41 protein-coding genes and 1 tRNA gene (1 of these 42 only partly in view) are annotated in these 43,625 nt (G+C 74.8%); 23 read left to right on the forward strand and 19 right to left on the reverse strand.

Annotated elements, in window-relative coordinates; all coding sequences use genetic code 11:
• Positions 1-1,245: the 3' portion of a glycosyltransferase gene (locus BJP25_RS00265; protein WP_075972692.1), read on the forward strand. The gene continues 678 nt to the left of window position 1, outside the view; only the last 1,245 of its 1,923 coding nucleotides appear in the window; the start codon falls outside the window, past its left edge; its stop codon occupies positions 1,243-1,245.
• 27 nt (positions 1,246-1,272) lie between these two features.
• On the opposite strand, the gene BJP25_RS00270 is transcribed toward BJP25_RS00265, so the two are convergent.
• The 7 genes from BJP25_RS00270 to BJP25_RS36040 form a co-directional block, all read right to left on the reverse strand.
• The gene (locus tag BJP25_RS00270) at positions 1,273-4,713 is read right to left on the reverse strand and encodes a glycosyltransferase (RefSeq protein ID WP_075972693.1); all 3,441 of its coding nucleotides are present in this window, start codon (positions 4,711-4,713) and stop codon (positions 1,273-1,275) included.
• Between the two features lie 28 nt (positions 4,714-4,741).
• A complete protein-coding gene (locus tag BJP25_RS00275) occupies positions 4,742-6,157 on the reverse strand; it encodes an SHOCT domain-containing protein (RefSeq protein WP_075972694.1) in 1,416 nt (471 codons plus the stop codon).
• Positions 6,158-6,285: 128 nt separating this feature from the next.
• Positions 6,286-7,626, reverse strand: coding sequence for a hypothetical protein (locus BJP25_RS00280; protein ID WP_075972695.1), 1,341 nt, complete (start codon positions 7,624-7,626; stop codon positions 6,286-6,288).
• Between the two features lie 49 nt (positions 7,627-7,675).
• Complete coding sequence (locus BJP25_RS00285) at positions 7,676-8,602, reverse strand: lysylphosphatidylglycerol synthase domain-containing protein (RefSeq protein WP_075972696.1); 927 nt, start codon at positions 8,600-8,602, stop codon at positions 7,676-7,678.
• On the reverse strand, positions 8,595-9,269 hold the full coding sequence (locus tag BJP25_RS00290) for a class I SAM-dependent methyltransferase (RefSeq protein WP_075972697.1): 675 nt from the start codon (positions 9,267-9,269) through the stop codon (positions 8,595-8,597). The genes BJP25_RS00285 and BJP25_RS00290 overlap by 8 nt, the downstream gene beginning before the upstream one ends.
• Positions 9,266-10,204 carry a glycosyltransferase family 2 protein gene (locus BJP25_RS00295; protein ID WP_075972698.1) on the reverse strand — a complete coding sequence of 313 codons (939 nt, stop codon included), beginning with the start codon at positions 10,202-10,204 and terminating at the stop codon, positions 9,266-9,268. The genes BJP25_RS00290 and BJP25_RS00295 overlap by 4 nt, the downstream gene beginning before the upstream one ends.
• On the reverse strand, positions 10,201-11,853 hold the full coding sequence (locus BJP25_RS36040; RefSeq protein ID WP_143218799.1) for a hypothetical protein: 1,653 nt from the start codon (positions 11,851-11,853) through the stop codon (positions 10,201-10,203). The genes BJP25_RS00295 and BJP25_RS36040 overlap by 4 nt, the downstream gene beginning before the upstream one ends.
• Positions 11,854-11,963: 110 nt before the next feature.
• Between BJP25_RS36040 and BJP25_RS00305 the strand changes: the two genes are divergently transcribed.
• Together BJP25_RS00305 and msrA are read left to right on the forward strand one after the other, a co-directional pair.
• The gene (locus tag BJP25_RS00305) at positions 11,964-13,283 is read left to right on the forward strand and encodes an alginate O-acetyltransferase AlgX-related protein (protein WP_075972700.1); all 1,320 of its coding nucleotides are present in this window, start codon (positions 11,964-11,966) and stop codon (positions 13,281-13,283) included.
• Positions 13,284-13,322: 39 nt separating this feature from the next.
• Positions 13,323-13,952, forward strand: coding sequence for a peptide-methionine (S)-S-oxide reductase MsrA (gene msrA, locus BJP25_RS00310; protein WP_075972701.1), 630 nt, complete (start codon positions 13,323-13,325; stop codon positions 13,950-13,952).
• On the opposite strand, the gene BJP25_RS00315 is transcribed toward msrA, so the two are convergent.
• The 3 genes from BJP25_RS00315 to BJP25_RS00325 all read right to left on the reverse strand — a co-directional run bounded on the left by BJP25_RS00315 (position 13,949) and on the right by BJP25_RS00325 (position 15,670).
• Entirely contained in the window at positions 13,949-14,302 is a 354-nt protein-coding gene (locus tag BJP25_RS00315) for a hypothetical protein (RefSeq protein WP_075972702.1), read from the reverse strand. The two genes, msrA and BJP25_RS00315, sit on opposite strands and share 4 nt — an antisense overlap.
• Before the next feature lie 3 nt (positions 14,303-14,305).
• A complete protein-coding gene (locus BJP25_RS00320) occupies positions 14,306-14,764 on the reverse strand; it encodes a DUF6247 family protein (protein ID WP_075972703.1) in 459 nt (152 codons plus the stop codon).
• A gap of 627 nt (positions 14,765-15,391) precedes the next feature.
• Positions 15,392-15,670, reverse strand: coding sequence for a DUF3892 domain-containing protein (locus tag BJP25_RS00325; RefSeq protein ID WP_075972704.1), 279 nt, complete (start codon positions 15,668-15,670; stop codon positions 15,392-15,394).
• Between the two features lie 393 nt (positions 15,671-16,063).
• Between BJP25_RS00325 and BJP25_RS00330 the strand changes: the two genes are divergently transcribed.
• Positions 16,064-17,620 carry an Eco57I restriction-modification methylase domain-containing protein gene (locus BJP25_RS00330; RefSeq protein WP_075972705.1) on the forward strand — a complete coding sequence of 519 codons (1,557 nt, stop codon included), beginning with the start codon at positions 16,064-16,066 and terminating at the stop codon, positions 17,618-17,620.
• A 45-nt stretch (positions 17,621-17,665) separates the two neighbouring features.
• The gene (locus BJP25_RS00335) at positions 17,666-17,965 is read left to right on the forward strand and encodes a YiaA/YiaB family inner membrane protein (RefSeq protein ID WP_075972706.1); all 300 of its coding nucleotides are present in this window, start codon (positions 17,666-17,668) and stop codon (positions 17,963-17,965) included.
• Between the two features lie 60 nt (positions 17,966-18,025).
• Here BJP25_RS00335 and BJP25_RS00340 read toward each other — a convergent pair.
• Positions 18,026-18,098, reverse strand: a tRNA-Gly gene (locus BJP25_RS00340).
• Between the two features lie 224 nt (positions 18,099-18,322).
• Between BJP25_RS00340 and BJP25_RS00345 the strand changes: the two genes are divergently transcribed.
• The 10 genes from BJP25_RS00345 to BJP25_RS00390 all read left to right on the forward strand — a co-directional run bounded on the left by BJP25_RS00345 (position 18,323) and on the right by BJP25_RS00390 (position 28,026).
• Positions 18,323-19,807, forward strand: coding sequence for a sigma-70 family RNA polymerase sigma factor (locus tag BJP25_RS00345; protein ID WP_075972707.1), 1,485 nt, complete (start codon positions 18,323-18,325; stop codon positions 19,805-19,807).
• Positions 19,808-19,971: 164 nt separating this feature from the next.
• Positions 19,972-20,409 (forward strand): DUF983 domain-containing protein, encoded by a 438-nt coding sequence (locus BJP25_RS00350; protein WP_075972708.1) that lies wholly within the window; start codon positions 19,972-19,974, stop codon positions 20,407-20,409.
• A gap of 55 nt (positions 20,410-20,464) precedes the next feature.
• Positions 20,465-21,328 (forward strand): Fpg/Nei family DNA glycosylase, encoded by an 864-nt coding sequence (locus BJP25_RS00355; RefSeq protein ID WP_075972709.1) that lies wholly within the window; start codon positions 20,465-20,467, stop codon positions 21,326-21,328.
• Positions 21,329-21,371: 43 nt separating this feature from the next.
• The gene (locus tag BJP25_RS00360; protein ID WP_075972710.1) at positions 21,372-22,613 is read left to right on the forward strand and encodes a GAF domain-containing sensor histidine kinase; all 1,242 of its coding nucleotides are present in this window, start codon (positions 21,372-21,374) and stop codon (positions 22,611-22,613) included.
• Between the two features lie 85 nt (positions 22,614-22,698).
• Entirely contained in the window at positions 22,699-23,559 is an 861-nt protein-coding gene (locus BJP25_RS00365; RefSeq protein WP_075972711.1) for a S49 family peptidase, read from the forward strand.
• Between the two features lie 126 nt (positions 23,560-23,685).
• A complete protein-coding gene (locus BJP25_RS00370) occupies positions 23,686-24,495 on the forward strand; it encodes a LytR/AlgR family response regulator transcription factor (protein ID WP_075972740.1) in 810 nt (269 codons plus the stop codon).
• Positions 24,492-24,896, forward strand: coding sequence for a hypothetical protein (locus tag BJP25_RS00375; RefSeq protein ID WP_143218800.1), 405 nt, complete (start codon positions 24,492-24,494; stop codon positions 24,894-24,896). Before BJP25_RS00370 ends, BJP25_RS00375 begins: the two co-directional genes overlap by 4 nt.
• A gap of 44 nt (positions 24,897-24,940) precedes the next feature.
• The gene (locus tag BJP25_RS00380; RefSeq protein ID WP_075972712.1) at positions 24,941-26,734 is read left to right on the forward strand and encodes a sodium/solute symporter; all 1,794 of its coding nucleotides are present in this window, start codon (positions 24,941-24,943) and stop codon (positions 26,732-26,734) included.
• A gap of 45 nt (positions 26,735-26,779) precedes the next feature.
• A complete protein-coding gene (locus tag BJP25_RS00385; RefSeq protein WP_075972713.1) occupies positions 26,780-27,124 on the forward strand; it encodes a rhodanese-like domain-containing protein in 345 nt (114 codons plus the stop codon).
• Between the two features lie 2 nt (positions 27,125-27,126).
• On the forward strand, positions 27,127-28,026 hold the full coding sequence (locus BJP25_RS00390) for a DUF4328 domain-containing protein (protein WP_075972714.1): 900 nt from the start codon (positions 27,127-27,129) through the stop codon (positions 28,024-28,026).
• Between the two features lie 73 nt (positions 28,027-28,099).
• Here the strand turns inward: BJP25_RS00390 and BJP25_RS33920 are convergent, their stop codons facing one another.
• Entirely contained in the window at positions 28,100-29,188 is a 1,089-nt protein-coding gene (locus BJP25_RS33920) for a hypothetical protein (protein ID WP_158075576.1), read from the reverse strand.
• A gap of 115 nt (positions 29,189-29,303) precedes the next feature.
• Here BJP25_RS33920 and BJP25_RS00400 point away from each other — a divergent pair, with 115 nt between their 5' ends.
• The 6 genes from BJP25_RS00400 (at position 29,304) to BJP25_RS00425 (ending at position 35,348) form a co-directional block, all read left to right on the forward strand.
• Positions 29,304-30,098 carry a DUF2470 domain-containing protein gene (locus BJP25_RS00400; protein WP_075972741.1) on the forward strand — a complete coding sequence of 265 codons (795 nt, stop codon included), beginning with the start codon at positions 29,304-29,306 and terminating at the stop codon, positions 30,096-30,098.
• 26 nt (positions 30,099-30,124) lie between these two features.
• Positions 30,125-30,922 (forward strand): CPBP family intramembrane glutamic endopeptidase, encoded by a 798-nt coding sequence (locus tag BJP25_RS00405; protein WP_233157846.1) that lies wholly within the window; start codon positions 30,125-30,127, stop codon positions 30,920-30,922.
• Between the two features lie 44 nt (positions 30,923-30,966).
• Positions 30,967-32,424, forward strand: a complete 1,458-nt coding sequence (ligD, locus tag BJP25_RS00410; protein ID WP_075972717.1) for a non-homologous end-joining DNA ligase — start codon at positions 30,967-30,969, stop codon at positions 32,422-32,424.
• 28 nt (positions 32,425-32,452) lie between these two features.
• Entirely contained in the window at positions 32,453-33,340 is an 888-nt protein-coding gene (gene ligD, locus BJP25_RS00415; RefSeq protein WP_084793569.1) for a non-homologous end-joining DNA ligase, read from the forward strand.
• Positions 33,341-33,507: 167 nt separating this feature from the next.
• On the forward strand, positions 33,508-34,689 hold the full coding sequence (locus BJP25_RS00420; protein ID WP_075972742.1) for an arginine deiminase: 1,182 nt from the start codon (positions 33,508-33,510) through the stop codon (positions 34,687-34,689).
• A 131-nt stretch (positions 34,690-34,820) separates the two neighbouring features.
• The gene (locus BJP25_RS00425; protein ID WP_075972719.1) at positions 34,821-35,348 is read left to right on the forward strand and encodes a ferritin; all 528 of its coding nucleotides are present in this window, start codon (positions 34,821-34,823) and stop codon (positions 35,346-35,348) included.
• A gap of 57 nt (positions 35,349-35,405) precedes the next feature.
• Here the strand turns inward: BJP25_RS00425 and BJP25_RS00430 are convergent, their stop codons facing one another.
• The 4 genes from BJP25_RS00430 to BJP25_RS00445 are packed head-to-tail and all read right to left on the reverse strand — an operon-like array spanning position 35,406 to position 38,051.
• Entirely contained in the window at positions 35,406-35,966 is a 561-nt protein-coding gene (locus BJP25_RS00430) for a hypothetical protein (protein ID WP_143218801.1), read from the reverse strand.
• 22 nt (positions 35,967-35,988) lie between these two features.
• On the reverse strand, positions 35,989-36,324 hold the full coding sequence (locus tag BJP25_RS00435; RefSeq protein WP_075972721.1) for a DUF952 domain-containing protein: 336 nt from the start codon (positions 36,322-36,324) through the stop codon (positions 35,989-35,991).
• Positions 36,321-37,256 (reverse strand): DUF5926 family protein, encoded by a 936-nt coding sequence (locus BJP25_RS00440; protein ID WP_075972722.1) that lies wholly within the window; start codon positions 37,254-37,256, stop codon positions 36,321-36,323. The genes BJP25_RS00435 and BJP25_RS00440 overlap by 4 nt, the downstream gene beginning before the upstream one ends.
• Positions 37,257-38,051, reverse strand: coding sequence for a glycerophosphodiester phosphodiesterase (locus BJP25_RS00445; protein ID WP_075972723.1), 795 nt, complete (start codon positions 38,049-38,051; stop codon positions 37,257-37,259).
• A 24-nt stretch (positions 38,052-38,075) separates the two neighbouring features.
• Here BJP25_RS00445 and BJP25_RS00450 point away from each other — a divergent pair, with 24 nt between their 5' ends.
• On the forward strand, positions 38,076-39,260 hold the full coding sequence (locus BJP25_RS00450) for a cytochrome P450 (protein WP_075972724.1): 1,185 nt from the start codon (positions 38,076-38,078) through the stop codon (positions 39,258-39,260).
• Between the two features lie 149 nt (positions 39,261-39,409).
• On the opposite strand, the gene BJP25_RS00455 is transcribed toward BJP25_RS00450, so the two are convergent.
• Genes BJP25_RS00455 through BJP25_RS00465 form a run of 3 tightly spaced genes read right to left on the reverse strand, consistent with a single transcriptional unit; the run spans position 39,410 to position 42,137 of the window.
• Positions 39,410-40,078, reverse strand: coding sequence for a helix-turn-helix domain-containing protein (locus BJP25_RS00455; RefSeq protein WP_075972725.1), 669 nt, complete (start codon positions 40,076-40,078; stop codon positions 39,410-39,412).
• Complete coding sequence (gene fahA / locus BJP25_RS00460; RefSeq protein WP_075972726.1) at positions 40,078-41,268, reverse strand: fumarylacetoacetase; 1,191 nt, start codon at positions 41,266-41,268, stop codon at positions 40,078-40,080. Before fahA ends, BJP25_RS00455 begins: the two co-directional genes overlap by 1 nt.
• Complete coding sequence (locus BJP25_RS00465) at positions 41,265-42,137, reverse strand: hypothetical protein (protein WP_075972727.1); 873 nt, start codon at positions 42,135-42,137, stop codon at positions 41,265-41,267. Before BJP25_RS00465 ends, fahA begins: the two co-directional genes overlap by 4 nt.
• Before the next feature lie 68 nt (positions 42,138-42,205).
• On the opposite strand from BJP25_RS00465, the gene BJP25_RS00470 reads away from it, so the two are divergent.
• Positions 42,206-43,378, forward strand: coding sequence for a homogentisate 1,2-dioxygenase (locus tag BJP25_RS00470; RefSeq protein ID WP_075972728.1), 1,173 nt, complete (start codon positions 42,206-42,208; stop codon positions 43,376-43,378).
• Positions 43,379-43,625 lie beyond the last annotated feature (247 nt).

Genomic DNA, 43,625 nt, shown 5'->3' on the forward strand with positions numbered 1-43,625 from the left:
CTCAACCACGCGCACTTCACCGCCCGGTGGGGCGACTGGCTCGACGGGCGCCCCCCGGTGGTGGGCCTGGACGAGGAGCCGCACCGGCGCTGGGCGCTGCGCGACGCGCCCGCCCCCTACCGGGTGCTGCTCATCGACGACCGGGTGCCGCAGGCCGACCGGGGCCGGGGCGACCCGCGCACGATGGCCGTCGTCGACGCCTGGCGCGACGGCGACCCGCGCGCCCGGGTCACCTTCTACGCCGCCTCCCCCGAGCGCGCCGAGGAGTACGCGCCCGCCCTGCAGGCCCGCGGCATCGAGGTCGTGTGGGGCGTGCCGGACGCGGCGGCGTGGTCGCGGGAGCGGGCGGGCCAGTTCGACGTGGTGTGCGTGTTCCGCCCGCACAACTTCGGCGCGCTGGGCACGGTGATCGCCGAGCACCAGCCGCAGGCGGTGCTGGTGTACGACTCGGAGGCGCTGTTCCACCGCCGCCCGGCCCAGCACTTCGAGACCGCGGGGACGGCCGAGGAGCGGCGGGGGTTCGCGGCGGAGGGCAAGCGGTTGCGCGAGCAGGAGGTGCACGCGTTCACCTGGGCCGACGTCGCCGTCTGCGTCAGCGAGGAAGAGGCGGCCTGGGCCCGGCGCGTCGCCCCCGGCACGGCGGTGCACGTCGCCTGCTACCCGGCGAAGGTGCCCGACTCGGTGCCGGGGCGGGAGGGGCGCCGGGACGTGGTGTTCTTCGGCGGCTTCGACGGCCAACCCCGCACCCCCAACGAGTTCGCCGCGCTGGAGCTGGTCAACGGCGTGCTGCCCGGTCTGCGCGAGCGGCACCCGGACCTGCGGGTGCGGGTGGTGGGGGCGGACCCGTCGCCCGCGATCCTCGCCCTGGACGGGGACGTGGTGCGGGTGGTGGGCAAGGTCCCGGACCCGCAGCCGGTGCTCGCCTCGGCGCTGCTGCACGTGGTGCCGATGCGCTACGGCGCGGGCGTCAAGATCAAGTTCGTGGACTCGATGGCGGCCGGGCTGCCCTTCGTCACCACCCCGGTCGGCGGCGAGGGCCTGCACCTGGGCTGGACGGCGCCGCACCTCATCGGCCGCTCCACCGCCGAGATCGTCGAGCTGTGCGACCGGCTGCTGCGCGATGCTCCACTGTGGACCGACATCCAGGCCGAGCTGCTCGCCGTGTGCCGCGCGCACTTCTCGGCGGAGCGCTTCGCGGAGGAGATGCGCGGCGTCCTCGTCGACTGCGCGATCGCGCCGGTGTGACGGGCCCGGGGCCACCGCCCCGGGCCCCTACAACGGCCGCACCAGCGGGGGGATCCGCAACCGCTCGCCGCGCAGCGCCCGGCGGCGCAGCGCGGCCGCGAGCAGCCGCCGCTCCGCGCCCGCGGTGAACCGGCCGCCGTCGCGGGCCGCCCGCGCCACCGTCGGCACCAGCGCGCGGATCGAGTCCTCCACCTGCGACAGGCGCTCCAGCAGCGCGCGCGTGGCCGGGTCGACCTCGTTGCGCAGCAGCAGCACCCGCGCGAACTGCGCCAGCCTGCGCAGCTCGAAGTCCGCCACCGCGTCCAGCTCCGCCGCCAGCCGCGGCGGCACCGGGCCGCCCCTGGCCAGCTTCAGCAGCGCCAACCCCGACGGCAGGTCGCGGTCGAGGCGGTCGTCCTGGCGGCCGGAGACGTTCGACGAGTGCTGGCGGTAGGCGTGCAGCGGGCGGTCGAGGAAGGCGATGCGGCCGTTGAGCATCGCGGTGGCCGCCATCCACTGGTCGTGGAAGGCCGACGGGGTGCCCGGCGGCAGCGGCAGCACCTTGTCCGCCACCAGGTCCGCGCGCATCAGCGACGCCGCGCCGGTGACGGTGTTGAGCAACAGCAACGACTCCAGGTCGTCCCGCTGGTTCACCCGGCTCGCCCAGAACGACTCCTCGACCACCGAGTCGTGCTCGTCGATGAGCCGCATGTCCGCGTACACCAGCTGCACCGCCGGGTCGGCCAGCGCCGCCAGCAGCGACTCCAGCTTGTCCTCGTACCAGACGTCGTCCTGGTCGGCGGGGGCGATCGCGTCGGCGTCGGCGGGCGCCAGCTCGAACGCGCGGCCGAAGTTGGCGTAGAAGCCGACGTTCTCCCCGGTGCGCACCAGGGCGAACCGCGGGTCGCCCGCGATGAGCCCCGCCACCTCGTCGAGCACCTCGGGCGCCGAGCCGTCGTCCACCAGCAGGCAGAACCAGTTCGTGTGCGACTGGGCCCGGATCGAGTCCAGCTGCGCGGCCAGGAACTTCACGTCCGGCTCGTAGAGCGCCAGGCACACCGCGACCTTGGGGCCGCTGCCCGGCCAGTGCCCGGTGAGCCGCCGCGCGGCGGGTCGGGTGCGCACCACCACCGGGTCCAGGTCGCGGCGCAGCGCGGTGCCGTCGGTCAGCTCCACGACCATCGTCAGCGGCAGCTCGCCGTCGCCGGGCGGCACCGGGAGCCGGGCGTGGAAGCCGCTGCCCTCCGGCGCCCGCACCCCGTCCGCGCGCAGCGCCGCGGCCACGTCCGGCCTGCTCAGCCCGTAGGTCGCCGCCACCTCCACGCCGCCGAGGGTGAACGACAGCGCGCGCACCCCCACGTCGGCGTGCACCACCCAGCCGGTCAGCTCCACCACGGTGCCGCGGCCGGTGGCCACCGGCCCGGCGGGCAGCGGCACGTCGAAGTGCAGGTGCTGCTCGCGCGCCCGCGCCGCGGCCGCCCGGTACCGACCCGCGGCCAGCACCGAACCCGCCAGCGCGGACCTCGCCCCGATCCGGCGCAGCACCCCGTCGGACTCCTCGCCGGGCCGCCCCAGCGCCAGGTCGCGCACACCGCGCGCCACCCGGGCGGCGGGCCACAGCGCCCGGTGCGCCTGGCGCACCAGCCGGGAGCTCTCCAGCGCCGCCAACCGCTGCGCGGTGCGGTCCAACCGGGCGGCCAGCGCGGCGGCCGACGCCTCGGCGCGCTCGGTCTCCGCCGCCGCCCGCGCCGCCGACTCCCACGCCGCGCCCGCCTCGGCCACCGCGTCGGCGATCTCGGCGAACGCCAGCGCCAACCGGTCGTCCATGGTGTCGAGCGCGGCGTTCGCGCTGGTCAGCCCGTGCTCGGCCAGGGCCACCCGGTCGGCCAGCTCGGCCAGCTGCTCGCGGGCGGCGGCCAGCTCGCGCTCCCGCTCGGTCAGCGCCTCGTCCGCCGCGTGCCTGCGCGCGCGGTCGGCGCGCAGCTCCTCGACCCCGCCCGGCACCCGCCACAGCGGCTCCGGCGGCTCCACCCGGGCGCTCGCCGCCAGCTCGGCCGCGATGAGCGCGGCGGTGCGGCCGTGCACCGCCTCCTGGAGCTGCGCCTCGGCGGACAGCAGCTCCTCCCAGCGGGCGCGCAGCGCCTGCCCCACACCGCTCAGCGCGCACAGCTCGGTGAGCACCCCGTGCACCGTGCGCGCCCGCCACGGGTGCTCGGCGGCGTTGCCCACGACCTCGCGGGCGAACTCCAGCAGCGCGCGCAGCAGCACCAGCTCCGCGTCCACCCCGGTGCCCGCCAGCCACTCGTCGTCCACCCGGCGCACCACGCCGTCCGCGTCGACGACCAGGTTGCCCGGGTGCACGTCCAGCCGGTCGGCGGGCAGCACCGCGACCCCCGCGCGGCCGGGCAGGAACGGGTGCCGCTGGTGGGCGTCGGACAGCTCGCGGGCGCCGTCGAGGCAGTGCTCGCGCCACACCGCGAGCAGCGCCGCGGCCCGCTCCAGGTCGTGCTCGCGCAGCGCGGCCAGCACCAGCGCGTCCAGGCCCCGGCCCGGCACCAGCGGCTCGACGTCGGTGACCCGCTGCCGCAGCCAGCCCGCGGCGCCGCCGCTGCCGCGGGTCGTGCGCAGCACCAGGTCCCGGTCGAGCCGCCGGGCCCGCCGCCAGTGCGGCAGCCGGGGGTTCGCGGTCAACCAGGCCAGCCCGTCGTGCACGCGCTCGGCGAGCACCGCCGCGTCCCGGGCCGCGAACACCACGGAACCGGGCGCCACCGCCGGGCCCGCGCCCGCCGCCACCGCCAGGCGGTGCGGCTCGCGCGTGCTCACCAGCGGGTCCACGCCCGCCGCCGAGCCCTGCAGGGGGTGGCGCACCAGCTTGTCCACCAGCTCCGCCGCGTCCGGGCGCGCCAGCAGCGACTCGTCGAGCAGCACCCGGGGCAGCACCACGTCCGGGTACGCCTGCACCACCCGGCGCGCGGTGAGCCCGGCGGCGTCCAGCGCGGCGGCCAGCTCACCCGGGGTCACCGCTCCCGGCGCGGCGGGGGCGCCGATCAGCTGACCCAGGCCCATCCGGTTCGCCACGAGCAGCACCGCGAGCCCGCGCGGGGCGAGCAGGTCGGGCAGCCGCGGGTCGACCCCGTCGGCGAGCACCACGTCCCAGGTGCCCCCCAGCACCTCGTCGCCGCCCACGGTGACCCCGGGCAGGTCCCGGCAGCGCTCGCGCGCCGCCTCGGCCAGGTCGGGGTCCGGCTCGCACCCGGTGACCACCGCGCCCGCCTCGGCCAATGCCCGCACCAGCGCCCCGGACCCGCAGCCCAGGTGCAGCACCCGCGCGCCCGGCAGCGGGCGCAGCGGGTCGAGCACGCCGAGGCGGGCGGGGGAGAAGTGCGCCGCGGTGGCCCAGGACCGCACGGCCGCGGCCAGCTCGGCGGACCCGGCGGAGGTGTCGCGGGCGGCGCGCAGCACCGCCAGCGCGTCGCTGGAGCCGGTCATCTCGTCCGTCCCGGGTCCTCGGTCCGCCTCAGGCCTGCGGTGCGAACTTCTCGGTCTGCGCGGACACCAGGGCGTCGAAGGCGTTCTTGGCCGCCGCCTCGTCCGGGCCGAACGCCTCGATCTGGAGCACCACGCCGTCAGCGACGTAGAACGCGCGGAACGCCGTGCGGCCGGTGTCGTTCTGCGCGGCCATGGTGCGCCCGACCACCCCGGTCGGCAGGCCGGACAGCGAGGTGTGCCCGCGCTCGCCGAAGTAGCCGTCCACCGCGGTCAGCAGCGCCTTGGGGTCCGAGCCCGCGGCGGGGGTGAACGAGTAGACCGCGCGCACCAGGGCGTTGCCGCCGGTGCCGCCCTCCATCGTCACGTACATGCCGACGCTGGTGACGCCCTGCGCCTTGAGGAAGTTCGCCTCGTCGGGCGCGGGCACCTTGCCGGTCACGGCGCGCTCGATGGAGATGTTCTGGTTGGCGTGCTCCTCGCCGTCGTCGATCTTGACGAACGGGCCCTTGGGCAGCTTCGGCGGCGGCGAGGTCGACACGGTCGTGCTCGGCGGCGCGGACCCCGGTCCCGGCGCGGCGGTCTCGCCCCCGCCCGGCTTGAAGATGAGGAACGCCGCGACGCCCGCGGCCACGAGCACCACCACCGCGGCGACGATGCCGATGACCTTGCCCTTGCCGCCGCCGCTGGACTCGGTGAAGACCTCCGGGCCCTGCCGCGGCCAGCTCTGCGCCTGGCCGAAGTCCGGCGGCAGGCCGTCGTCGCTCATCCACGGCGGCGGGCTCTGCTGCGGGGCCTGCTGCTGCGGGCGCGAGGTCTCCCACGCCGGGCGCGGCTGCGGCGGCGGGAACTGCGGCGGGCCGCCCATCCCCGGCTGCGGCTGCTGGCCGGTGCCCATCGCCCGGCCGGGCACGATCTGGGTGCGGTCGCTGTCGGCGGGGCCGGTGCCCAGCGAGCCGCTGGGCACGACCTGGGTGCGCTCACCCGCGTCGCCCTGGCCCTGCTGGTGCGGCTGGTTCTGGGGGATCTGCGGGTTCTGGCCCTGCTGGGTGGGCACGACCTGGGTGCGCTCGGTCTGGTTCTGCTGCGCGGGGTTCTGCTGGGGGGGCACCGGGAAGCCACCGGAGATCGGGGCGACGATCTGGGTCGACTCGTTCGCGTTCGGCGGCGGCACGGCGGGGTTCCCGCCCGGCGGGGTGCCCGGCACCGGGTTGCCCCCGGGCGGGGTGCCCGGCGCCTGCTGGGCCTGCGGCGGCTGCGGCGCGCTCTGCTGCGGGGTCGGCTGCTGCGGCGCGGGCGGCTGCGGGGCGGGCTGCTGGCCCTGGGGTTGGTTCTGGCCGGACGCCTCGATCATCACCCGGTCGCGGCGCTGGCGGTACTCGTCCGCGGTCAGCTCGCCCGCCACCAGTGCGCTGTCGAGCTTCCGCAGCTCGTCTTGCCAGGACATGCCTATGCCTCCAACCGCGTCAGGACGCGCTCATTCTGCACAAGGTGCGTGACGCCCTGTGTCACGGCAGCCAAATCGGTACCCGATGGTGGTGCGAACAGTCACCACCGGGTTGCGGGACGTGCTCATCAACTCGCCGGAAGTGTCCGGCTGACGGTGGACACCAGGGTACGCAACTGCTCGTCCAGCACCGCCGGGTCACCCGAAGGGGATTGCAGCACGCTCACCTGCACGGTCCACGTGCCCGCCGTGTACACCGCCCTGGCGAGCGAGGACTGCGGGCCCCGGGTGCCGACCACCCGCACGGACGCGGGCAGGCCGGAGAACTCGCGGTCGGTGAAGTTCAGCTTCCGGTTGGCCGCCAGCACACCGTCGGTCACCTCCGCGGCGGTGGCCGCGTCCGGGTTCGGGAACGCCTGCACCAGGAACGCCGTCGACCCCTCGAACGACCCGGTGTAGGTCACCGCGGTCACCCCGGCCTCGGTCAGCACGGCGACCTCGCGCTCGCTGAACACCTTGGCGCCCTGGGCCTGCGCCAGGTTCATCGTGCCGCTGCGCGGGTCCTTGCGCCCCGGCAGCACGATCGTCGCCGGGTCCCCGACCGGCGCCGCCGCCGGGCTGGAGGCGGGCGGGGCGCCGCTGCCGACCGGCTGCTGGTCGTCGGACCCGCCCGCGAGGGCGAACCACCACACCAGGCCGGCCACCACGACCAGCGCGCCGAGCACCGCAAGCACCCGGTTGCGGTTGCCCCCGGTGCCGCCCCCGGCGGAGGTGGTGAAGACCTCGCTGCCCTGCATCGGGGTGTCCCGGGGCAGGGCCACCATCGGCGCCAGCGGCACGCCCGCGGCCGCCTCCCTGGCGGCCAGCGCGGCCCGGTCGATCACCTGCGTCGTCTCCGCCGGGTCCTCGATGACCTGGGTGACCTCGCCGTCGACCACGGTGGGTCGCTCGTCGGGCTGGGCGTCGCGCTTGTCGGCCTTCCTGGCCGCGCCCTTGCGGGGGGCCTTGGACGGCGCGGCGCCGTCGCGGGGCGCCTCGCCCTGCGGCTCCGGCGCGCGCGGCGGCGGCGCCTGGCCGCTTGCCGGGGCGGGCCGCTGGGCGGCCTGCGGCTTCGGCTCGACGGGCTGCTTCGGCTGCTTCGGCTGTTCCGGCTCCTGGGCGGCCGGGGCCTGCGCGGGCGGAGCCTGCTGGGGCTGCGCGCCCTGGGGGGCCTGCTGCTGCGCGCCCTGGGGGGACTGCTGCTGCTCGGCGGGCGGGGCCTGCTGCGGCCCGCGCGGGGGCTGGGCGGGGACGCGCTCCTCCACCATCCTGGTCGAGGCCATCGCGGTGGGGCGCCGCACCTGGGCGGGCGCGGGCGTGGTGGACGCCGCGATCAGGATCTCGTCGCGGCGCTTGCGGTACTCGGCGAGGGTGACCGCGTCCTTGGTCAGCGCCTCGTCCAGCTTGCGCAGTTCCTCTTGCCAGGTCATCGGGTCCCCCTGCGGGCGGAATATCGGTCGAATCCTGCCACCTGCGCGCTCACCCCGGCGCCCCCTCCCCGGATTCGGCGGTGGACCGTGACCTGGCGGAGACCCCGTGCACCAGGGCGAGGAGCATGTCCGCCGCGGTGTGGCACACCCGCAGCAGCAACCCCACCGCGGTCGCGGCCACCACCCCCACCGCCGGTCCCAGCACCAGGACCAGCACCGCCTCCCGGGCCCCGAACCCGGCAGGCGCGAACACCACCACAAGTCCCACCAACCAGCTCAGGGCAAACCCGCACGTCGCCAGCGCCGCCACCCGGGCCGGGTCGGTGGTGAACGGCGCCGCCGCCACCAGCCCCGCGCCCCCGTAGGCCAGCCACGCGGGCACCATCCAGGCCATCGGCCGCAGCACGTCGGCCCAGCCCAGCGCAGGCACCGCGGCGCCCCGGCCGAGCTTGCGCACCACGAACCGCACCACCGCCGGGTGCAGCAGCGGCAGCGCCAGCAGCGCCACCGCGCCCGCCCAGCTGTACCGGGACGCCAGCACCGGGTCGGCCACCAGCAGCCCGGCCGACACCACCACCGAGGTCACCGCGTGCACGGCCAGGAACACCGCCCCCGCCAGCAGCGCCGAGCGCGCGGGCACCCCGTACCGCTGGGCCAGCCTGGCCTGCGCGAGCAGCGGCCACACCGCCCCCGGCAGGTACTTGCCGACCTGCGCGGGGAAGAAGACCCGCCGCGCCGCCGCCGCGCCCACCCGGTGGCCCAGCGCGTCCAGGCACCGCCGCCACACCTGCGCGGTCGCCAGCAGCCCCAGCACCACCAGGGCGAACGCCAGCAGCGCCCGCCACCAGCCGATGCGGCCCACCGCCGCGCCCAGGGCGGGCAGGTCGTCGCGCAGCGCCCACCCGGCCACGCCCACCGCCACGACCACGAACCCGATCGCGACCAGGTCGGCGCGGCGCCGGGGCGCGTCAGCCACGCCGGATCAGCCCGGTGGTCGTCGGGTAGGGCAGCGCGGGGGTCTTGCCGCGCAGGTACCGCACGCCCCCGCCCGCGCGCACCGCCGCGTACCGGTCGCGCTTGATGTTGTCGAACACGACGAGCGCGCCGGGCGCCAGGTGGTCCAGCGCGCGGTGGAAGGCGTCCACCCGCGCGCGCCCGTCCACCACCACCAGGTCGAACTCGCCACCGACCCGGTCGATCGCCCCCACGTACTCCTCGAAGTCCAGGTCCTCGTGCCCGGCCCGCCCGGACCGCACCGTCGTCCCCGGACCGGCCGCGGCCGCGGGCACGACGTGCAGGGTCACGTTGTCGTGCTCGGCCACCAGCCCCCGCACCACCTCGGCGAACCCCGCGTCGTGCTCGACGCTGTGCACCTCGGCCGCCCGCCGGGCCAGCCACACCGTGCTCGCCCCCGCGCCGAACTCGAACACCCGCGGCGCCGCCCGCCCGGCGAGGAAGGCCTGGACCTCCTCGATCGCCGGGTAGGACCACCACGCCAGGTCCAGCGCGGCCAGGTCGGCCACGTCGTGGACGGCGAACAGCGACCGCAGGTGGCCGGTGCCCATCCGGTCGAGCAACCCGGTGCGCTCGGCGACCTTGCGGGCCGCGCGCACCCCCGCCACGTAGGCCCCGCGCGCGCTCACGGCTCGTCCCCCGTCCGCTCGACCACCATCTCCGCCACCTCGTCGCGCCGGGCCGTGCGGTGCAGCAGCATCTCCGCGATCAGCCCGAACGACACCATCTGCACGCCCAGGATCACCAGCAGGATGCCCAGGTTGAGCAGCGGCCGGGTGCCGATCGCCTCGGCGGTGAACACCCACACCCCGGTCAGGTACAGCAGGATCGCGAACCCCAGCGCCCCGAACAGCGCGCCCACCCCGGAGAACAGGTGCGCGGGCCTGCGGCCGTACTTGGTGATCGTCATGACCGTGAGCAGGTCGATCGCCCCGCGCAGGTACCGCTCGAAGCCGTACTTGGACCGGCCGTGCTCGCGCGGGCGGTGGTTCACCGCCAGCTCCACGACCTTGTAGCCCTGGTTGTGCGCCAGCGCCGGGATGTAGCGGTGCAGCTCGCCGTAGAGCGGCACCCGCCGGTACACCTCGGCGTCGGCGGCCTTGAGCCCGCAGTTCTGGTCCTTGAGCGGCAGCCCGGTGATCACCCCGGCCACCTTGTTGAACACCTTCGACGGCAGCCGCTTCGACAGCGGGTCCTTGCGGTCGACCTTGTGCCCGCTGACCAGGTCCGCCCCGGTGTCCAGCTCGGCCAGCATGCGCGGCACCTCGGCCGGGTCGTCCTGCAGGTCGGCGTCCATGGTGACCACCCGCCGCCCGCGCGCCTCGGCCACCGCGGCCGCCAGCGCCGCCGCCTTGCCGAAGTTGCGCCGCAGCCGCACCGCGCGCACCGCGGGCCGCTCCTCGGCCAGCGCGCTCATCACCTTCCACGAGCCGTCGGTGCTGCCGTCGTCGACCAGGATGAGCTCGTAGTCCACCCCCGCCAGCGCGGCGGCCACCTCGTCGGCCAGCGCGGCCAGGGTCGCCTCCTCGTCCTTGGCCGGGACCAGCACGCTGACCTCGGTCACTTCTCCCCCTCCTCGGTTGGCGCGGGCGCCCACAGGACCGCCCCGCTCTTGCGCACGAAGACCACCTTGGTGTCCGGGGTGGCCGTCGGCCCGATCACGACGAAGCCGGTGCCCCCGGTGACCCACGGCAGCGCGGCGGTGACGTCCGGCCGGGCCTGGTTGACGATGCCGCCGCCGACGACCACGCCGCTGCCGTCGACCACCGCGGCGCAGTGGATCGGGTCGGCGCCGCCGGTGGCCCAGCCCCGGATGCGGGTGGCCCCCGGCAGCTGCTGGGCCTCCTCCATGAACCCGGACGGGTCGGCCTTGCGCGCCGGGTCGGCAGCGGGCAACGGCCGCGCGCCCGCGATGTCGACGCGGTCACCCAGCTCGGGGCCGCCGCAGCCGAGCGTGAAGTCCTCGGTGAACGGGTAGTGGCCGATCTTGGGCAGCAGGTCCATCAGCTCGTCCGGGTTCGGCAGCCGGTCCGGGTAGGCCGCCCCGAGGCCCGCCCGCAGCGCCACCGCCTGCAGCGGCACCTCCCGCGACTCCTCGCGCAGCGCGGCGGCCACCGGCATGCCCAGGGTGAACCCGAGGAACCCGGCCGCGACCGCCAGCACCGCCACCCGCGGCCCGTTCGCCGCGGACCGGCGCACCAGCAGCCACCCGGCGATGACCATCAGCGGCACCGCCATGACCACCGACTGCGAGGTGTAGCGGCTGGACAGGCCCACCGCCTCGCCGAAGTCCACCCTGGCCACGCCGATCATGGCGCAGGCCAGCACCGCGTGCAGGGCCAGCGCCCACCACACCCGCAGCTCCTCGGCCCGCGCCGCGCTGGTCGTCAGCAGCACCGCGTACGCGGCCAGCACCAGCACCCCGGCCACCACGGCGACCCCGGCGCTGTCGGTCGTCCACAGGTGCCCCACGGCCGCGAAGAAGGTGAACAGCACCTGCACCGGGTCGCTGGTCGGTGACCCGCCCGGCACCGGACCCCGGTCCAGCAGCTTCCACGCCACCCCGACGCCCACCAGCACGACCAGCGGCACCACGCGCTTCCACACGGCCTCGCGCCGCACCCAGGCCAGCCACGCCAGCGCCACCCACACCGGGAACCCGGTGCCGTAGCTCAGGCAGGCCAGCAGGCCCACCCCCCAGGCGGGCACCCACCACCCCCGCCGCGCCAGCAGCAGCGCGCAGATGACCAGCAGGTTCGCCGTCAGCCACGCCGTGCCGCTCATCGAGCGGATGAAGTTGTGCAGCCCGTGCGGGCTGAACACCAGCGCCGAGGCGCCCACCACCAGCGCGGCCCGCGCCACCGGCGGCAGCGACCTCGGCAGCGCGGCGCGCAGCACCACCACCGTCAGCACGCCGATGGCCACCACCAGGCAGCCCAGCACCCGGTTGTCGCCGTGGCTGACCGCCACGTTGAGCCAGTAGGCCAGGGCGGGCAGGACCAGCGGGTGCTCGTTGCGCAGGGTGAAGAAGCCGGAGGGGTGCAGCGAGCCGTCCGGGTTGGAGGTGTTGAGCAGCACCTGCCAGTAGTCGAGGAACTGCAGGTGGGGCCCGCCCAGCACGTCGACCAGGGTGGCGGCGACGGGGACGAGGGCGAGCAGCTCGATCAGCCACACCCACCGCGCGAGCCGGGCGGGTGCTGGGGCTTGGGTCACAGCGGGGATCTCCCTGCGCTAGGGGACTGCCCGGGCAGTCTAGAGAGGCCGCCCGCCCGGCCAGCGGGAACGGTCTGCGGCCCCCGGGGACGGGGGGTTACCGTGGGCGGGTGAGCGACCAGCCGCCGGTGCCCCAGCTGCCGCCCGTGCACGAGGCGTGGCTGCCGCGGGAGCACTCGCTGCACCGGCCCCGCCACGGCCCCCGGCAGAAGCTCGCCCTGATCAGCGCCCTGGTGTTCTTCGCCCTGCCGACCGTGCTGTACGCGGTGGGCGTGCGCCCCGCCGAGATCGAGAACCACCCGCTCGCCGGGTTCCCCGGCCTGGGCGACGGCTGGGGCTTCTTCCGAGACTTCGACCCGTGGGCCACCGACAACCTGTCCTTCCGCCCGGCCGCCATCGCCGTGGCCGACGGGGTCAGCCGCGGCGTGTTCGGCGAGCCCCCCACCTTCGGCCAGCAGGAGGTCGACACCGGCCCGCTCGGCGGCGGCCCCACCCCGGCGCCCGCCCCCGGCCGCCGCGTCGAGCAGCCCGGCCAGCAGGGCCCGGCGCAGGCCGCGAACGCCACCGTCATCGAGGGCACAGACGGCTGGCTGTACTTCGGCGGCGACATGTCGGCCAAGTGCCAGCCCTCGCGCCCGTTCGCCCAGACCGTCGACCTGCTCAAGCGCCTGCAGCGGGCCGTCGAGAGCTCCGGGCGCGAGTTCGTGCTGGTCGTGGCCCCCGACAAGTCCACCCAGGTGCCGGAGCACCTGCCCGCCAACTACGACGACAAGGAGTGCGCCGCGGCCGCCAGGGACCGGTTGTGGAAGCTCATCGAGGGCGCGCAGACCTTCGACATGCGCGCCGAGCTGCAGGGCGTGGCCCGCGGCCTGGGCCGCCCCCCGTACTACCGGCTCGACACCCACTGGACCGACGAGGGCGCCCTGGCCATGACCCGCCGGGTCGCCGAGGAGGTCCGCCCCGGGGTCTCCGCCACCTGGACCACCAGCCCCCGCGCCCGCTTCGCCGTCGGCGCCGACCTGCCCGGCATCCAGGGCAAGCGCGGCGACAAGGAGGGCACCATCTACAGCCTGCGCCCGGACGGCGAGTCCGACCGCACCCAGGAGCCCCGCACCAACCTCAGCACCCCGTTCCACCGCGGCTCCGAGCCCGTCCAGGGCACCATCGACAAGCCCACCCTGTTCCTGGGCGACTCCTTCACCGGCGTGTCGGTGCCCTACGTCTCGGCAATATTCACCGACCTCACGGTGTTGAGCTACCTGAGCAGCGTCGACCGCCCGGCCGACACGATCGCCCAGCTCGCCGACAACGAGGTCGTCGTGTTCGAGATCGTCGAGCGCGCCCTCGCCGTCGGCGGCGGCAGCTGGCTCACCGACCAGTTCATCAACGACGTGCAGGCGGAGCTGGCCACGCGCCCGATCCGCCGCTGAACAGGAGGAACCGTGTTCTTCGGAAGGGCCAAGAGCCGCATGGTCACCCCGGAGGAGGCCCTCCCCGGCCGCGACACCCCCCTCCCGGTCGTCACCGACAACGTGGTCCTGCACCACCGCCAGGTCCCGCCCTTCCCCGAGGGCCTGGAGGTCGCCGTCGTCGCCATGGGCTGCTTCTGGGGCCCCGAACGCGTCTTCTGGAACACCCCCGGCGTCTGGTCCACCTCCGTCGGCTACACCGGCGGCCACACCCGCAACCCCACCTACGAAGAGGTGTGCAGCGGCCTCACCGGCCACACCGAGGCCGTCCAGGTGGTCTACGACCCCAAGGTCGTCACCTACAAGGACCTGCTCAAGACCTTCTGGGAAGGCCACGACCCCACCCAGGGCATGCGCCAGGGCAACGACCTGGGCACCCAGTACCGCTCAGGGCTGTACTACCTGAACGACACCCAGAAGGCCGAGGCGGAGGAGAGCCTCAAGGCCTACCAGCAGTCCCTCACCAAGGCGGGCTACGGCCAGATCACCACCGAGATCGCCGCCGCGGGCCCCTGGTACTACGCCGAGGATTATCACCAGCAGTACTTGCACAAGGTCCCCAACGGCTACTGCGGCATGGGCGGCACCGGCGTCTCCTGCCCCATCGGCCTGGGCGTCAGCGAGGGCTAGTCGGTCAGCTTGGGGTGACCCGCGCCCGCGTGGGTCACCCACACGACGCGGCGGCCGGGGTCGGGGCAGAACCAGACCCGGCCGCCCGCGGTCACCTCGTACTGCCACTGCTCCAGGAGTTCGCCGCGCACCTCGCGGCGGCCGAGCGAGCCCCTGAGGACGTGGTGCCTGGTGGGGTTCTCGGGCCTGGTGGGGTGCTCGGTGAGGACGGTCCACGCCTCCCAGGTGGCGTTGCGAGCCGTTTGGCACAGCTCATCCCACCCCTTCGCGGCGTCGTTGGTGGCGAAGCGAGCCTCCCAGCCGCCGGGGCGCCCCGGGGGCGCAACCCGGTCGTTGCGCTTCGACGGCACCGCTCAGGTACCGGACGGGTCGGGCACGGCGCCGAAGTCGTCGTCGACCGGCCTGCTGAGCTGCGCGCGCAGTTCCGGGTCCGCGTGGATGGCGGCGGTGTCGCGCCATTCGAGGAGGACCTGGTTGAGCGGGGACCACAGGCCGACCTCGGCGCACGCCCGGAACATGGTCGCGTAGTCCTTCGCGAAGTCCGCGCGGTCGTCCGGGGGCAGGAAGCGCACCCAGGCGAACTCCTCGGCCAGCACCTCGGCCAACACCTCGGCGGGCAGGTGCTCCAGGACGGTGCGCAAGCCCCGCGCCGCGGCGACCGAACCGGCTGCGGCGGCACGGACCCGGTCCTCCCGCGCCAGCAGCAGCGGTGCGCCATCCCGCCTGCGCACCAGCACTTCCCCCTGGTCGGCGAGCGCCGCGACGGACTTGGGGTCGCGCTGGAGCTCGCTCCACTGCACCTCGGTGGTCATGAGCCAATTCTGAATTTTTTCAGAACTCGCCGCAAGTGGGGCAGGTGCCCGCACCAACCGCAGGTCCGCTGAAGAGCTGGACGGCCGCGGAGGAGTGTGGCTGATCCGCTGGCCCGGCTCATCCCACGGTGACGGCCGCTCCAGGACCGACCCCAGCGCGGGGAGGTGCTCGGCGGGCGCCGGGTCCAGCCGGAACCAGGGCAACGGCTCGGGGATCCGCAGTGCACGCGCCCAAGCGACCACCCTGTCCGAGTCGCGGACCGGGCTCATCATCCGCTCCAGGCGACTGACCTGGCCCTGCGCGATGCCCAACCACCGGGCCACCTTCGCCTGCGTCAGCACCGGGCGGTGATCCACGCGGTAGTCGTGGACGGCTATTCGCCGCCATCTGGGTTGAGCAGGTCCCGCACACCCTTCGGCCGTAAACGACGGTCCACCCTCCGAGGCTCATACCTCCGGATATGGAGCTGCTCCGCCGATTCAACCTGAGGATATGCGTGTAATGCACATGCTGGCCGACACGCTTGGCTGCGGGGAATGCCCGCATCAAGCGTGATGGATGGTCGCTCACCGGGATCCGGACTGGTGGTGGCCCCGCCGCGGCGCGCCGCCACCAGTCCAAGCCGGTCAGAACCTCGTCAGGTTCAACAGGTTGTTGCTCCAGACCCCGTCGGCCTTCGTCTGGATGAACTTCCGGCCGCCGTTCTGCCTGACGTAGATGGTTGCGCGGCGACCCTCGGCCTCGGTGTAGGCCTCGCCGCCGTTCTCGATGTAGCTGACCATCCGGGCGACGGTGTAGGTCTCCGTCTGGCCGCTGACCGTGTCGGTCCCGCGCACGCTGTCGATGTGCTCGTGGTCCTCATCGCCGTGCTCTTGCATGTGGACGTGCGTGACGTGCACTGCCATGCCTAGACTCCTGTTCGCGTATGACCCCGTGCGGGTCGATTTCCTTGGAGGCCCCCGCCCTGCCCGGCGGGGGCCTCCGCATTGGCGCCCGAGGCGGAAGCCCGGGTGACCGTTGTGGAGCCTGCACCGCGCGACCGCGGCGGGCAAATCCGCCAGACCGCCTCCGGCGTGGGAGGAAATCGCCAACAAACGGCTGCGCAAAGCCCATCCACAATCTTGTCCACAGTGGTTCTGTGCGGCGATCAGGGCGAATGCAAGAACAGCCGCAAGTAGTCCACAGGACAAATAGCTGACAATGTTTGTTTGCGCCGAGAATCGGATTCACCCGGATGGGGGAGTCCTGGGCTCGTGGGAGGTGGTCTGCGGCTCCGCGCGGGTTCGTAGACTCGGGCGGTGGATCGGCGGAAGCGGCTCGGGGTGCACTACACGCCTGCGGTGCTCGCGCGGTTCATCGCCGGGCGGGTGGCGCGGTACGTCGAGCGGCCGGTGCGGGTGCTGGACCCGGCGTGCGGGGACGGGGAGTTGTTGGCGGCGGTGGCGGAGCGGTGCGACGCCGAGCTGGTGGGGTTCGACCTGGACCCGGGGGCGGTGGAGCGGGCTCGGGAGCGGTTGCCGGGGGCGGACATCCGGCTGGCGGACTTCACCGAGGTGGGGCAGCGGTTGGCGGGGCCGTTCGACGTGGTGGTCGCGAACCCGCCGTACGTGCGGACGCAGGCGTTGGGGAACGCGAAGGACTTGGCGAGCACGTTCAACCTCAAGGGGCGGTTGGACCTGACGCACCCGTTCGTGGCGTTGGCGCCGCGGTTGCTGGGGGCGGGTGGGGTGTTGGCGCTGCTGTGCAGCAACAGGTTCCTGACGACGAAGGCGGGGGCGAACGTCCGGGAGCTGCTGGCCGGGCGGTTGTCGGTGGAGGAGGTGTACGACCTCGGGGACACCAGGCTGTTCGACGCCGCCGTGCTGCCCGCCGTCGTCATCGCCACCAAGGGCTCCCGGACCGCGGGCGGCGCCCGGCCCGCGCGGTTCGCCAGCGCCTACGAGGTGCAGGGGGTGCAGGCGCCGGAGGGGGACCTGTTCGCCGCGCTCACCGGGCCCGCCTCCGCGACGGTCGGGGTGCGGGGGCGGGCGTTCGCGGTGGAGGTGGGGACGCTCGACGACCGGGACCTGTGGCGGGTGAGCACCCCGGAGCGGCACCGGCGGGGGGCGCGGGTGGCGGCGCGGACGTGGCGGACGCTGGGGGAGCTGGCGAAGATCCGGGTGGGGATCAAGACGACCGCGGACCGGGTGTTCATCGGTGACCACTGGGACGCGCTGCCCGCCCACCGCAGCCCCGAGCCGAGCCTGCTGCGGCCGCTGCTCACCCACGAGGACCTGCGGCCGTGGACGCCGCCGGGGCCGCCGCGGGTGCGGGTGCTCTACCCGTACCTGGACCTGCCGACGCGCAGGCCGGTGGACCTGGCCGAGCACCCGGGGGCGGCGGCGTACCTGGCCGAGCACCGGGAGCGGCTGGAGGGGCGGCGGTACCTGGCCGAGGCGGGTCGGGAGTGGTTCGAGATCTGGGTGCCGCAGCGGCCCGCGCTGTGGCGCCCGCCCAAGATCGTCTTCCCGGACATCAGCGCCCAGCCCCGGTTCGCGGTGGACCGCAGCGGGGCGGTGGTCAACGGCGACTGCTACTGGATCAGCGTGCCGGAGCTGGGCGGGGACGACCTGGCGCACCTGGTGATCGGGGTGGCCAACTCCGCCTTCGGCACCCGCTTCTACGACGACGCCTGCGGCAACCGGCTCTACGCGGGCCGCAGGCGGTGGATCACCCAGTACGTCGCCCGGCTGCCGCTGCCGGACCCGGCGAGCCCGGCCGGGCTGGCCATCACCGCGGCGGCGCGGCGGCTGGCGGCGGGGGACGGGGGGCACCTGCCGGTGCTGGAGGCGGCGGTGGCGGCCGCGTTCGAGTAGGGCTACTCATGACACCGGGGGCCCGCGGGACGGACGATCGGGGGCATGACCTCCGACGCCAAGTCCCCGTCCTCGCCGACCACGGGTGCCTTCTTCGCGCAGGCCGCCCTGTCGTTCGCCCTCTCGCTGACCGCCGTCACCGTCGGGATCGCCGTGCTGCCGGTGGACCCGTGGATCCGGGCGTTCCTCGGGGTGGGCGCGCTGTACACGATCACCTCGGCGTTCACCCTGGCCAAGGTCATCCGCGACCGGCAGGAGGACGCCTCGGTGTACTCGCGCATCGACCGGGCGCGGGTGGAGAAGCTGCTCGCCGAGCACGACCCGTTCCGCGCGCCCGGGGTCTGAGGTGACGGGCGCGGGACGAAAGAGGAGGGCCGACGCCGGGGCGTCGACCCTCCTGCTGCGAGCGGATGACGAGACTCGAACTCGCGACCCTCACCTTGGCAAGGTGATGCGCTACCAACTGCGCTACATCCGCCTGCCCCGGTCTCCCGGTGCGCCACGAACTGTACCCCACGGCTTCGCCCGCCCGTCACGGACCCCCTCGCCGGGGGTGCGCGTCCCCGGCCGGGCGTGGGTCGAACGGACTAGGACGACCGTAGGTGTGTGCTTCACGTTATTCACGGATACGGGCCGCAGGACACCTCCGTGTGGCACTGTGTTCACCACTGTCACGACGGCCAGGAGGAGGCACCGGGCCGGATGACCTGGGACGACCGGCCTGCGCAGGCCAGCGCGAGCGAGGGCGCCGGTGCCGACGCGCACGCCGACCGCGACCTGCTGCACCGCCTGCGCGCCGGTGACGACGCCGCCTTCGGCGAGCTGTTCTCCCGGCACAGCGACGCCGTCCGCAGGCTGGCGCTGGGCGTCTCCGGCGACCGCGCCGAGGCCGACGACCTCACCGCGGAGGCCTTCTTCCGGGTGCTCCAGGCGATCCGCCGCGGGGCCGGGCCGGTCGACAACGCCCGCGGCTACCTGCTGATCGTCGTGCGCCGGGTGGCCTGGGAGTGGGCCGGGCGGCGCCGCGAGCTGCCGGTCAGCGACGAGGAGCTCGACCACCGCGTCGGCGCCGCGCACGACGACGGCGCCCGCTCCACCGAGCGCACCCTGATCACCCGCGCGTTCACCAGCCTGCCCGAGCGCTGGCGCACCGTGCTGTGGAAGGTCGAGGTGGAGGGCGAGCGGCCCGCGGTGGTGGCGGGCAAGTTCGGCCTGAGCCCCAACGCCACCGCCGCGCTGGCCCGCCGCGCCCGGCAGGGGCTGCGCGCGGCCTACCTGCAGGCGCACCTGACCACCGAGCGCGGGTCCACCGGCTGCCGGTCGGTGCTGGAGAAGCTGGGCGCCTACACCGCGGGCAGCATCACCGGCAGCGAGCGCTCCCGGGTGCGCACCCACCTGCAGGCCTGCTCCTCGTGCGCGACCACCCAGGCCGAGCTGGCCGACGTCTGCTCCGGGCTGCGCGCGCACGCCGCGCACCTGGCCGTGCCCGTCCTCGGGCTGGCCGCCGCGCACACCGCGCACGCCCTCGGCTGGGGCGCGGGGGCCAAGGCGGTGCTGGCCAGCGCGAAGTTCCAGGTCGTCGCGGCGGCGGCGTCGGCGGCCGCGGTGGGGGCGCTCACCCTGCTGCCGCTGGGCACCGCGGGCGAGCAGCAGCAGGCCTACGCCGACCTCGACGGGTCCGGGGCGACGCTGGAGGTGGGCCCGCCGACCACCAGCACCACCACGACCGGGGCCGCGGGCCCCACCTCGGTGCCGCCGACGGCCGCGTCCAGCGCGATCGTGCCCGGCCCCACCCACCGGCCCACCGGCGCGCACCCGGTCGGCAAGCCCGCCGCGCCGCCCGCCGCGCCCGCGACCACCTCCGCGGCGGTGGGCACGGGGTCCACCGCGGCGCAGCCGCGCACCGAGTCCGCCACCGCGCTGGAGTCCCCGCAGGTCTACGACCGGTCGCTGCCCGTGGTGTCGCGGCAGGTGTCCTACGAGCGCAAGTGGGCCGTCTACGACCGCTACGACGTGGTGTCCGAGACGAGCACCACCACGCTGGTGAACGCCGCCGCGCAGACCACGGTGGCCACCAGCAGCACCGAGTACACCCAGTACCGCGAGCCGGGCCGCGACCCGGCCCCGACCACCCGCGAGCAGGGTGGCCCGACCGGGCCCACGGTGACCAGGACCCCGTCCGGTTGATCATCGTCCGGGGCCGGTGCGAGAATCGGCCGCGGAGCACGAGGGAGCGCATTTCACCCGGTCGGCGCAGGGTCGAGCCGGTACCGTTATCCCCCGGTGTCCTACGCACTGCGTGACGACTGACCACCAGCGCCACACACAGCGCCACACCGAGAGGCGGAGACATGACGCGCCAGGTTCGCGACGTGAACGGTCGGCTCTGGACCGTCCACGGCACCCTCACGTGGCGCACCCCGGCCACCGAGGACAACTTCGAGCACGACGTGGCCGCGGGCTACATCCCCGGGGTCGTCATGCTCTCGCTGATCCTGGTGCTGGCCGTGGTCCTGGTGACCTGGACCCCCGACGACGTGGTCGTGCCCGCGTGGCTGCTGCTGGTCCTGCTGCTGGTCGCGCTGTTCTTCCCGGCCCGCTGGGCGCTGCGCAGGCCGTGGACGCTGGTGGCCGAGACCGGCGACGACGGCGACGGCGAGCCCACCGAGCGCTGGGTGGGTACCGTGCGCGGCTACTTCAACGCCCGCGCGGAGATCGCCAAGATCGCCAAGAACCTCAGCGCGGACTCCCAGCCGAGCTTCGAGGGCGCGCTGCGCCCGATCAACTGAGGCGGCGGCCCCGCCGGGGCATGACAGCGGCGGCCGCGCGGGCGAGACTGGTCGCGTGCCCGAACTGCCCGAGGTCGAAGCCCTGGCCCACCACCTGCGCGAGCACGCGGTCGGCCGCACCGTGGCGCGCGTCGACGTGGCGTCGATGAGCGTGCTCAAGACCGCCAGCCCGCCGTGGACGGCGCTGCACGGCCGCGAGGTCACCGGCGCCGGGCGCCGGGGCAAGTACCTCGACCTGGACTGCGGCGGCCTGCACCTGGTCACCCACCTGGCCCGCGCGGGGTGGCTGCGCTGGGCGCAGACCCTCTCGGCCGCCCCGCCCAAGCCCGGCCGCGGGCCGCTGGCGCTGCGGGTGCACCTCGGGCCGCCCGGGCAGGGCCCCGGGTTCGACCTCACCGAGGCGGGCACGAAGAAGGGGCTGGCCGTGTGGGTCGTCGAGGACGTCGGGTCCATCGAGCAGATCGCCACCCTGGGCCCGGACGCGCTCGACCTGACCCGCGACGAGTTCGGCGCGCTGCTCGCCGGGCGCACCGAGCGGCTGAAGACGGTGCTGACCGGGCAGCGGGTCATCGCGGGCATCGGCAACGCCTACTCCGACGAGATCATGCACGTCGCCAGGCTCTCCCCGTACGCCACGCCCGCCCGCCTCGACGAGGGGCAGGTGGACCGGCTGCACGCGGCCCTGCGCGAGGTGCTGCTGGCCGCGGTCGACCGCTCGGTGGGCCAGCACGCGGCCCTGCTCAAGGGCGAGAAGCGCTCCGGGCTGCGGGTGCACGCGCGCACCGGGTTGCCGTGCCCGGTCTGCGGGGACACCATCCGCGAGGTGTCCTTCGCCGACAAGGCCTTCCAGTACTGCCCGACGTGCCAGACCGGCGGCAAGCCGCTGGCCGACCGGCGCATGTCCAGGCTGTTGAAGTAGGTACCGTGGGAGCCCCAGCGAACCGGAACGGGAGCGTTGCCTGGTGGGCCAACTGCTGACCGAGCGCGCGGTGGTGGGCGTCGTCGCCACCCTGGTGGTCCTCGGGCTTTTCGTGCTGCTGTGCAGGCCGCGCAAGGCGGGCTCGGTGGACGACGCCGTGCTCGACGCGGTCCAGCGGCTGTCGCGGGCCGCCCCCGAGCTGCGCGGCGGGCTCACCGAGAAGGCCGCCGACCAGGCCACGAAGGAGCTCGTCGAGCTGCTCAAGTGCGTCGCGGTGGGCATCAGCGACGGCGAGGGCAGGCTGCTGTCGTGGGCGGGGGAGGCCAACGAGCACTACGCCGACCTCGCCGCCCCCATCGTCGAGGTCGTGCGCCGGGGCCACCGCGAGCACATCCAGCACGAGAACCTCCAGTGCGCGCGCCGGGGCAGCTGCCCGATGCGCACCGCGGTCATCGTCCCGCTGATCATCGACGGGCAGATCGAGGGCTCGCTGGTGCTGGTGGGCGGGGTGGACAGCAAGCGCCTCATCCGCGCCGCCGACGAGCTGGCCAGCTTCCTGACCATCCAGCTGGAGCTGGCCAAGCTGGACGAGTCCAAGCAGGCCCTGGCCCGCGCGGAGATCCGGGCGCTGCGCGCGCAGATCAGCCCGCACTTCATCTACAACACCCTCAACACCATCTCCTCGCTCATCCGCACCGACCCGGAGCAGTCCCGCGAGCTGCTCCAGGACTTCGCCGACTTCACCCGCTACTCGTTCCGCTCGTCGGGGCTGTTCGCCACGCTGGCCGACGAGCTGGCCAACATCGACCGCTACCTGACCATCGAGTGCGCCCGCTACCGCGAGCGCCTCAACGTCCGGCTGCGCGTCGCCCCCGAGGTCCAGTCCGTCGTCGTCCCGTTCCTGGTGCTGCAACCGCTGGTGGAGAACGCCGTGCGGCACGGCATCGCCAAGAAGCCCGGCGGCGGCACGGTCAGCGTCTTCGCCCACGACAACGGCTCCGAGGCGCTCATCGTCATCGAGGACGACGGCGTCGGCATGGACGCCGACCGGCTCTTCGAGGACCTGCGCGACGCGCACAAGACCGGCTCCCACGTCGGCGTCGGCAACATCAACCAGCGCATGCGCCAGGTCTTCGGCGACGAGTACGCGCTGATGGTGGAGACCGCGCCCGGGGCCGGGATGAAGATCACCCTGCGGGTGCCGAAGTTCTTCCCCGGCGTGCGCCCCGACCTGCCGTCCTTCGCCGACGACGGGGAGCGGGAGACCGCCCCGGCCGTGGACTAGGCGCATCGACCCGGGAGGTCGGGGACGCGGGTGGCGGGTTCGCGGTGACCAGTGCTCTCAGGTCCGGCGCCGTAAGGTCGTACCCATGAGCGTTGCGGAGAAGCTGGCGGCCCGGTTGCCGGGGATCGGGGAGCGCGGCGAGAAGGGTGACGTGGTCTCCGTCGTGCGGCTGCACGGGATCATCAGCCCCTCCGCGTCCCCGCTGGCCCGCGGCGCGATCAACGTCAGCAGCGTGGAGTCGGCGCTGAGCCGGGCGTTCGAGCGCGACCGGCTGGTGGCCGTGGCGCTGGTGGTGAACTCCCCGGGCGGCGCGCCGACGCAGTCCGCGCTGGTGGCCGAGCGGGTGCAGGAGCTGGCGGGCAAGAAGGGCGTGCCGGTGCTCGCGTTCTGCGAGGACGTGGCGGCGTCCGGCGGGTACTGGCTGGCGTGCGCCGGGGATGAGATCTTCGCGCACCCCACCTCCCAGGTCGGGTCCATCGGGGTGGTGTCGGCCGGCTTCGGGTTGAACAACCTGCTGGAGCGGTTCGGGGTCGAGCGGCGGGTGCACACCGCGGGGGCGAACAAGGTGCGGTTGGACCCGTTCCAGCCCGAGTCGCCCGAGGACGTGGCGTGGCTAAGGGGGTTGCAGGCCGAGCTGCACGAGCAGTTCGTGGCGTGGGTGCGCGAGCGGCGGGGGGACAAGCTGACCGGGGACCCCGACGTGCTGTTCTCCGGGGAGGTGTGGACCGGCGCCAGGGCCCAGGAGCTGGGGCTGGTCGACGGCCTGGGCAGCGTGCGGTCGGTGGTGGCGCAGCGGTTCCCCGGGGCCGAGCTGGTGCTGGCCGAGCCCAAGAAGGCGCTGCTGGCCCGGCTCGGGCTGGGCGGTCCGATGAGCGCGGGGGACCGGGTACTCGCGGCGATCGAGGGTGTGGAGAACCGGGTGACGTGGAACCGCTTCGGGCTCTGAGGTGCCCCCGACTGCCGCGGTCCGCGACACGCAGTGGTGATCGGCAACGATTTCGCTCCTGCTGACGGGTGACGCTGGGATTGGTCATGGACACCCGGGGTGCGAGTGGGCAAGATTGCGCACACCGTGAGTACTGCCACCAACAGCCCAGGCCTCGTCGTCCTCGCCGTCGACGACGAGAAGGCGGGGATGGACGAGCTGGTCACCCTGCTGAACGGCAACCGCAACGTGCGGCGCGTGCTGAAGGCCGACGACGCCACCGAGGCGCTGCTGGTCCTCGCGGGCGACGACGAGGAGCTGGCCGCGCGCAAGGAGGCGGGCATGCCCGTCGTCGACGCGGTCTTCGCCGACCTGGACATGCCCGGCCTCACCGGGATGGAGCTGGCGCGGGTGCTGGCCGGGTTCAAGCCCGCCCCGGTGCTGGTGTTCGTCACCGCGCACAGCCACGAGGCGGTCGCGGCGTTCGAGCTGGGCGCGGTCGACTACATCCTCAAGCCCGCCAAGCAGCCCAGGATGGACAAGTCCATCGAGCGGGTGCTCGACAAGATCAATTCCACCGGCGCGGCGGCCGCGGCCCCGGTGCCCGAGCAGCGCGACGACGAGGTCATCCCGGTCGAGCTCGCGGGCACCACCAAGCTGGTCTCGCGCGCGTCGGTGCGCTGGGTCGAGGCGCAGGGCGACTACGCCCGCCTCTACACCGCCGACGGCTCGCACCTGGTGCGCATCCCGCTCGCCCAGCTGGAGGAGCGCTGGGAGAAGGCGGGCTTCGTGCGCATCCACCGCTCCTACCTGGTGCCGCTGTCGCTGATCACCGAGCTGCGCATGGGCGGCTCCGGCTACTCGGTGGTCATCGGGCACGAGGAGAAGGTGCTGCCGGTCAGCCGCAGGCACACCCGCGAGCTCAAGGACCGCCTGGTGCGCGGGGCCGGGCCGTGACCGGGCCGGTCGAGCCGCCCCGGCCGCCGGACCCGTCGAAGCGGCCGCCGCGGCGCAAGCGCGTGGTGCTCGCCGACTCGCGCGCCCCGGTCACCGTGCTGCGCACCGTGGTGGAGCTGGAGGAGCAGACGAGCTGGGCCGAGGAGGTCGTGCGCGGCTTCATCCGCACCCAGTTCAAGACCGCCGTCCGGCTCGCCCTGGCGCTGATCTGCACCCTCGGGCTGCTGCCGCTGGTGTTCTTCCTCGCCCCCGGCCTGGCCGGGGTGTCCGTCGCGGGCGTGGCGCTGCCCTGGGTCCTGCTCGGGGTGCTGCCCTTCCCCCTGTTGTTCGGGCTCGCGTATTGGTACAACGTGCTCGCCGAGCGGCACGAGCGCGACTTCGTCGACATGGTGGAGAAGTAGGTCCACCACCAACGCCGCGGCACGAGGGCGGGGACCAGGGAGACGTGGAACTGAACGTCTGGGCGGTGGTGGGCGTCGCCCTGGTCGGCCTGGCCACCTTCACCATCGGCTTCCGCAGCGCCCGGCAGGCCTCCACCACGCAGGACTTCCTCACCGCGCGGCGCACGGTCCGCTCGCGGCGCAACGCCGCGGCGGTCTCCGGGGAGTACCTGTCCGCCGCGTCCTTCCTGGGCATCGCGGGGCTCGTGCTCAAGGACGGCACCGACGCGCTGTGGTACCCGGTGGGCTTCACCGCGGGCTACGTGGCGCTGATGCTGTTCGTGGCCGCGCCGCTGCGCCGCTCGGGGGCCTACTCGCTGCCCGACTTCGCCGAGGCCCGGCTCGGGTCCCGCCAGCTGCGCGGGCTATCGACGGTGTTCGTGGTGTTCATCGGCATGCTCTACCTGGTGCCGCAGTTGCAGGGCGCCGGGCTGACCCTCAAGCAGGTGGTGCCCGGGGTGCCGCTGTGGGCGGGGGCCGTGGTCGTCGCCGTGGTGGTGGTGGGCAACGTGCTCGGCGGGGGCATGCGCGCGATCACCGTGGTGCAGGCCTTCCAGTACTGGCTGAAGCTGTTCGCCATCGCCGCCCCGACGTTCGTGCTGTGCGCGCTGTTCGTCGGCGGGGGTGGGCTCGGCGGGGTGGGCGCCACCGCGCTGTCGGCACCGCAGGCGCCCCGGTTCACCAAGCCCGCCGACATCGCCGTCGACACCGACGTGGTGCTCCAAGTGCGCGAGGCCGTCCCGCTGTGGGCCGAGGGCGTCGTCGACGGGGCGCGCACCAGCGGTGTGGTGTTCTGGGGGCCGGGGGAGCACACCGTCCTCGCGGGGGCCCGCCTGCGCTTCGCCCAGGACACCCCGGTGCCGGTGGTGGCGGGCGCCCCCGCGGACAACGAGTCCTGGCTGCGGCCGGTGCGCGGCTGGGACGAGCTGTTCACCACCTACTCGCTGATCTTCGCGACGTTCCTCGGCACCATGGGCCTGCCGCACGTGCTCAACCGCTTCTACACCAACCCCGACGGCCGCACCGCCCGCCGCACGACCCTGCACGTGCTGCTGCTGCTCAGCGTCTTCTACGTCTTCCCGGTCGTGCTCGGCGCGCTGTCCCGCGTCTACACCCCGGAGCTGCTGGTCACCGGCACCACCGACGCGGCGGTGCTGACCCTGCCCGGCAAGGTGGCGCCCGGGGTCGTCGGCCAGGTGCTCGGGGCGGTGACGGCGGCGGGCGCGTTCGCGGCGTTCCTGTCGGCCTCCTCCGGGCTGGTGGTCAGCGTCGCCGGGGTGCTCTCGACGTCCAACGGCGGGCGCGGGCGGGTGCGCGACTTCCGGTGGGCGGCGGTGATCGCGGGCGCGGTGCCGCTGGGGATCGCGCTGCTGCTGCCCGCGGGCGACATCTCGCTCAGCGTCGGCATGACCTTCGCGCTGGCCGCGTCCACCTTCTGCCCGGTGCTGCTGCTGGGCATCTGGTGGCCGCGCATCACCTGGGTCGGCGCCGCGGTGGGCATGTGCGTCGGCGGCGGGCTGGTGGTGGTGGCGCTCGTGCTCAGCACCGTCAGCTCCTTCACCGGCGGCTGGGCCCCCGGGCTGGTGCAGCAGCCCGCCCTGGTCACCGTGCCGCTGGCGTTCCTGGCGGTGTTCCTGCTGAGCAAGGCGACCGCGAGCCGGGTGCCGCCGGAGACCAACCGCATCCGGATGCGCATGCACGCCCCCGACCGCCTCGGCTTCATCCGCGACCGCGACATCGCCCGCTTCGGCAGCGCCGAGGAGCGGTCGCGGCTGGCCAACGGCCGCCACCGCCGATAGGTCCCTTCACCTGCCCTGAACGGGCCACCGTGGCAGCATTGAACCGTGACGAACCCCCCCGGCGTGCCCACCACCACCGTCGCCGACATCCCGGCCGAGCTGCCCGCGGGCACCACCCTGCTCGACGTGCGCGAGCAGGACGAGTGGGACGCCGGGCACGCCCCCGGCGCCGTGCACATCCCGATGAGCGAGCTGGCGGGCCGCCTCGACGACCTGGCCGAGACCTCGTACCTGGTGATCTGCCGGGCGGGCGGGCGCTCGGCCAGGGTGACCGCCTACCTCAACGCCAACGGGTGGGAGGCCACCAACGTCGACGGCGGCATGCAGGTGTGGGCGGCCCAGGGCAGGCCGGTCGTCAGCGACACCGACCCGGACCCGCGGGTCATCTGACCGTGCACCCGCACCAGCCCCGCTTCCACTGGGTCGCGACCCCGCCGCCCGGTGCGGGCACGCCCGCGCCGCCGCGCCGCCGGGGCCCGTACACCGGCCCCCCGGCGTACCGCACACCGCCGCGCTGGGGGTTCCCCGCGCTGGCGTGGCGGTGGCCGACGGCGGTGTCGGGGCTGGACGTCGAGGAGCCCACCCCGGTCGACCGGGTGCGCGGCCGGGGCAGGCTCGCCGCGTCCGCGCTGTGGATGCTGGCCGCGGTGGCGCTGCTGGCCACCGGCGCGGAGGTCTGGCGCTACGCCCTGCTGCTGATGAGTCGGGGCGGGGCGCTGTCGGCGGGCCTGGTGGAGGTGTCCGACAGCCTGGTCGTCACCGGCGCGGTGCTGTCGCTGGTGGCGGGGTTCCTCGCCGTCCTCAGCTCGCTGTGGTGGTTCTTCACCGCGCGCAGGCTCGCCGCGGACACCGCGGGCTACGCCCCGCCGCGCCCGGACTGGCACCTGCTGCCGTCCATGGTCATCCCGCTGGTGAACCTGGTGGTGCCGGGGTCGGTGGTGGCGGAGCTGGAGCACGCGGTGCTCGGCAGGCCCGCGGGCGAGCGGCCCAGGCCGACCCCGCTGGTGCGCTGGTGGTGGGCGGCGTGGGTGGCCAACGCCGTGCTGTTCACCCTCGCCGTGGTGTGGCACTACCGCACGGGCGTGCAGGCGGAGGCCGACGGCGTGCTGCTCACCGCCGCCGCGAACCTGTCCGCCGCGGCGCTGGCCATCGCCACCGAGGCGGTCGTCTCCCGGTTCACCGCGCTGCTCGCCCCCATCGACACCACCGAGGTCCGCAGGCTGCGGGTCGTCAAGGTCAACGCCGAGCCCGACCTGACCCTGCGCGCCCGGCCCGCGACCGCCCGCCGCTGACCCCCGCTCGCCGCCGTTCGCGGTGCCGGGTCGCCTCAGCGGGCCGCCGCGGCACCAGGTCGCGGGTGGCGGCTCAGCCGCCGAAGCGGGCCAGGGTCGTGTAGGGGTAGCCCGGCAGGCCCGCCGCGACAGCGGCCCCGGGCGCGGGCGCGCCCGCCGTCCACAGCGTGCCCGTCGCGGCGGTGTTGGCCCGCAGCCCCGCGCTCGCCGCCACCAGCCGCACCGGCACCGTGCGCCCGCCCACCTCGGCCGTGCCGGTGACCGTGCGCGGGAACTGGTCGGCGGGCGGGTCCAGCACCACGGGCACGGCCGTCCACGCGCCCGCGGCCAGGCTCTTCTCCACCGCGCTCCACCGCCGCGCCACGCGCACCCGCCACACCAGCAGCGCCGCCAGCGCCAGCACCACGGCGACCACGGCGGCGGTGACCCCCAGCAGCTCGCCCGCGAAGTCCCTGCCGAGCAGGTCCACGAGCCCCACCAGCGCGAACACCAGCAGCAGCGCGGGCGCCACCAACCCGGTGCGCGACCGGCGGCGCGGCACCGCCACCTGCCGGGCGACCACCAGGTCCTCCAGCGCGGCCCGCACCCGCAGCGGCTCCGGCTGCTCCACCACCACCCGCGGCCCCACCTCGGCCGCCGACACCCGCGCCGCGCCCAGCGGCAGCAGCAGCCCGGTCGAGCGCAGCGCCACCCACCCGGACTCGTCCGGCCCCACCACCCACACCCGCCCGGTGCGGGCCAGCACCTGCTGCACCGCCCACGGCAGCGCCCCGACGACGGCGGTGAACCGCCGCTCCCCGTCGGAGACCACCAGCGGCGTGCGCGGCAGGCCCTTCGACGCCCGGTGCACCGCGACCGACGCCGGGCGCCACGGCGACCCGGCCAGCATCCGCCCGGCGGGCCGCAGCCACAGCCCGTGCAGCACGAACGTCAGCACCAGGGCGATCGCGAACGCCAGCGCCACGATCACCACCAGGGTCACCACCGCGGGCGGGGCGCCCGCGCCGGACAGCCACCCGGCCAGCACCCCCAGCGCGAGCACGACGGGCGGCAGGACCAGGAACGGCACGCGCATCGAGCGCAGCGCGCGGGCGGTGGCGGGGTCGGCCAGCGCCGGGGTGCCTGCGGGCGGTTCGACCACCGGTGGTTCACGGTCCGTCATCGCTGTCCCCCCGTCGGTGTTCCGGGACTGTAACCAGTCGGTGGGATCGGGCCGAACCGGCTTCCGCGCGCGGCCCGGACAAGTTAGGGTTGCCTAACCGGAGGAGGTGGAGCTCGTGAGCGGACCTGGAGCACCCCGGACCCCCGCGCCCCGACCACCCGCTCCGCACCCGGCCGAGCGGGCGCGCTCGATCGCCGCGGTGAGCGGGCGGGCCACGCTGGTGCCCGCGGCCGACCCCACCCGGGGCGAGCGCACCAGCCCGCTGCTGCACCACGTGCACGCCGACGCGTCGGTGAGCGTGCTGCTGCCCGACGACCACGAGCTCGTCGGCCTGGCCTGGCAGGCCCCGCGCGGCGAGCTGGCCGCGGTGGTGGAGCTGGTCGACCAGGCCCCGGTGCCGCTGCGCGAACCCGTGCGCGGGCTGCTGTGGGTCACCGGCTGGCTGCGCGCGCTCACCCACGACGAGTCCCGCGCGCTGGCCGTCGAGGTCGCCGCCGAGCGACCCGACCCCCGGCTGCTCGACGTCGGCCACGGCGCGGCGCTGCTCGCGGTGGTGCCCGCCACGCTGGTGCTGGCCGACGCCGAGGGCACCCACCCGGTCGACCTGGGCGCGTTCAGCGCCGCCGAGCCCGACCCGTTCGCCGCCGAGGAGGCGGGCTGGCTGCGGCACCTGGAGCTGTCGCACACCGACGTCGTCGGCGCCCTGGTGCGCCACCTGCCCGAGGAGCTGCGCGGCGGGCACGTGCGCCCGCTCGGCCTGGACCGCTGCGGCCTGCGCCTGCGGGTGGAGGCCACCGACGCCGACCACGACGTCCGGCTGGCGTTCTCCCGGCCGGTGCGCGACGCCGCCGAGCTGAGCGCGGAGCTGCGCAGGCTGGTCGGCTGCCCCTTCCTGGCCGCGCGCGCCTGACCGGGCCCGGGGGTACGTTGGGCCGGGTGCGGGACTGGATCTTCCCCCCTCGACCCGGGGGCTGGCTGGTCGACGACCGGGCCGAGCGGCGGCTGATCCGCGTCGAACTCGTCGTCGTCTTCGCGATCACCCTGGGCCTGGCCGGGCTGAGCAGCCTGGTGTCGCTGGTCGACTCGCTGCTGCGCACCGAGGCGCTGAGCGACCAGAGCGTCGCCATCAACGTCCCGCAGGCCAGGGCCGGGCTGCTCGACCTCGTCCGCCAGCTGCTCAGCGCCCTGCGGCTGTTCGCGTGGGGGGCGCTGGGCGCCTACCTGCTGCACCGGGCGGGCATCGCGCTCGCCCGCGTCGGCTTGGACCTGCGGCGCAAGGGCAGGGACGTGCTGGTCGGGGTGGGTCTCGCGGCGCTGATCGGCCTGCCCGGCCTCGGCTTCTACCTGCTCAGCTACGCGCTCGGGATCAACCTCGCCGTCGCGCCCAGCACCCTCGGCGACCTCTGGTGGCGCCCGATCGCCCTGGTCGTGCTCGCCATCGGCAACGCCTGGGCCGAGGAGGTGCTGGTCGTCGGGTACTTCATCACCCGGCTGCGCCAGCTCGGCCTCTCCGAGGGCCGGTCGCTGTGGGCCTCGGCGGTGCTGCGCGGGTCGTACCACCTCTACCAGGGGTTCGGCGGGTTCCTGGGCAACGTGGTGATGGGCCTGGTGTTCGGCAGGTTCTGGCAGCGCGCGAACCGGCTGTGGCCGCTGGTGGTGGCGCACGCGCTGATCGACATCGTCGCCTTCGTCGGGTACTCGCTGCTCAGCGGCGCGGTCGACTGGCTGCCCTGACCGCCGGGGTGGCGCGTTTGCGCTGGTCAGGGTAGGAATGGGGGATGCCTGGCCTGGGTGAGTACCGGCGGAAGCGCGATGCCGGGCGCACCCCTGAGCCGGTCCCGCCCGAGGGCCCGCTGCCCACCGGCGGCGACGACACCTTCGTCATCCAGGAGCACCACGCCACCCGCCTGCACTGGGACGTGCGGCTGGAGCGCGGCGGGGTGCTGGTCTCCTTCGCCGTGCCCAAGGGGTTGCCGGAGGACCGCGGCGACATCCGGCTGGCCGTGCACACCGAGGACCACCCGGTCGAGTACGCCGCGTTCGAGGGCGAGATCCCGCGGGGCGAGTACGGCGGCGGGCGGATGACCATCTGGGACCGCGGCACCTACGAGACGGTCAAGTGGAGCGACCGGGAGATCGCGGTGGTCCTGCACGGGGGCCGCGTCGAGGGCAAGTACACCTTCTTCCGCGGCCGCTCGGAGAAGGACTGGATGGTCCGCCGGTCCGACCCGCCGCAGGACCCGGCGCGCGTCCCGCTGCCCGAGGCGGTCGAGCCGATGCTCGCCACCCCCGGTTCGCTGCCGCCCGACGACGACGCGTGGGCCTTCGAGTTCAAGTGGGACGGCGTGCGCGCCCTGGCCAGGGTCGAGGGCGGGCGGCTGCGGCTGTTCTCCCGCAAGGGCAACGACATCACCGCCACCTACCCCGAGCTGCGCGGGCTCGGTGAGGAGCTGGGCAGCACGCAGGTGTGGCTCGACGGGGAGGTGGTCGCCTTCCGCGGCGGCAAGCCCTCCTTCGCCGAGCTGCAGAAGCGCATGCACGTCCAGGACGAGCGGGTGGCGCGGCGGCTGTCCCGCGACAGCCCGGTCACCTACGTCGTGTTCGACGTGCTGCACCTCGACGGCGGCCCGTGCCTCGACCTGCCCTACCAGCGCCGCCGCGAGCTGCTGGTGGGCCTGGACCTGCGCGGCCCGCACTGGACGCCCTCGCCCAGCTGGTCCGGTGAGGGCGCCGCGGTGCTGGGGACCGCCCGCGACCAGCAGCTCGAAGGGGTCATCGCCAAGCGCCTGGACTCCCGGTACGCGCCGGGGCGGCGGTCGGCCGACTGGGTGAAGATCACCGACCTGCGCGCGGTGGAGGTCGTCGTCGGCGGCTGGCGGCCCGGGGAGGGGCGGCGCAACGGCGTGTTCGGCTCCCTGCACCTCGGGGTACCGACCCCGCGGGGCCTGCGCTACGTGGGGCAGGTCGGGACCGGGTTCACCGACGAGGTGCTGGAGTCGCTGATGGCCAGGCTGCGGCGGTTGGAGCGCAAGACCTCCCCGTTCTGCGACGAGGTGCCGCGGGAGCGGGCCAGGGGCGCGCACTGGGTGCGCCCGGAGCTGGTGGCGGAGGTGGTGTTCCGCGACTGGACGCAGGACGGCAGGCTGCGCGCCCCGTCCTGGCGCGGGCTGCGCCCGGACAAGGCGCCCTCGGACGTGGCGGGCTGGGACGGGGGCGGTGAGCCCGGTGGCCGGTGAGGTGCTGGTCGACGTCGCCGGGCAGCGGATGCGGCTGTCCAACCTGGACAAGGTGCTCTACCCCGAGGACGGGTTCACCAAGGGCGACGTCATCGACTACTACAGCCGGGTCGCCGCCGTGCTCACCCCGCACCTGCGCGACCGCCCGGTGACCTTCCGCCGCTTCCCGGACGGGGTGGCCAAACCGGGGTTCTTCCACAAGAACGCCGCCGGGCACGCCCCCGACTGGGTCCGCACGGTCACCATCGAGACCCCCGGGTCGAGCACCGGCGCGCAGAGCCTGGACTTCGCCCTGCTGCCCGACCTGCCGTCGGTGGTGTGGGCGGCCAACCTCGCCGGGCTGGAGCTGCACGTGCCGCAGTGGACGGTGGGCCCGCGCGGGGGCAGGCGGTGCCCGGACCGGCTGGTGTTCGACCTCGACCCCGGCGAGCCCGCCACGGTGGTGGAGTGCTGCGAGGTGGCGCTGGCCCTGCGCGCGGAGCTGACCGCGGACGGGCTCACCGCGGTGGCCAAGACCAGCGGCAACAAGGGGATGCAGCTCTACGCCCCGGTCACCACCACCACGCCCGAGCACACGTCGAACTACGCCAAGGCGCTGGCCGAGCGGCTGGAGGCGGCGATGCCCCGGCTGGTGGTGTCCCGGATGGCGAAGGCCCTCCGGCGCGGCAAGGTCTTCATCGACTGGAGCCAGAACAACCCGAACAAGACCACCGTCGCGCCCTACTCGCTGCGCGCCCGCTCGCTGCCCACCGCCTCCACCCCGCTGGCGTGGGACGAGGTCGAGGCGTGCGGCAGCGTCGACGACCTGCTGTTCACCGCGGACGACGTGCTCGACCGGGTGGCCGAGCTGGGCGACCTGTTCGAGCCGCTGCTGGCGAAGGGGCCCCGACTGCCCACGTCCACGCAACGATCCTGACACCAGGGCGCCATTTCGCTTAACGAACCGCTGTTGCCAGCGGCGATTCGTGGCGAGTTCAGCGGGTCGAACCGTTCGGACGCAGCGGAATCCACCACCGCTGGTTACCCTTGAACCCCGTGACCGACTTCGCGAACACCCCCGACGCCGCCTCGCCCGCACCCCGGGTGGACAGCGAGGTCGGCCCGCTCCGCGCCGTCCTGCTGCACCGCCCCGGCACCGAGCTCAAGCGCCTCACCCCGCGCAACAACGACCAGCTGCTGTTCGACAGCATCCCCTGGGTCGACCGCGCCCAGGACGAGCACGACCGGTTCGCCGACGTGCTCACCGGCCGCGGCGTGGAGGTCATGCTGCTGGCCGACACCCTGGTCGCCGCCCTGGCCGACGAGCGCGCGCACGGCGCCGCGGCCACCACCGCCGTCGACCGCCGCCGCCTCGGCGAGGACCTGGGCGACGCCCTGGCCAGCCACCTGTCCACCGTCGACGCCAAGGGCCTGGCCGACGTGCTGATGGGCGGCATGACCTTCGAGGAGCTGCCCGACGCCGAGGGCGCCTCCCTGGTGCGCCGGATGCACCACCCGCACGACTTCGTCGTCGACCCGCTGCCCAACCTGCTGTTCACCCGCGACTCGTCGGTGTGGATCGGTGACCGGGTGGCCATCGCCTCGCTGGCCATGCCCGCCCGCGCCAGGGAGACCGCGCTGCTCGACCTCGTCTACGCCTACCACCCGCGCTTCGCCGCCGCGGGCCGCGCCTACGGCGCCCACTCCGCCCCCGTCGAGGGCGGCGACGTGCTGCTGCTCGCGCCGGGCGTGCTGGCCGTCGGCGTCGGGGAGCGGACCACCCCCGCCGGTGCCGAGTCGCTGGCCCGCTCGGCCTTCCGCGACGGGCTGGCGCACACCGTCCTCGCCGTCCCGATCGCCCAGGACCGCGCCACCATGCACCTGGACACCGTCTGCACGATGGTCGACCGCGACGCGGTGGTCATGTACCCGGCCGTGCGCGACACCCTCACCGCCTACACGCTGCGCCCCGCCGACGACGGCGTGCGGGTGAGCGGGCCCGCGCCGTTCCTGGAGGCCGCCGCGGCCGCCATGGGCATCGACCGGCTGCGCGTGATCGACACCGGCCTCGACCCGGTCACCGCCGAGCGCGAGCAGTGGGACGACGGCAACAACACCCTGGCCGTGGCGCCCGGGGTCGTCGTCGCCTACGAGCGCAACGTGGAGACCAACTCCCGGCTGGAGGACGCGGGCATCGAGGTGCTGCGCATCAGCGGCTCGGAGCTGGGCACCGGTCGCGGCGGGCCGCGCTGCATGTCCTGCCCGGTGCTGCGCGACGCGCTCTGAAAGCACCTCGCCCGCACCGGGGAATCGTTCTGGATAGCCTTGCCTAACCATTAAACAAGGCTTGCCTAATGTGATCGGAATTCCCCCGCGGGAATTCCGGGAATGGCGGTCCTTCGCGTACCGTGGATGCCATGACCACGAAGTTCCACCAGCTGCTCCAGGCCCAGGTCCGCAACGAGTTCAGCGCGGCGCAGCAGTACACGGCGCTGGCGGTGTGGTTCGACGGGCAGGACCTGCCCCAGCTGGCCCGGTTCTTCTACCGGCAGTCGCAGGAGGAGCGCGACCACGCCATGATGATCACGCAGTACCTGCTCGACAACGACATCCCGCCGGTGGTGCCCGGGGTGGACGAGCCGCGCAACGACTTCACCGACGCGGTGGAGCTGGTGTCGCTGGCCCTGCAGCAGGAGCGCGCGGTCACCGAGGAGATCACCACGCTGGCGCGCACCGCCCGCGACGAGGACAACTACCTCGGCGAGCAGTTCGTGCAGTGGTTCCTCAAGGAGCAGGTCGAGGAGGTCGCCTCGATGACCACGCTGCTCAACGTGGTCAAGCGCGCGGGCGGCAACCTCTTCGACGTCGAGACCTGGCTGGCCAGGGAGACCACCCCCGGGTCCCCCGACCCCACCGCACCCCGGGTGGCGGGCGCGGGCGCCTGAGCGGAGCCGAGCAGCGCGCGGGGCGGCCCGGGGTGACCCGGGCCGCCCCGCGCGCGCTCAGTTGATGCAGGTCTGGTCGCGCAGCATCAGGGCGAGCGCCACGACCGTGTCACCGCCGCCGGTGCCGACCAGGTAGACGTAGTCGGGCTGCCCGGGCACCGGGGTGCGCAGGAAGTCCCCGCCCGAGCCCAGCTTCGGGTAGGCGCTGCGGGCCTCGCGCAGCGTGCTGCCCAGGTGGATGCCCTCGGGGGTCGACACCCCGGGCGGGGCGAAGATGACCTCCACCCCCCGGGTGCCGGAGGCGCCCACCTGGTAGCCGCCGTCGGTGCTCGGGAACTTGATCAGCTGGTACTGCGCGCACGCCGTGCCGCCGACCTCCCCGGGCACCTGGGTCAGCTCCCCGCTGACCATCGCGTCGCCCTTGGCCATGCCCAGCTGCAACCCGCCGAGACCGGTCGGGCCCAGCACGGGCGCGGGCTCGGCGGAGGTGAGCACCACCGGGGGCGCGGCAGAGGACCTCACCGGCAGCGGTGCGCCACCCGGACGAGCCGGGGTGTCCTGCGTGCTCGCGCAGCCCGCGAGCAGCAGCAGCACGGGCAGCCACGAAGATCGTCTCATGGGCCCGTGATTGTGCCCGACGTCAGCGCAGGGCCAGAGAGGCGGGGAGGGCGAAGTCCCCGTCCCCGGCCAGCGGCAGCTCGTGCACCGCCACCACCGCCGAGGCCGGGATCGGCCCGTAGACGTGCGGGAACCACGGCCCGCCGGGCACCGGCGGCACCCCCGGCTCCCACCGCACCGGCGCCCCCACCAGCGCGGGGTCGACCTCCAGCAGCAGGATGTCGGTGCGCCCGGCGAACAGCGCCCGCGCGGGCAGCAGCACCGACCCGGGGTCCGAGCAGTGCACGAACCCGACCGCGGGGTCCGGCCGCACCGCCTCGGCGGGCCAGTCCGCGGCCGGGATGAGGTGGACGATCACCGGATCGTGATCTGCCGGTTGAGCAGCCCGTCGCGCGAGCGCCGCTCGGCACCGGTCAGCGGCTCGGCCTCCAGCGACGCCAGCGCGGTCGCCAGCCGCTCGCCCAGCGCCTCCGCGCCCGCCGCCCACTCCCGGGCGTGCGGCTCGCGGTCGAGGTCCCACACCGGCACCAGCAGCCCGTGCGCGCGGAACGACCCGGCGTACCGGGACCCCTCGCCCAAGCCCAGCTCGCCCGCGGCGTGCAGCCGGGCCAGCGCGGCGAGCAGCTGCTCCTCCGGCTCCGGGCGCACCCAGCGCAGGTGCGCCTTCTCGCCCGCGTCCACCCAGTAGGCGGCCGGGCCGATCTTCTCCGTCGGCATGATCGCCTGGTTCGCCCGCTCCAGCGACAGCGCGACCTCGCCGCTGGGCTCGCTGCCCTCGGGCATCCACCAGGCGAAGTCGGAGTGCACCACCGGCTCGAACGCGCCGTCGACGTCGACGAGGTCCTGCAACCGCTCGGGCGCCTCACCCGGGTCGGTCTCCGGGCCCACCACCGCCAGCACGTCGCCCGGCCCGGCCTCGCGCGCCCACAGCACGGCGCGCGCCAGGTCGCGGCTGATGTCGCTGGAGCGGGTCTGCACCTGCAGGCCCACGTACTTCACCCCGTCCGCGCGCACCAGCGCCGCCGCGGCCATCGGCAGCACGGTCGCCAGGGTGATGTCGGTGCCGGGCAGCGCCGCGGTGCCCGACGGCACGAACTCGCGCATCGCCACCAGCTCGCACTCCCCGGCCAGGCCCTCGAACGGCCGCGCCACCGGGATGTCCGCCGCGCCGCCGGAGGAGCCGTGGCAGGCCTTGAAGCGCTTGCCGGAGCCGCAGGGGCAGGGCCTGCGCGGGTTGTCGTCCCCTGCGCTCGCCCTCGGCGCGTTCTTCACGGCGGATCGCCTGGCCATCTACGACTCCTCGTCGGGTCTGGGGTGCCGGCTGCTGCCGGGGACCGTACCCGCCGCGGCCGCCGCCAGCGCGGCGCGGGTGGCCGCCGGGGCGTTGGTCGCCACCCAGCGCACGCCCAGCTCCCGGCACAGCCGCACGTCCGCCGGGTCGTCCACCGTCCAGCAGTAGGTGGGGTGGCCGTGCCGGGCCGCGCGGGCGACGAACCCGGGGTCGCGGCGCAGCAGGCCGATCCCCGGCCCGGCCGCGTCCGCCCACGCGGGCAGCTCGCCGCCGCGCAGCCCCGGCCACGGCAGGGCCATCAGCAGCACCGTGGGCAGCCGCGGGGCCAGCGCCTTGAACCGGCGCACCGCCAGGGTGGAGAACGACATCAGCACCGCTCGGGCGTCCTCCTGGCCCGCCGGGCGGGTCAGCCCGTGCTCGGCCAGCAGCCGCACCACCCGTTCCTCCACCAGGCGCCCGTAGCGCACCGGGTGCTTGGTCTCGATGAACAGCCGGGGCGCGCGCCGGTGGTCGGCCACCATGCCCAGCAGCGCGCGCAGCGTCAGCACCCCGACCTCGCCGCCGTAGTCCAGCTCCGCCAACTCCGCCAGCGTCAGCTCGCTGACCACGCCGCGGCCGCTGCTGGTGCGGTCGACCCGCCGGTCGTGCACGCACACCAGGTGCCCGTCGCGGGTGAGCCGCACGTCGCACTCCAGCGCGTCGGCCCCCTGCTCCAGGGCGAGGGCGTAGGCGGCGGCGGTGTGCTCGGCCAGGTGCGCCGACGCACCTCGGTGCGCGACGACGACGGGCTCCACGGGTCCCCAGGTTACCGTGGCCCGGTGAGCTTCGACCCGGCTGACCTGGCCTTCATCGCCGACCCGTACCCCGCCTTCGCCGCGCTGCGCGCCGCGGGCCCGGTGCACCACCACCCCGGCCTCGGCCTGGCCGTCACCACCACGCACGCCGCCGCCGACGCGGTGCTGCGCAGCCGCTCGCTGGGTCGCCTGTGGACGGACGTGGCCCCGGTGGCGGCGTTCGCCGGGTTCAACCTGCTGCACCGCAACTCGCTGCTGGAGTCCGAGCCGCCCCGGCACACCCGGCTGCGCCGCCTCATCGCCGCCGCGTTCGGCCGCGGGCACACCGAGCGGCTGCGGCCCCGGGTGGAGGCGCTGGCCGCGGGCATGGTCGACGAGCTGGCCGCCCGGGTGCGCGACGGGGAGCCCGCGGACCTGCTGGCGCTGCTCGCCGCCCCGCTGCCGGTGCAGGTCATCGGGGAGCTGCTGGGCGTCCCCGAGGCCGACCGCGGGCTGCTGCAACCGTGGTCGAACGCCATCGTGAAGATGTACGAGTACGGCCTGCCCGCCGACCTCGCCGCCGCCGCCGAGCGGGCCGCCGCCGAGTTCACCGCCTACCTGCGCGCCCTGGTGGCCGACCGCAGGCGCGCCCCCGGCGACGACCTGGTCAGCGACCTGGTGGCCGTGCGCGACGGCACCGACAAGCTCACCGAGGACGAGCTGGTCGCCACCGCGGTCCTGCTGCTCATGGCAGGCCACGAGGCCACCGTCAACGTCGTCGGCAACGGCGTCCACGCCCTGCTCACCCACCGCGACCAGTGGGACGGGCTGGTCGCGGACCCGGCGCTGCTGCCCACCGCCGTCGAGGAGCTCATCCGCTACGACGCCCCGCTCCAGCTCTTCGAGCGCACCGCCACCGCGCCCGTCACCATCGCGGGCCACCACCTCGCCCCCGGCGACAAGGTCGCCGCCCTGCTCGGCGCCGCCGCGCGGGACCCCGAGGTCTTCCCCGACCCGGACCGCCTGGACATCACCCGCACCCCCAACCCGCACCTCGGCTTCGGCGCGGGGATCCACTACTGCGTGGGCGCCCCGCTGGCCCGGGTCGAGGTCAGCGCCGCGCTCAAGGCCCTCACCGCCACCCTGCCCACCCTCGCCCTCGCCGGAACCCCCACCCGCCGCCCCGAGTTCGTCATCCGCGGCTGGCAGTCCCTGCCCGTCACCGCCTGACCCCAGCCCCTACCACGAACCGCCCACCAGCGGGGAAATCCATCCACAGGCCCTGGGGGACCCCCGATTTCCATCCTGCCCGCGAGGACCGACAACCACGCCGCCAAGATCGCGAACCATCCACAGGGTCGGGCAGCCCCGCGCCGGGGTCAGCGCAGGGCGGTGGCGAGCAGGCCCGCCGCGTCCACGACCCGGGGGCCCACCTCTGCCGCGTCCAGGGGCTCGAAGCTGACCAGGCCGACGCTGGCCCGCAGGCCGGGGACGCCGCGGACGGGGGCGGCGACGCCGTGGGCGCCGGGTTGCAGCTCGCCCGCGCTGGCCACCCAGGCGCCCTCGTCGGGGCGCAGGGTGATGGCCCGGCCCGCCGCGCCGCGGTGCAGGGCGTGGCGGGTGCCGACGCGGTAGGCGACGTGGTAGGTGGTCCAGGAGGGCTCCACGACGGCGACGGCCTGGGCCTCGTCGCCGTCGGCGACGGTGAGGTGGGCGGTGGCGCCCAGGGACTCGGCCAGGTCGCGCAGGGCGGGCAGGGCGGCCATGCGCAGCTGCGGGGCGACCTTGGCGGCGAGCTCCAGCAGGCCCAGGCCCAGCCGGACCCGGGAGCCCTCCCGGCGCACCATGCCGCGGGCCTGCAGGGGCACCAGCAGGCGGTAGACCGCGGCGCGGGAGGCGCCGATGGCGGCGGCGAGGTCGGAGATGGTGGGCGCCTCGGAGTCGGCCTCGGCCACCGCCTGCAGCAGGGCCAGGCCGCGGTCCAGGGTCAGCGAGCTCTCCTTGGCCGCCGACGCCTGCCGGGGCCCGGTGGACCGGATGCCGGGCATCAGCCGCCCACCACCGTTCCCACCACCTCGGAGAGGCCGACCACCGAGCCGTCGGGGCCGGGGGCGGTGGCGGTGATGACCACCGTGTCGCCGTCCTCCAGGAACGTGCGGGTGCTGCCGTCGTCGAGCACCACCGGCTCCGCGCCGCCCCAGCTCAGCTCCAGGAACGACCCGCGCTGGCGCTTCTCCGGCCCGGAGACGGTGCCGGAGCCGAACAGGTCGCCGGGGCGGACGGTGGCGCCGTTGACGGTCATGTGGGCCAGCTGCTGGGCGCAGGAGAACGCCATGCCCGCGAACGGGGGGCGCGAGACGGTGGTGCCGTTCCAGCGCACCTCCATGGTCAGGTCCAGGCCCCAGTGCTGGTCCTCCACCAGGTAGTCCAGCCGCGGGTGGCCGGGGTCGGGCACCTCCACCCTGGCCGCGGCGAACGCCTCCAGCGGGGTCACCCAGGCGCTGATCGAGGTGGCGAAGGACTTGCCCAGGAACGGGCCGAGCGGCACGTACTCCCAGGCCTGGATGTCGCGGGCGGACCAGTCGTTGAGCACCACGACGCCGAAGACGTGGTCGGGCGCCGAGGACGTCGAGACCCGCCCGGCGACCGGCCCGCCGCAGACGAAGCCGACCTCGGCCTCGATGTCGAGCCGGGTGCTGGGGCCGAACACCGGGCCGTGCTCGCCGCGGCGCTGCCCGTGCGGGCGCACCACGTCGGTGCCGGAGACGACGACGGTGCCCGACCGGCCGTGGTAGCCCACGGGCAGGTGCGTCCAGTTCGGCAGCAGCGGCTCGGCGTCCGGGCGGAACATGCGGCCGACGTTCTCGGCGTGGTGGCGCGAGGAGTAGAAGTCCACGTAGTCGCCCACGGTGAACGGCAGCCGCGTGGTCACCGCCGAGAGGGCCAGCAGCTCGGCCCCGGGCGGGGCGGCGGACTGCGACACCAGCTCGCGCAGCCGGGCGCGCAGCGCCGACCACGCGGGGCGCCCGGCGGCCAGCAGCGGGTCCAGCGAGCCCGCCGCCACCAGCGGCGCCAGCTCCGCGCTGAACTCGCCCGCCAGGGCGCGCAGCGGCAGCGCGTGGTCGCCCACCCGCACGGCCACCACGGGCCCGTCCGGGGTGTCGAGCACGCCGTAGGGCAGCGTCTGCGGGCCGAAGGGCTCGTCCGGGGAGAACGCCGGGTCGTCGATCCAGCTCACAGCAGCCCCAACCCCTCCAGGTCCGCGACCGGCTCGTCCAGCGAGCACGAGCCGTAGGAGCCGAACACCGCGCGCACGGCGTGCGCGGCCTGGTCGGACAGCCCCGCCGCCTCCTCGGCCAGCAGCGCGCCGTCGGTCTGGCGCAGGGCCGCGCGCACGTCCCCGCCGGAGAGCGCGCGGGCGGTGGCCACCAGCAGGTTGAGGAACCCGTGGTGGGTGAACCCGGTCTCGGCGTCGGTGTGCCGCACGGCGTTGTGCAGGCCCGCGGTGGCCTTGAACGAGGCCTCCCCGGCGCTGATCACCGCCAGGAAGTCGGCCACCTCGTCGACGCTGGGGAACATGCCGCCGCTGAGCCCGCCGCAGCGGATCTTGGGCCAGCTGCCGTGCTCGCAGACCCGGCGGATGCCCTCCAGCCACTCCGGTCCGCCGTCGCCGCGGCGCGGCTCGACGACCCGGATGACGTCCTCGGGCACGAACTCGTTCACCCGCTCCAGCCACACGTCGTCGATGTCGGTGGGCGCGGACATCTCGACCATGCGCAGCGCGAGCAGCTCGGCCCGCGACTCCACGATCGACAGCGCCTTGGGCACCCCGCCCAGGCCGGTGTCGATCACCAGCGACAGCGCGACCGGCTTGTCCGGTCTCGCCTTCACCAGCTCGGTGATCAGCTCGGGCAGGCGGGAGGCCTGGCACAGGAACAGGCCCATGAGCCCGGACCGCTCGGCGGTCCGGGCGGCGAGGTGCGCGCGCACCGCGTCGGGCACCGCGGCGCTGCCCGGCGGGAACATCGCGGCGTCGTCGATGAGCCGCGCGAACAGGGGCGGAACCCCGCGCGGGCCGGGCGGGGGCAGGGGAACGGCGCTTGACACGGCTGACACGCTAGTAGCGCACCGGCAACTGAACAAAGATGTCCGCTATCCGGACACTCGGAGGAGCGATGCCGCACTACCGCCGCGTCGGGCAGATCCCCGGCAAGAGGCACACCGCGTTCCGCGCCCCGGACGGCTCCCTCTACGCCGAGGAGCTCATGGGCGTCGAGGGCTTCTCGGCCGATTCGGCCCTGCTCTACCACCGGTTCCCGCCCACCGCGATCGTCGACGCGGTGGGCGTCGAGGACTTCCGCGGCACCCTGGTGCCCAACCACCCGCTCAAGCCCCGGCACCTGCGCACCCAGGACATGAAGTGGGGGTCGGGCACCGACCCGGTCACCGGCCGCCGCACCCTGCTCGGCAACGCCGACGTGGTCATCTCCTTCGCCGTGGCCACCGAGCCCAGCCCGCTCTACCGCAACGCCGTCGGCGACGAGCTGCTCTACGTCCAGGGCGGCTCGGCGGTCGTGGAGACGGTCAACGGCACCCTGGAGGTCGGCGACGGCGACTACGTCGTCCTGCCCACCTCCACCACCCACCGCATCGTCCCCCGCGGCGAGCTGCGCCTGTACGCCATCGAGGCCACCGGCCACGTCGGCCCGCCCAAGCGCTACCTGTCCACCCGCGGGCAGTTCCTGGAGCACTCCCCGTACTGCGAGCGCGACCTGCGCGCCCCCGAGGCCCCCCTGCTGGTCGACGGCGAGGACGTCGACGTCCTGGTCCGCCACCGCGCGGGCCTGACCCGCTTCACCTACGCCCACCACCCGTTCGACGTCGTGGGCTGGGACGGCTGCCTCTACCCCTGGGCCTTCAACATCCGCGACTTCGAGCCCATCACCGGCCGCATCCACCAACCCCCACCGGTCCACCAGACCTTCGAGGGCCCCGGCTTCGTCGTCTGCTCCTTCGTCCCCCGCAAGGTCGACTACCACCCCGAGGCCATCCCCGTCCCCTACAACCACGCCAACGTCGACTCCGACGAGCTCATGTTCTACGTCGGCGGCGACTACGAGGCCCGCAAGGGCTCCGGCATCGCCATCGGCTCCCTCTCCCTGCACCCCGCGGGCTTCACCCACGGCCCCCAACCCGGCGCCGCCGAAGCCTCCCTGGGCGCCGAGCGCTTCGACGAAACCGCCGTCATGGTCGACACCTTCCGCCCCCTCGACCTCGCCGACCCGGCCACCACCTGCGAAGACCCCGACTACGCCTGGACCTGGTCCCGCAGGGCCCCCCAGAGCTGACCCCCACCCCCACCTCCCCACCCCCCGGCTACCGCTCTTCGCCCTCCCTTGCTCTTGAAGCAGCGCGCCCACCCACCCAACGCAACACGCCCCACCCGCACTGCTCGATGGGGTGGTCCCGCTTGGTCGGGGAAGGCGATCATGTGCTACCCACGGCCGGGGGGTGGGGCCGCAGGCCTCACCTTTTCCCCACCCCGAGCACATGATCGCCGCAGGGGCCCCGACCAAGCGGGACCACCCCATCGAG

The sequence above is a fragment of the Actinokineospora bangkokensis genome, assembly GCF_001940455.1.
Classification (GTDB): Bacteria; Actinomycetota; Actinomycetes; order Mycobacteriales; family Pseudonocardiaceae; genus Actinokineospora; species Actinokineospora bangkokensis.

Bases quoted from the DNA above. Each gene is read 5' to 3' on its own strand.
- BJP25_RS00270 (WP_075972693.1), bottom strand. From the start codon at position 4,713: ATGACCGGCTCCAGCGACGCGCTGGCGGTGCTGCGCGCCGCCCGCGAC.
- BJP25_RS00275 (WP_075972694.1), bottom strand. From the start codon at position 6,157: ATGTCCTGGCAAGACGAGCTGCGGAAGCTCGACAGCGCACTGGTGGCG.
- BJP25_RS00280 (WP_075972695.1), bottom strand. From the start codon at position 7,626: ATGACCTGGCAAGAGGAACTGCGCAAGCTGGACGAGGCGCTGACCAAG.
- msrA (WP_075972701.1), top strand. From the start codon at position 13,323: ATGGTCACCCCGGAGGAGGCCCTCCCCGGCCGCGACACCCCCCTCCCG.
- BJP25_RS00320 (WP_075972703.1), bottom strand. From the start codon at position 14,764: ATGACCACCGAGGTGCAGTGGAGCGAGCTCCAGCGCGACCCCAAGTCC.
- BJP25_RS00325 (WP_075972704.1), bottom strand. From the start codon at position 15,670: ATGGCAGTGCACGTCACGCACGTCCACATGCAAGAGCACGGCGATGAG.
- BJP25_RS00335 (WP_075972706.1), top strand. From the start codon at position 17,666: ATGACCTCCGACGCCAAGTCCCCGTCCTCGCCGACCACGGGTGCCTTC.
- BJP25_RS00345 (WP_075972707.1), top strand. From the start codon at position 18,323: ATGACCTGGGACGACCGGCCTGCGCAGGCCAGCGCGAGCGAGGGCGCC.
- BJP25_RS00350 (WP_075972708.1), top strand. From the start codon at position 19,972: ATGACGCGCCAGGTTCGCGACGTGAACGGTCGGCTCTGGACCGTCCAC.
- BJP25_RS00365 (WP_075972711.1), top strand. From the start codon at position 22,699: ATGAGCGTTGCGGAGAAGCTGGCGGCCCGGTTGCCGGGGATCGGGGAG.
- BJP25_RS33920 (WP_158075576.1), bottom strand. From the start codon at position 29,188: ATGACGGACCGTGAACCACCGGTGGTCGAACCGCCCGCAGGCACCCCG.
- ligD (WP_075972717.1), top strand. From the start codon at position 30,967: ATGCCTGGCCTGGGTGAGTACCGGCGGAAGCGCGATGCCGGGCGCACC.
- ligD (WP_084793569.1), top strand. From the start codon at position 32,453: ATGCGGCTGTCCAACCTGGACAAGGTGCTCTACCCCGAGGACGGGTTC.
- BJP25_RS00425 (WP_075972719.1), top strand. From the start codon at position 34,821: ATGACCACGAAGTTCCACCAGCTGCTCCAGGCCCAGGTCCGCAACGAG.
- BJP25_RS00430 (WP_143218801.1), bottom strand. From the start codon at position 35,966: ATGAGACGATCTTCGTGGCTGCCCGTGCTGCTGCTGCTCGCGGGCTGC.
- BJP25_RS00440 (WP_075972722.1), bottom strand. From the start codon at position 37,256: ATGGCCAGGCGATCCGCCGTGAAGAACGCGCCGAGGGCGAGCGCAGGG.
- BJP25_RS00455 (WP_075972725.1), bottom strand. From the start codon at position 40,078: ATGCCCGGCATCCGGTCCACCGGGCCCCGGCAGGCGTCGGCGGCCAAG.
- BJP25_RS00470 (WP_075972728.1), top strand. From the start codon at position 42,206: ATGCCGCACTACCGCCGCGTCGGGCAGATCCCCGGCAAGAGGCACACC.